This window comes from Caballeronia ptereochthonis, from assembly GCF_001545075.1.
GTDB lineage: Bacteria > Pseudomonadota > Gammaproteobacteria > Burkholderiales > Burkholderiaceae > Caballeronia > Caballeronia ptereochthonis.
In genome coordinates this window covers 1-57,671 of record NZ_FCOB02000010.1, presented here as the reverse complement: position 1 = coordinate 57,671, position 57,671 = coordinate 1, and the positions used below count along the sequence as shown (strand labels likewise).

Annotated in this window: 43 protein-coding genes and 12 pseudogenes (1 of these 55 running past the window's edge); 29 read left to right on the top strand and 26 right to left on the bottom strand. The window is 59.7% G+C overall.

The features are described 5' to 3' along the window. The 3 genes in view from AWB83_RS12485 to AWB83_RS12475 are tightly spaced (at most 36 nt apart) and all read right to left on the bottom strand, a layout consistent with a single transcriptional unit that may run on beyond the window. Positions 1-893 carry the 5' portion of an ABC transporter permease gene (locus AWB83_RS12485; RefSeq protein ID WP_087045671.1) on the bottom strand. The gene continues 88 nt to the left of window position 1, outside the view, so the window shows 893 of its 981 coding nt (coding positions 1-893); the start codon lies at positions 891-893; its stop codon lies off the left edge, out of view. Beyond that, positions 890-2,452: a sugar ABC transporter ATP-binding protein gene (locus AWB83_RS12480; RefSeq protein WP_087045668.1), complete on the bottom strand. Its 1,563-nt coding sequence runs from the start codon at positions 2,450-2,452 to the stop codon at positions 890-892. The genes AWB83_RS12485 and AWB83_RS12480 overlap by 4 nt, the downstream gene beginning before the upstream one ends. A gap of 36 nt (positions 2,453-2,488) precedes the next feature. Beyond that, entirely contained in the window at positions 2,489-3,616 is a 1,128-nt protein-coding gene (locus AWB83_RS12475; protein WP_087045666.1) for a sugar ABC transporter substrate-binding protein, read from the bottom strand. A gap of 389 nt (positions 3,617-4,005) precedes the next feature. Between AWB83_RS12475 and AWB83_RS12470 the strand changes: the two genes are divergently transcribed. Then, positions 4,006-4,734: a FadR/GntR family transcriptional regulator gene (locus AWB83_RS12470; protein ID WP_087045664.1), complete on the top strand. Its 729-nt coding sequence runs from the start codon at positions 4,006-4,008 to the stop codon at positions 4,732-4,734. Positions 4,735-5,472: 738 nt separating this feature from the next. On the opposite strand, the gene AWB83_RS12465 is transcribed toward AWB83_RS12470, so the two are convergent. Further along, positions 5,473-5,685, bottom strand: coding sequence for a hypothetical protein (locus AWB83_RS12465; protein ID WP_087045662.1), 213 nt, complete (start codon positions 5,683-5,685; stop codon positions 5,473-5,475). A 683-nt stretch (positions 5,686-6,368) separates the two neighbouring features. Then, positions 6,369-6,622, bottom strand: a pseudogene (locus tag AWB83_RS37235) (EamA family transporter); the annotation flags it as partial. Positions 6,623-6,776: 154 nt separating this feature from the next. On the opposite strand from AWB83_RS37235, the gene AWB83_RS12455 reads away from it, so the two are divergent. The 3 genes from AWB83_RS12455 to AWB83_RS37230 all read left to right on the top strand — a co-directional run bounded on the left by AWB83_RS12455 (position 6,777) and on the right by AWB83_RS37230 (position 9,338). Continuing rightward, entirely contained in the window at positions 6,777-7,757 is a 981-nt protein-coding gene (locus AWB83_RS12455) for a chromate resistance protein ChrB domain-containing protein (protein WP_087045660.1), read from the top strand. Further along, complete coding sequence (locus AWB83_RS12450) at positions 7,754-8,938, top strand: chromate transporter (RefSeq protein ID WP_087045658.1); 1,185 nt, start codon at positions 7,754-7,756, stop codon at positions 8,936-8,938. The genes AWB83_RS12455 and AWB83_RS12450 overlap by 4 nt, the downstream gene beginning before the upstream one ends. A gap of 136 nt (positions 8,939-9,074) precedes the next feature. After that, positions 9,075-9,338: a hypothetical protein gene (locus AWB83_RS37230; RefSeq protein ID WP_087045656.1), complete on the top strand. Its 264-nt coding sequence runs from the start codon at positions 9,075-9,077 to the stop codon at positions 9,336-9,338. A gap of 556 nt (positions 9,339-9,894) precedes the next feature. Here the strand turns inward: AWB83_RS37230 and AWB83_RS12440 are convergent. Beyond that, positions 9,895-10,249 (bottom strand): annotated as a pseudogene (locus AWB83_RS12440) (alanine--glyoxylate aminotransferase family protein); the annotation flags it as partial. Positions 10,250-10,570: 321 nt separating this feature from the next. Here AWB83_RS12440 and AWB83_RS12435 point away from each other — a divergent pair. Then, entirely contained in the window at positions 10,571-11,284 is a 714-nt protein-coding gene (locus tag AWB83_RS12435) for a porin (RefSeq protein ID WP_244197697.1), read from the top strand. Positions 11,285-11,306: 22 nt separating this feature from the next. Here the strand turns inward: AWB83_RS12435 and AWB83_RS37225 are convergent. Further along, positions 11,307-11,471: pseudogene (locus AWB83_RS37225) on the bottom strand (IS3 family transposase); the annotation flags it as partial. Continuing rightward, a pseudogene (locus AWB83_RS36470) lies at positions 11,455-11,571 on the bottom strand (transposase); the annotation flags it as partial. The pseudogenes AWB83_RS37225 and AWB83_RS36470, both read right to left, overlap by 17 nt. A 524-nt stretch (positions 11,572-12,095) precedes the next feature. Between AWB83_RS36470 and AWB83_RS37640 the strand changes: the two are divergent. From AWB83_RS37640 to AWB83_RS12405, 3 genes are all read left to right on the top strand, one after another. Further along, the gene (locus AWB83_RS37640; protein ID WP_341866700.1) at positions 12,096-12,485 is read left to right on the top strand and encodes a nuclear transport factor 2 family protein; all 390 of its coding nucleotides are present in this window, start codon (positions 12,096-12,098) and stop codon (positions 12,483-12,485) included. Positions 12,486-12,577: 92 nt separating this feature from the next. Then, the gene (locus AWB83_RS12410; RefSeq protein WP_244197696.1) at positions 12,578-12,847 is read left to right on the top strand and encodes an SDR family oxidoreductase; all 270 of its coding nucleotides are present in this window, start codon (positions 12,578-12,580) and stop codon (positions 12,845-12,847) included. 203 nt (positions 12,848-13,050) lie between these two features. Beyond that, positions 13,051-13,590: a MarR family winged helix-turn-helix transcriptional regulator gene (locus tag AWB83_RS12405; RefSeq protein WP_087045916.1), complete on the top strand. Its 540-nt coding sequence runs from the start codon at positions 13,051-13,053 to the stop codon at positions 13,588-13,590. Between the two features lie 247 nt (positions 13,591-13,837). On the opposite strand, the gene AWB83_RS12400 is transcribed toward AWB83_RS12405, so the two are convergent. From AWB83_RS12400 to AWB83_RS12375, 6 genes are all read right to left on the bottom strand, one after another. Continuing rightward, positions 13,838-14,950 (bottom strand): Gfo/Idh/MocA family protein, encoded by a 1,113-nt coding sequence (locus tag AWB83_RS12400; protein WP_087045649.1) that lies wholly within the window; start codon positions 14,948-14,950, stop codon positions 13,838-13,840. Positions 14,951-15,043: 93 nt separating this feature from the next. After that, positions 15,044-15,553 (bottom strand): nuclear transport factor 2 family protein, encoded by a 510-nt coding sequence (locus AWB83_RS12395; RefSeq protein ID WP_087045647.1) that lies wholly within the window; start codon positions 15,551-15,553, stop codon positions 15,044-15,046. Positions 15,554-15,845: 292 nt separating this feature from the next. Beyond that, the gene (locus AWB83_RS12390) at positions 15,846-16,793 is read right to left on the bottom strand and encodes a 3-keto-5-aminohexanoate cleavage protein (protein WP_087045645.1); all 948 of its coding nucleotides are present in this window, start codon (positions 16,791-16,793) and stop codon (positions 15,846-15,848) included. A 356-nt stretch (positions 16,794-17,149) separates the two neighbouring features. Continuing rightward, the gene (locus tag AWB83_RS12385; RefSeq protein WP_087045642.1) at positions 17,150-18,358 is read right to left on the bottom strand and encodes a substrate-binding domain-containing protein; all 1,209 of its coding nucleotides are present in this window, start codon (positions 18,356-18,358) and stop codon (positions 17,150-17,152) included. Between the two features lie 409 nt (positions 18,359-18,767). After that, the gene (locus AWB83_RS12380) at positions 18,768-20,225 is read right to left on the bottom strand and encodes an NAD-dependent succinate-semialdehyde dehydrogenase (protein ID WP_087045640.1); all 1,458 of its coding nucleotides are present in this window, start codon (positions 20,223-20,225) and stop codon (positions 18,768-18,770) included. A gap of 11 nt (positions 20,226-20,236) precedes the next feature. Next, entirely contained in the window at positions 20,237-20,995 is a 759-nt protein-coding gene (locus tag AWB83_RS12375) for an SDR family NAD(P)-dependent oxidoreductase (RefSeq protein ID WP_087045638.1), read from the bottom strand. 169 nt (positions 20,996-21,164) lie between these two features. Here AWB83_RS12375 and AWB83_RS12370 point away from each other — a divergent pair, with 169 nt between their 5' ends. Next, on the top strand, positions 21,165-21,950 hold the full coding sequence (locus tag AWB83_RS12370; RefSeq protein WP_244197695.1) for an IclR family transcriptional regulator domain-containing protein: 786 nt from the start codon (positions 21,165-21,167) through the stop codon (positions 21,948-21,950). A 50-nt stretch (positions 21,951-22,000) separates the two neighbouring features. On the opposite strand, the gene AWB83_RS37220 is transcribed toward AWB83_RS12370, so the two are convergent. Beyond that, positions 22,001-22,420, bottom strand: coding sequence for an IclR family transcriptional regulator domain-containing protein (locus AWB83_RS37220; protein WP_244197694.1), 420 nt, complete (start codon positions 22,418-22,420; stop codon positions 22,001-22,003). Between the two features lie 534 nt (positions 22,421-22,954). Here AWB83_RS37220 and AWB83_RS12360 point away from each other — a divergent pair. The 5 genes and pseudogenes from AWB83_RS12360 to AWB83_RS12340 all read left to right on the top strand — a co-directional run bounded on the left by AWB83_RS12360 (position 22,955) and on the right by AWB83_RS12340 (position 27,760). Beyond that, positions 22,955-24,230: pseudogene (locus AWB83_RS12360) on the top strand (aromatic ring-hydroxylating oxygenase subunit alpha). Further along, entirely contained in the window at positions 24,227-24,697 is a 471-nt protein-coding gene (locus AWB83_RS12355) for an aromatic-ring-hydroxylating dioxygenase subunit beta (protein WP_087045912.1), read from the top strand. The pseudogene AWB83_RS12360 and the gene AWB83_RS12355 overlap by 4 nt, the downstream one beginning before the upstream one ends. Positions 24,698-24,758: 61 nt before the next feature. Next, positions 24,759-25,745, top strand: a complete 987-nt coding sequence (locus AWB83_RS12350) for a 2Fe-2S iron-sulfur cluster-binding protein (RefSeq protein ID WP_087045636.1) — start codon at positions 24,759-24,761, stop codon at positions 25,743-25,745. 64 nt (positions 25,746-25,809) lie between these two features. Continuing rightward, entirely contained in the window at positions 25,810-26,481 is a 672-nt protein-coding gene (locus tag AWB83_RS12345; RefSeq protein ID WP_087045634.1) for an SDR family oxidoreductase, read from the top strand. Between the two features lie 280 nt (positions 26,482-26,761). Then, positions 26,762-27,760, top strand: coding sequence for an ABC transporter substrate-binding protein (locus tag AWB83_RS12340; protein ID WP_087045632.1), 999 nt, complete (start codon positions 26,762-26,764; stop codon positions 27,758-27,760). Between the two features lie 87 nt (positions 27,761-27,847). Here AWB83_RS12340 and AWB83_RS12335 read toward each other — a convergent pair. The 3 genes and pseudogenes from AWB83_RS12335 to AWB83_RS12325 form a co-directional block, all read right to left on the bottom strand. Then, positions 27,848-28,454: pseudogene (locus AWB83_RS12335) on the bottom strand (FMN-dependent NADH-azoreductase). A 125-nt stretch (positions 28,455-28,579) separates the two neighbouring features. After that, the gene (locus tag AWB83_RS12330; RefSeq protein WP_087045631.1) at positions 28,580-29,452 is read right to left on the bottom strand and encodes a 4Fe-4S dicluster domain-containing protein; all 873 of its coding nucleotides are present in this window, start codon (positions 29,450-29,452) and stop codon (positions 28,580-28,582) included. Then, positions 29,422-32,379: a molybdopterin-dependent oxidoreductase gene (locus AWB83_RS12325; protein ID WP_087045629.1), complete on the bottom strand. Its 2,958-nt coding sequence runs from the start codon at positions 32,377-32,379 to the stop codon at positions 29,422-29,424. Before AWB83_RS12325 ends, AWB83_RS12330 begins: the two co-directional genes overlap by 31 nt. A 276-nt stretch (positions 32,380-32,655) precedes the next feature. Here AWB83_RS12325 and AWB83_RS12320 point away from each other — a divergent pair, with 276 nt between their 5' ends. The 6 genes from AWB83_RS12320 to AWB83_RS12290 all read left to right on the top strand — a co-directional run bounded on the left by AWB83_RS12320 (position 32,656) and on the right by AWB83_RS12290 (position 41,581). Then, a complete protein-coding gene (locus AWB83_RS12320) occupies positions 32,656-33,150 on the top strand; it encodes a MarR family winged helix-turn-helix transcriptional regulator (RefSeq protein WP_374729107.1) in 495 nt (164 codons plus the stop codon). 313 nt (positions 33,151-33,463) lie between these two features. Next, positions 33,464-34,510, top strand: coding sequence for a homogentisate 1,2-dioxygenase (locus AWB83_RS12310; protein ID WP_087045623.1), 1,047 nt, complete (start codon positions 33,464-33,466; stop codon positions 34,508-34,510). 205 nt (positions 34,511-34,715) lie between these two features. Continuing rightward, a complete protein-coding gene (locus AWB83_RS12305; protein ID WP_087045621.1) occupies positions 34,716-35,816 on the top strand; it encodes a Gfo/Idh/MocA family protein in 1,101 nt (366 codons plus the stop codon). An 889-nt stretch (positions 35,817-36,705) separates the two neighbouring features. After that, a complete protein-coding gene (locus AWB83_RS12300) occupies positions 36,706-39,183 on the top strand; it encodes an ATP-binding cassette domain-containing protein (RefSeq protein WP_087045619.1) in 2,478 nt (825 codons plus the stop codon). An 8-nt stretch (positions 39,184-39,191) separates the two neighbouring features. Further along, positions 39,192-40,214 carry an ABC transporter permease gene (locus AWB83_RS12295; protein ID WP_244197693.1) on the top strand — a complete coding sequence of 341 codons (1,023 nt, stop codon included), beginning with the start codon at positions 39,192-39,194 and terminating at the stop codon, positions 40,212-40,214. 296 nt (positions 40,215-40,510) lie between these two features. Continuing rightward, positions 40,511-41,581 (top strand): porin, encoded by a 1,071-nt coding sequence (locus AWB83_RS12290; RefSeq protein WP_087045614.1) that lies wholly within the window; start codon positions 40,511-40,513, stop codon positions 41,579-41,581. Between the two features lie 158 nt (positions 41,582-41,739). Here AWB83_RS12290 and AWB83_RS12285 read toward each other — a convergent pair whose 3' ends face one another. From AWB83_RS12285 to AWB83_RS12270, 4 genes and pseudogenes are all read right to left on the bottom strand, one after another. Continuing rightward, positions 41,740-42,162 carry an alpha/beta hydrolase gene (locus tag AWB83_RS12285; RefSeq protein ID WP_244197692.1) on the bottom strand — a complete coding sequence of 141 codons (423 nt, stop codon included), beginning with the start codon at positions 42,160-42,162 and terminating at the stop codon, positions 41,740-41,742. Positions 42,163-42,288: 126 nt separating this feature from the next. Continuing rightward, positions 42,289-42,582 (bottom strand): annotated as a pseudogene (locus tag AWB83_RS12280) (IS30 family transposase); the annotation flags it as partial. A 203-nt stretch (positions 42,583-42,785) separates the two neighbouring features. Then, positions 42,786-44,165: an MFS transporter gene (locus tag AWB83_RS12275; RefSeq protein ID WP_087045610.1), complete on the bottom strand. Its 1,380-nt coding sequence runs from the start codon at positions 44,163-44,165 to the stop codon at positions 42,786-42,788. A 23-nt stretch (positions 44,166-44,188) separates the two neighbouring features. Next, complete coding sequence (locus AWB83_RS12270; protein ID WP_087045608.1) at positions 44,189-45,940, bottom strand: FAD-binding protein; 1,752 nt, start codon at positions 45,938-45,940, stop codon at positions 44,189-44,191. Between the two features lie 450 nt (positions 45,941-46,390). Between AWB83_RS12270 and AWB83_RS12265 the strand changes: the two genes are divergently transcribed. From AWB83_RS12265 to AWB83_RS37705, 5 genes and pseudogenes are all read left to right on the top strand, one after another. Then, positions 46,391-46,681: a DUF4148 domain-containing protein gene (locus AWB83_RS12265; RefSeq protein WP_087045605.1), complete on the top strand. Its 291-nt coding sequence runs from the start codon at positions 46,391-46,393 to the stop codon at positions 46,679-46,681. Positions 46,682-46,980: 299 nt separating this feature from the next. Continuing rightward, the gene (locus tag AWB83_RS12260) at positions 46,981-48,087 is read left to right on the top strand and encodes a Gfo/Idh/MocA family protein (protein WP_087045603.1); all 1,107 of its coding nucleotides are present in this window, start codon (positions 46,981-46,983) and stop codon (positions 48,085-48,087) included. A 914-nt stretch (positions 48,088-49,001) separates the two neighbouring features. Beyond that, positions 49,002-49,330: pseudogene (locus tag AWB83_RS36070) on the top strand (IS3 family transposase); the annotation flags it as partial. Positions 49,331-49,687: 357 nt separating this feature from the next. Beyond that, positions 49,688-50,321 (top strand): annotated as a pseudogene (locus tag AWB83_RS12250) (ISNCY family transposase); the annotation flags it as partial. 1 nt (position 50,322) lies between these two features. Beyond that, positions 50,323-50,866: pseudogene (locus AWB83_RS37705) on the top strand (PDDEXK nuclease domain-containing protein); the annotation flags it as partial. Here the strand turns inward: AWB83_RS37705 and AWB83_RS12235 are convergent. Further along, a pseudogene (locus tag AWB83_RS12235) lies at positions 50,755-51,021 on the bottom strand (electron transfer flavoprotein subunit beta/FixA family protein); the annotation flags it as partial. The pseudogenes AWB83_RS37705 and AWB83_RS12235 sit on opposite strands and share 112 nt — an antisense overlap. A gap of 25 nt (positions 51,022-51,046) precedes the next feature. Here AWB83_RS12235 and AWB83_RS36465 point away from each other — a divergent pair. Next, entirely contained in the window at positions 51,047-51,331 is a 285-nt protein-coding gene (locus tag AWB83_RS36465; protein ID WP_159463039.1) for a hypothetical protein, read from the top strand. A gap of 135 nt (positions 51,332-51,466) precedes the next feature. Beyond that, entirely contained in the window at positions 51,467-51,937 is a 471-nt protein-coding gene (locus tag AWB83_RS12225; RefSeq protein WP_244197691.1) for a nuclear transport factor 2 family protein, read from the top strand. A gap of 125 nt (positions 51,938-52,062) precedes the next feature. Here AWB83_RS12225 and ald read toward each other — a convergent pair whose 3' ends face one another. Then, positions 52,063-53,178 (bottom strand): alanine dehydrogenase, encoded by a 1,116-nt coding sequence (gene ald / locus AWB83_RS12220; protein ID WP_087045601.1) that lies wholly within the window; start codon positions 53,176-53,178, stop codon positions 52,063-52,065. Positions 53,179-53,358: 180 nt separating this feature from the next. Here ald and AWB83_RS12215 point away from each other — a divergent pair, with 180 nt between their 5' ends. After that, positions 53,359-54,654: an NRAMP family divalent metal transporter gene (locus AWB83_RS12215; protein WP_087045599.1), complete on the top strand. Its 1,296-nt coding sequence runs from the start codon at positions 53,359-53,361 to the stop codon at positions 54,652-54,654. Between the two features lie 551 nt (positions 54,655-55,205). Here the strand turns inward: AWB83_RS12215 and AWB83_RS37200 are convergent. After that, positions 55,206-55,703 (bottom strand): hypothetical protein, encoded by a 498-nt coding sequence (locus AWB83_RS37200; RefSeq protein WP_244197690.1) that lies wholly within the window; start codon positions 55,701-55,703, stop codon positions 55,206-55,208. A 540-nt stretch (positions 55,704-56,243) separates the two neighbouring features. Here AWB83_RS37200 and AWB83_RS37835 point away from each other — a divergent pair. Further along, a pseudogene (locus tag AWB83_RS37835) lies at positions 56,244-56,921 on the top strand (IS701 family transposase); the annotation flags it as partial. Between the two features lie 472 nt (positions 56,922-57,393). On the opposite strand, the gene AWB83_RS36955 reads toward AWB83_RS37835, so the two are convergent. Beyond that, a partial coding sequence (locus tag AWB83_RS36955) for a hypothetical protein (protein WP_208636746.1) occupies positions 57,394-57,671 on the bottom strand: 278 nt, incomplete at its 5' end.

The window sequence follows — 57,671 nt, the reverse complement described above, 5'->3', positions numbered from 1 at the left end:
AACGGTTGCCATAGCGCATCGACGTTGAACACGAACAGCAGGTCGCCGATCGAGCGGAAGGCGAATGCGCCGAAGACCGCGCCGATCGCGCTGCCCCGGCCACCCAGCAGCGACACGCCGCCGATGACGACGGCGGCGATCGAAAACAAGGTATAGGAGTTGGCGCTGCCGAGGCTGGCTTCGCCGGTGTCCGTGAAGAACGTCAGAAAGAGGCCGCCAATCGCGGCGAGCAGGCCGGCGAGCGTATAGCTCACGAACTTCGCGCGGCGTATCGGCATGCCGGACAGAAAGGCCGCGGGCTCGGAGGAGCCGGTTGCATAAGCCGCGCGCCCGACCGCAGAGCGCTTGAAAGGAATCCAGACGATCACCACAGCCGCGAGCAGAATCAGCAGGCTCGCCGGGACGACGCCCGCAACCTTTCCGGTGAGTGCGTCGGCGAGGTCCTCGTTGATGGCTCCGCCGGGGACCGGGCGCAGCAGCAGCGCCAGTCCATAGTAGACGGCGCCCGTTGCGATCGTCGTCACGATCGGCTGCAGACGGCCGAAAATGATGATGGCGCCGTTGAGCGCGCCGCACAGCGCGCCCGCCGCGAGCACAGCGGCGATGCCGAGCGCGCTGTGCGGCGCGTCGCCCGTGACAATCCACGATCCCAGGCAATTCGTCAGCACGAGCATCATTCCAATCGACAGGTCGATGCCAGCGGTCAGCACAACGAGCGCCTGGCCCATCGACACCAGCGCGAGCAGTACCGCCTTGTTCGCTGCCGTCTGAAACACATTCGCCGACAACGTCGACGGATAGTTGAAGAGGTAAATCGCGAACATCAGCACGAACAGGCCGAAGGCGAACGCCGCCCCGCGATTCTCCGCATACCAGTAACGCAAGCCGCTCATCGCGCGACTCCTGTGGAAGCCGACATCTGTCCGACGGGCAGGTCCAGCGCGCTGGCAATGAGGTTCTGCTCGGTGATCGCCGCTCCGGCGAGTTCCTTCTTGATCCGGCCTTCGTACAACACGAGCACGCGGTCGCAGCAGCCGATCAGCTCGTCATAGTCGGTCGAATAGAAGACGATCGCGGCGCCCTCGTCGGCGAGGCGCCTGAGCAACTGATAGATCTCCTGCTTGGTGCCGACGTCAATGCCGCGCGTAGGATCGCAGAGGAGCAGGATTCTCGGCTGCCGGACCAGCCACTTCGCGATGACCACCTTTTGCTGGTTGCCGCCCGACAAGGAGCCCACGGCCGCGTCGACGCTGAACGACTTGATCGCGAGGAGCCCCATCATCCGGTTGACGAACGACTGCTGGCGGTCGCGATCGATCACGCCTGCGGTGGACATGCGATCGAGCGCGGCAAACGACAGATTCTCGCGCACCGACATCGGCAGCATCAGCCCTTCGGTCTTGCGATCCTCGGGAATCAGCGCCATACCGATTCTGTTGGCGCGAGCGGCCACCGGGCTCCCGATCGACACGACCTTGCCATCGATCTCGATCTCACCGGCGCAACCGCGCAGCACGCCGAACAATGCGAGCAGCAGCTCGCGCTGGCCTTGTCCGTCGAGGCCGCCCAGCCCGATGATCTCGCCGGGCCTCAAGCAAAAGCTGACGCCCCGCAGCGTGTCGTTCCACGCGAGATCGCGACAGGCGAGAACCGGCCCGGCGGCGCCGTGGGATTCGGGCTTGTCCGTGGGCTTTTCAGGAAACACATGCTGGTACTTGCGGCCGATCATCATCTCGACGACCTCATTGTCGGAGCGCGTGCCTGCCTCGAAGCTCATCACATGACGACCGTTCCGGTAGACGGTGCATTCGTCCGCGAGCGCCTTCACCTCGTGCATCCGGTGCGAGATGAACAGCAGCGCGAGCGCCTCTTCGCGCAGGCGCTTGAGCACTTCAATGACGCGCGCCACGTCGGCCGCGGTCAGCGCCGACGTGGCTTCGTCGAGGATCAGGATGCGCGGCTCATGCGCAAGCCCCTTCGCGAGTTCGACCATCTGCTGGCGCGACAGCGGCAGATCGCGGACTTTCGTGAGCGGATTGATGTCGGCCGCGCCCGCGCGGGCGAGCGCGGCCTCGGCCTGGCGGCGCTGGGCCCGGCGGTCGATCATGCCGAAGCGTCGTGGCGGGTTCGAAACGAAAATGTTGTCCGCCACGCTCAAGTCAGGGATCAGCGACAGCTCCTGATACACGCAGACAATGCCTGCCGCGTTCGCCGCGGCGGGCGACGCGAACGAGACTTCACGACCATCGAGGTGCATCGTGCCCTCGTCCGGCTGCACGACTCCGGACATCACCTTCAGTAGCGTGGACTTGCCCGCGCCATTCTCGCCGAGGACCGCGTGGATGCGTCCCCTGCGCACTGCAAGTTCCGCGTGATCCAGTGCGACGGCGCCGCCGTAGCTTTTCGACACGCCAGACATCTGAAAGAACGGCCGCTCTGCGTCCTGCCGCATGCTTCGTCTCCCGTCACGTCGCCGGCCGCCATCCAGTCACTGGTTGCCCTGGCTCTGCTTCATGATTTCCTGCGCGGAGAAGTTGATACCGCAAGTCGGAAACGAGTTGCCGACGAAGAAGTTATCGGATTCGTTCGGGAAGTAGTTGACGCCCGCCTTCAGGTTCGCCGCGTCTGTGATGTCGAGCGGCAGCTTGATTGCCACCGGAACCGTCTGACCGTCCAGCGCCGCGAGCGCCGTCTTGATCGCCACGGCCACCTGAGCGGGACCGCTGCCCGCCGACGTGCATTTCAGGCCCTGGCTCCCGTACTGCGCACAGAACTTGCGAAAGCCGTTTTCCGTCTCGCCGCCGAACGGGACGAACGGATGCTTGGCGTCGAGCATCGCGCGCACGACACCCGTATCGCCGCCCTGCGCCGAAATTCCATCGAAATGACCCTGCACCGCAATTGCGTCGGCGGCGGCCTTCTGCGCGACCCCGTCGTCCCACTTGCCGTAGACCTGGACGACGTTCCACTTCTTGCCGGTCTCGTCCAACGTTTTCTGGAAACCATTGTGCCGATCCGTGTCGACCGACGTGCCGGCCACCCCGCGAACCTCGAGCACCTTGCCTCCGTTCGGCACATGGCCCGCGAGCCACTTGGCCCACAGCACGCCGAGCCCGTACTGGTCGACGTCGACGTTGATCGCGTCTTCGCTGTCGAGCGTGTTGTCGAACGCGATCAGCACGACGCCGGCTTTCTTCGCGCGGCGGATCGCCGGGCCGAATGAGGAGGGGTTCTGCGCGTCCACGATGATCGCGTCATACCCGGCGTCAATGAAATTGTTGACGGCCGAGATCTGCGCCGGGACATCCTCGCCGGTCGAGACGACCTTGAATTCCTTCAGTTTCGCGGCGACCGCCGGTTGTGCCGTGTAGGCCTTTGCTGTCTTGATCATCTGGATGCGCCACGTGTTGGCGATATAGCCATTCACGAGTGCGATCCGATAGGGTCCGTTCTTCTTCGGATACTTGATGAACTTCGTGTCACTCTTCCAGGGAACCATGCATGTGGGATCGCTGGACGGACCGGAAACAATCGATGCCTGCGCGAAAGCCGCACTTGCGCATAGCGCCAATGCCGCGGTCGCCGCCGCTCGAAGCACTTGGATTCCTGAAAGCATGTTGTCTCCTTTTTTTTGGATTGAACCTACCGACTGCTGGCGCACATGCTCGTCGTGGGTTGGCGACACGGTGTGCGGGGAGCACGGAACCTTGTGGATTTGCTAAGCGGGACTGGATCGAACTAGCCGAAGCACCATTTCAAAGATGCCCCCTCGACGCGAAAGGAAGGGCACGCGCGTACGCGTTCGCGTCTGACAGTACTGGCATACCAATGCACGCGCGATAGTGGTTTACCAGCGTACGCGATACATGGCGCGTTCGGGCTGAAACGCCTGGTGGATAAAGGCTGAGCTGTGGTAGACAGATGCTGCGTCGCACAGGGATTGGTGTACCATTTTGACCAACTTCGGCCGTCGCCCGGCGGCTTTGACGATTTCGAGAGTTCCAGATGGCCGACCTTTCGCACGCGCCAACCGGCCGGGTGGCCGACGCGGACGCGGCCGATCGCTCGTATGTCGGTTTGGCGAATCAGATCTACGAGTTGATAGCGGCTGGCGACATCGCGCCTCGTGCCCGCCTGCCTTCCGAGCGCGCGCTAGCCGAGCGTTTTGGCGTGAGCCGCACGCAGGTGAGGGAGGCGATCATCGCGCTGGAAGTGCAGGGCGTCGTCGAGGTCCGTGTCGGGTCAGGCATCTACGTGGCCGAAGCACCGGAGGCGAGGGCCGTCACGTTCAAGCTGCCGCGCGGATTGGGCCCGATCGAGACGCTGCGCGCCCGGGCGGTGATCGAAAGCGGGATCGCGGCGCTCGCAGCTACCGAACGCAAGGATTCGGACCTCGACCGCCTCTTCGCCGCGTTGCGCGCGATGCGCGAAAACATGGATGACAAGGCTGCTAACGAAGCCGCTGACCGCGATTTCCATCTGGCGATTGCACGGGCGACGGGAAACGAAGTACTTCAATTCGTCGTGACCGCGATGTGGGATAGCTCCCGCGCCGACCCGCTTTGGAAAAAGATCGAGGAGCACTTCCATACTCCCGCGTTGCGGGAGGCTTCACAAGATGACCATCAGCGCATCTTTTCGGCCATCATGGCGCGAGATGCGAGCGCGGCGCGCGCGGCGATGCAGGCGCATCTCGCGCGCGTGGTCGGCGAGTTCACGCAGGCTTGGCGTTAGCCCGGTGGTCCGGCTGTGCGTGACGCGGCCGGATAGATGATGCCCGTCGGCGGTGGGCGAAAAGACCGGGGAGTTGCACGCCTGAGTCCGGATTCGAGCGCGCGTCAGATCGGACGAGGCGTCTTTAGGCGTCTTTGCGACAGGGACTTGCGGCTGAGTTCGGGCTACGATTCGAGCGCTTCAAAATCCTATCCTGAGCGGCTCAGGATGATTCCGACTGATCGACACTTTTTCGCCTGTCGGGAAACCCGCCACCGTGACCGGTACTTGATTGCTGATGCATCCGGGCGGATCCGCAAGAAGGAGCGAGCGAGCTGTAAAGGACTGCACCGGACCGTCGGCAGCGACGTAGACCGTTACATCGGTGCCTTGTCGTATCGTGATAGCCGGCCTCGGCCCGCCGATTGGATCTCCGGTGCAGTCAATCGACATGCATTCTGCAGATGCAAACGTGGCCCGACTGAAGTCGGTGGCCGAGTCATGACCGCTTAAAGCCATCGCGAGCGATACAGTGGGTCCCGGCAAGCACCGCTTCGCGGTGCGGAACGGGCATACACGTTCAAGTAAGTTGCATACAGCGCCGCCGCTTGGTCTGCGCCGAGAACTGATGACCATCGGCTCGTCTTGCCTTCGTCGCCTGCTCCGATGTGCTTTCAAGGCAACGCGCGGCAGCATGAATGCCGGTACCCCTTCCCGCGCGCGCACGAAGGGGCATCAGCGCAGAAACCGGGATGCGTTTCAGTTGATCATCGGGCCTTTGATCCGTCCTTCCCAGATGGCGTTGTTGATGCCGAAATCGTCAACGGTCGTCGTGGAGGGACCGCCATTGACCGTGGCGAGGACACTGCGTCCGCCGACGATGCGCTGCATTTGCGCGCGCGTGAGCGTGGCTTCGTCGCTATGCGCGAGCGGATCGTGCGGAATGTCGGCGATGACGAGAATGCTCTTCATGATGTTTCTCCGGGCTATACGAATGCGAAGGATCGTGAGATCTGGATGAGCACGGAGTGCTCGCCTCGGTTTTTGCAAGGCCTATGCCAATATCCCCGAGCGCACGTATGAATGCGCCGAGGCCTTATTTGATGGTCCCGTGCGCGTATTCGGCGCGCATTTGCCTTTGACCTTGATGGTCTGTATGTTGGACGCCCACGAACAGATATCAGCCGTGCTGTTGGCATTGTCCATCGCATTGCATTCGCTGAAAATCTAGAAACCCTGCCTGCGTGTATCGACAAGGACAGCTATAAGTTCGCATTCGCTAGCCGCCTCAAGAAGACTCCTGGATGGCCGTCTCGCGAAGTAGTCGCCGTCCGAGATTTCCGATGAAAGGTGAGACCGTACGCGTGATAATTCGCGTTATCAACGGTGTGGTTTTTGCGAAGGGCGGTCGGACGTGATTTACGCTGGTGATAATCGGCCAGCGCCGGATCGACGCGCGGAGGACGTCCAACTGGGGCGCCACGATCCGGCTGGCGGGATTCACTGACCTTTGAATAGTTCGCTTCGATACCCTCGGTTCGTTTAAGTTTGAACTATCCGCAGTTTGGTTCATTCAACTTTTTAAGTCCCCGACGGTGTCCATGAAACTCACGTGCGCCGATCGATTGCGTAGTGCAGGGGCGCTACTTGGATCGGCCGGCATCCAACAGCGCTCCCACAGGAATGCCTGCCCCACCCGGTCGCTGCCACGAAAGGATGACGCCACCCGCGACGATCGCCACCATGTCGAGAAAGACTTGTACGTCTACGTTCTCGCGAAAGACGTCCGAGGCGATCAAGGCAGTCAGGACGCCCTCGAGATTCAGTAGCAGTGACGTGGTCGCGGCCGGCGTGCTGGAGAGCCCGAGCTCGATAGCGCCGGGCCTGCAACACCTCCTGCTGCGATCGCTCTGAGTTGTCCGTTCATTGGATAGGCGTGGATTCAGTAACTTGAAGATAGCCGCGCAGAACGCATTCCGCGTTCCGCAGGTCTTCCTGCGTCTGACGACCGCAGTGGGAAAGTTAACTTGTAGAGATAAGAACAGAGACGTAGCATATGTTACATGAACACGCTTTCCACATGGTCGCTACTGGTTTTGGCGCTGCCCACCGAGAACGCGACAGCGCGTATGCGTTTCTGGCGGGCGCTTAAGGCCAAGGGTTGCGCGGTCCTGCGCGATGGCATTTACCTGCTCCCCTTCACGGTCGACCGGGAAACGGCGCTCCGGGACCTTGCGACCGCCATCGGGGAGAGCGGCGGTACGGCGCATCTACTGCGGGCGCCCAGTCTGGATCAGGAACAGGAAGCCGAGTTTCGCGACCTGTTCGACCGATCTAACGATTACGACGCCCTGATTAGCGCGCTCAGTGACGCGCGCAAGATCGTCTTTGGACAGGCAGAAACGGAACTCAGGCGACTGATGCGACGTCTGCGAAAGGATTACGAAAGCATCCTTGCGATCGACTTTTTCCCCACTGAGGCTTCCACCCGCGCCGAAGTGGCTTGGCAGGATTTCGTGGCACATGTCGATACTGTGATGTCTCCTGGCGAGCCGCATCCGGCCGAGCGCGCGATCCGAACGCTTGCGCTCAAGGACTACCGGGGGCGCACGTGGGCGACACGGCGGCGTATCTGGGTCGATCGGGTGGCGAGCGCCTGGCTCATCCGCCGCTTCATTGATCCCGACGGTCGGTTCATCTGGCTCACATCGCCGGACGCTTGCCCGTCCGATGCGCTCGGTTTTGACTTCGATGGCGCGGCATTCACGCACGTAGGCGAACGCGTCACGTTCGAGGTCTTGATGGCGAGCTTCAACCTTGAGAGCGATCCGGCTCTGCTGCGGCTGGCTGCTATGGTCCACGCGCTCGATGTAGGCGGCGCTCCCGTTCCCGAGGCGATCGGCTTCGAGGCCATCATGGCGGGCGCTCGTGAACGCGTTGCTGACGACGACGCATTACTCGACGAGATGAGTCGTGTGCTTGATTCCATGTATACGCATTTCGCAGCGATCGCGAAAAGCGCTGACCACGGAGGCCGACCATGAGCACGACCGCGACGGCCACGCCTTCCTATTCACTCGGTCAACTGATGCTGTACATGCTGAAACTCGGGACGTTTGGTTTCGGCGGACCGGTCGCGCTGGTCGGTTACATGCACCGGGATCTGGTCGAGAGGCGCGGATGGATCGGCGAAGACGACTATCGTGAAGGCCTCGCACTCGCGCAAATGATGCCCGGACCACTAGCCGCGCAACTCGCGATCTACCTTGGTTATGTGCATTACCGCATCATCGGCGCGACGACGGTCGGCGTTGCATTCGTGCTGCCTTCCTTTCTGATGGTCGTGGCGCTCGGATGGGCATACGTGCATTTCGGCGGGCTGCCGTGGATGCAGGCGGTCTTCTACGGCGTCGGAGCGGCAGTGGTGGGCATCATTGCCATGAGCGCGTATAAGCTGACCAACAAGACGCTCGGCGCTGACAAGACACTATGGGGAATCTTTCTGGTCCTCGCAGTCGTGACCGTCGTGACAGAGTCTGAAATCGCTTGGCTGTTCATTGCCGGCGGGCTTGCGAACATGTTCCGCCGGTCGCCGCCTGCGTGGCTCGGCAAAGACGGAGCGAATGCGCTGGTCTCAGCCCAGGCACCCGCGCTAAGCGGTGCGCTGAGTAGTCTCGACTTATCGTTGCTCGGTCAGATTGGCTTGTTCTTCGCGAAGGCCGGCGCGTTCGTGTTCGGTTCGGGACTCGCAATTGTTCCTTTTCTCTACGGCGGAGTCGTCACCGAACACCACTGGCTGAACGAAAAGCAGTTTGTCGATGCGGTGGCCGTGGCGATGATCACGCCCGGGCCAGTCGTCATTACCGTGGGTTTCATCGGCTATCTTGTGGCGGGTTTGCCTGGTGCCTGTGTTGCCGCCCTAGGCACGTTCCTGCCTTGCTACTTGTTCACCGTGCTACCGGCGCCGTACTTCAAGAGGTACGGAAGGCTTCCTGCCGTGAAAGCGTTCGTCGATGGCATCACTGCGGCGGCCATCGGCGCCATCGCCGGTTCGGTGATCGTAATCGCGAAACGGTCGATTGTTGACTGGCCGACCGCGCTGCTCGCCGTCGCGACAGTTTTGCTGCTGTGGCGCTTCAGGAAGCTGCAAGAGCCTGTCATCGTGGCGACCGCTTCGCTCATCGGTCTGGCCGTCTTTCCGCTTTATCACGTGTACGCGCACTGAGCAGCGGTGCGGGCATCGGAGCTAAAGGAGTACATCATGGCAACTCGGCGCGCCTTCCTTCAAGACTCCGCTGCTATCGGCGCAGGTCTGCTCATGGCGAATGCGCATTCAGCAGGCGCGGCCGAGAGCCTCGGCTATGTCGACAAGCATCATCGATGCGGACGGCAAGTATGCCGCTGCGCCGTTACCGTATGCCTCCGATGCACTTGAGCCGGTCATTGATGCGCGCACCGTCGAACGGCACTACAACTTTCACCACAAGCCTGCGGTGGCAGCGGCGAACAAGGCAGAGGAGGCGCTCGCCAAGGCACGATGCACAGACGACTTTGTGCTCGTGAAGCATCACGAGAAGGAGCTCGCCTTCCAACTTTCCAGTCACATCTTGCATACCGTGTACTGAACGAGCATCTCGGGTAAAGGCGGAGATCCTAAAAACGAACTTGCGAAGGCAATCGATAGGACGCTCGACCGCGGCAGCAGGCGCTCAGTGCGATATGCGCAGGAATATGGCACGTACGTTGCGTATTTGCAAGGAAGCGTTTAGAAGCAGGCGCACGAAATGGCCTCAGTTGATCCCGGTCGTCGTGACTTCGGCCAAGCCACGGCCGAGCGTGCTTCCAACGCCGTGGACGATGTACTTTCAAAAACCCGTCAATCCTGTCGTACTCGAAGCGGCAGTCGAATCGTTAGTCGCCCAGCGGTATTGGGACGTTCCTGGGCCGGGCTCAGGTCCGGCTCGGGCACCATCCCGATTGGCATCCATTCACAAGAAAGAATGGATGTAAGACCAGCAACGCGCTCCGATGAAAAAAGGCGTGCACGCCTAAAAGACCCCTCGACTCCCCGGTCGAGACGCCATCACCCAACGGAGGTACCCTCGCAGCTTCGTTTGACACGAGCGCTTCGAACGGCGCCGGTGGCAGGTCCGCGCAGGGTTGGACGAACCGATCGAAACCGGCGGGCGCAGTCTGCCTGCCCTGGTCGACCGGTCGTGCCTTCGACACGTCCGATTCCGACGGAATGCCGCCCATGTCGAAAATCTGCGACCAGCGGTAACTAAACCAGCCATTGCGGGTGACCAGACACTCCTTGTTCATCGCAAACTGCCGCGCCACGGCTTCCATGTCGAGTGTCCCACTGCCCGGAACGACAACGACGGACTTCGCGTGATAGACCTTCTTCCGGCCCTTGGAAATGTCGCGCACGACGCCCTGCTAGCGCTCCGACATAGGACTGATCGATCGGTCGGTATAGACGACCGAATATTTGGAGAAGCCCCTCGCGGTCGCCACCGGGAAGTAGTCGTGGCACGCTCGCCACGCGCCGGCTGGCCGCGAGAATGCGCGAGAACATGGCGCGCGTGCGTGCGCGCATCGATCCATCCGGCGCGAGACATTCGTTCGGCCCGTCTGCGGCATCCCATTAGAACGCCCCTTGGCTTATCGCTTCATTTCTTCCTGCGCGGCTGCATTAACCATTTGCTCAATCGCGACGCGGTTTTTTTAACTTGCAGATGACATCCCGCTGGCAGAATTTGACCACTGCCAAAACACATCGAAAAAAGCCCACGGGAGCGGCCATCCCGACGCCGCTTTACCGGCTCAGTGAGCAACATGACGGAGACACAGAGAAATGAAATACCGGACCGCGATACGCGTCTGCGCTGCACTTCTGAGCGCTTTGTCCGCTTGGGCGCAAGACGAGGAAGAGGACGCACCGCCCCCGAAGCCCGTCGGCGCGAGCGCAGTAACGCTATACGGTTTGATCGATCAGGGTGTCGAATTCGTCAACAACGTCGCCAATGGCAAGAATAAGACCGCGAACGGATGGCGCACGGGAGATGGCACCGCCACCTCTTACTTCGGCATCCGAGGCAGTGAAGATCTGGGCGGTGGCGTCAAGGCGATCTTCGACTTGCAGGGCGGCTTCAGTCCGACGACCGGCGCATCGAGACAGGGCGGGCGCATCTTCGGCCGGCAGTCCTATGTCGGTATCGACGGGAAGTACGGCCGTCTGACGTTCGGCCGCCAGTACACGATGCGCTTCTTCGGCATCCCGTTCATCAATCCGTTCGGCACGGGCGCGCAAGGTCTCACGACACTCGACAACGGCATCGCCAACGCACGCGCCGATAACTCGGTGAGCTATCGCTATTTTCTCGGCGATTTCGAGGGAGGCGTCAACTACAGCTTTGGGGGTAACCCGCTTCCGTGGATGGTTAAGCAGTTGAATTTTGAATGGATTGATTCCCTCCGGTTTGGGCAGTGCCGCGAGTTGTCCACGGCCGGTCGGCGGGTCGCCTCTTACGACCACGACGCCGGCCGGCGGGGGACAACTCGCCAGTGATGGCGATTCGGTTTTGTTCCTCGTGAAGTTGCTCGTAGCGCATCGGCGAGCGGTAACCGATGCCGCTATGGCGACGGCTGACGTTGTACCAACCTTCGGTCCATGAGAACAGCGCTTGCCGCGCCTGTGCGCGGGTTTGGAAGTGTGTGCGGGCGAGCAGTTCACATTCGAGTGTCGCGAAGCGGCTCAAACTCCTTGGCCAGTTCCTCCGGCGTGCGACCGGCCTTGACCAGTTCGACTATCTGGGCCCGGAATTCCGCCGGGTACGGGGTACGGTGCTTCGCCATAATGGGCACCTCCTGAACAAAAAGATAGATGTCCACGAAAGCGGGTCAACTCCAAGAAGCCCTCTACGGTGCCACGCTGATGATTTCAATGGAGTGGTTCAGACCGCGCAGTGATTGTCGTGCGGATTGGGATCGACCCTGCGCCGGAGGTCCGTACCGGGAGCTTGAGGGCGCCGAGGCCAAGCAGGAACCACAGCGGATTCTTCTGGGATGTCGCCTATCACACCGCAGTCACGCGATGCAATTCGACTTGCACGCGTGCGTGGCCGCGGAACAAACAGGTATCGCCGAGACGTGAAAGAAGATACCCCCTGCGATTGTCAGGGGAGAGGCATTATCATCTTATAATGCATCGAGCGATATAGAATGCAAGTATTTTATGGACGGGATCTTGAATGGTATGCCGTAGCGCACCCGGCACGGCGAATTCACGCGTGAGCCAACAACTGTGTCGCCCCCAATACGTATCGTGCAGACCCTGCGATGCACGTCTGCCGTGACGGGCTACATCATCTGAAAGGAGGATTCTCGATGTTGAATACGCAAACACCAACAGCAGCACTACGGTTTGTTCCGAAGGTCTACCACGCGATCGATTCGATGGACGAGGAGGGTTCGCAAACTGTCTGACCGAGAACTGCACATTCGTCTACGCAAACAGCGATCCTGTCATCGATCGCGCAAAAACGGCTGCAACCTCGCAGAATTTCCTCAAGCAACTTGCGCGGATCAGGCATCACATCCTCACTGTGTGGGCCTTCGAAGATGTCATCGTTTCCCAGATATCTGTGACTTACACACGTAAGGATGCGTCAACGCTGACGGTTCCGGCTGTGACCATCTGGAAATTGCAGGAGGAACTGATCGACGAATGCCAAATATACGTTGATGCTTCTCCGTTGTTCGAACGTTGATCGAAGGGCAAGGAAATGAATCGCGATCTTGAAGGGAGGACCATCATCGCCACCGGTGGCGGCTCCGGAATCGGGCGCGCGGCGGCGTTGGCGTGCTCCATCGCGCCGCGGTCGACTATGGCGACAAGCATATCCGAGTCAACACCATCCTCCCGGGTGTGGTGAACACTCCAATGGTTCAGGCGCTGGTGTCCGATCCGCAATTCGCCGGTCTGATCGAGAAGATTAGAGCAGGTCATCCGTTGGAACGAATCGGCGCTCCGGAGGAGATTGCCGCTGCGGTCGTCTGGCTTCTTTCGGATAAGGCATCCTTTGTGACGGGAAACGAACTGGTGGTCGACGGGGGATTCCTGGCCACTTGATGCGCTACTGCGGTTCATATAACCGTTCGATTACGAGGCGTACGGCCTGCGGCGACCGGAGTCGTGACCGCGGCTGTCGACTTTGCTTCGCCGCCGGTCCATGGAGGCGTTACTATTCCTGTAGTATGATCTCACTCTAGCTGAATCTATGTCGAACGAATAGTAGCGACCGATGGCTCGATGTCATGGCGAGGAACAAGGGAATGCCCAAATCTAATGCATCCGCAGTCGCAGCAGCCAAGAGCGCTCCGAAGATAGCAGAGGCAGCAGCGACGAGACCTTCAGACGTTTTTGATGATCGCGGCAGAACCGTTCCGTGGATTGCACGAACGATTCATCGCCTCTACGATGCACAGGGACAGAAGCTTCTCGACAGGGAGAGTATTCCAATTGCATATTGGTATTACCTCCGGGTGCTGGCTGAACGCGGCGAGATCAATCAGCTCGAGCTGAGCAAGCGCGTGGGCATCGCGTCGACGACAGCGGTTCCCGCACTCGACTATCTGGAGAAGCGCGGTCTGGTGAAGCGAGTCCGAGATCCAAATGACAGGCGAAAGTATTTCGTCGTCCTACAGGATGAAGGAAAGCGTCTCGTCGACCGAATGCTGCCCGATCTGACCGACATGATTTCGGGTTCGCTCGACGGAATCTCGCAGAGGGACATGCGCGTTTTCTGGAAGGTCATGCACCAGATCGAAGCGAACCTGATTCAGATGGCACAAGGCGATACGATCGTTGACTGACTAATTTCTTCGTCCTCCGCGTCCGGGGGACTACTTTGCGAATCGTTTCATCCTGCGGCAAATGCGTGCGGTCGGGAGGGATTACGCGCTGTCGCTGCTCGCGTGCCTGTCTTCAAGCAGCCTTCGCGAACACTGTCGCTTCGCACGCTGAACGCAGCGCTCCGCTCGTGTCAGGAGGGGAGGCTGCATACTCATATCTGCCCGGTGCTTGTCAGTGTGCTGCACGTGCAACAGCCGCGCTGGCTTGCTACTTGCCTAGATTGATCCGATTTCCCGTTTTACTTGACTGCTCGATTGCATCGAGCACTTTGTGCAGGTCGCATGCATGGTCGAAGCTGGGCGCCGTGCGAGTGCCATGTCGCAGGTCATCAGCGATCAACCGGTAAACGCCGGCAACATTGCGCGCAGCAACGGCCTCGCTGGCGTCAATGGGGAACGGATCCGGGACCTCGAGTTCTTCGTAACCGCTCTCGCCTTTGCGTCCGAACTCGATGCGCAGCGGGGAGATGTTGACCGCGGGGACGTACTCGTTTTTTGCGGTGACGCGCAAGTCGCCCTCGCTTCCGTTGACCTCCCATAGCAGCTTCGTCCCACGCGGCACGCCACCGCGGAGTTCTAATGAAAGCGGGGCGCCAGAGCGCAGAATCGCGCTTGCCATGAGATGGTCGGGCGTTTTCATCTCGACAGTTTCTCCGGTTTCGATGATGCGCACGGTTCGCCTGCGTTGTGACAACACCGCGTCGATCTGTTCGATGTCGCCGAGGACCGTATCGATAGCAGAGATCGCGTGGCCGCCAATCACGGAGAGCAGTGTGGCGCCGTTCCGGTTGTCCATGGCATAGGCGTCACCCTGCAGGATGTCGTCGCCCCAACTGAAACCTGAGCCGATGTACGTCGAAGACAGGACATCGCCGATCTTGCCGTCCGCGACGAGCTTGCGCATGAACTGCACTTCCGGGGAGGCGATTGCCTGCGCGCCCACGACGGCCAATGCGTTGTTTTCGCGCGCGAGTTCGGCAAGTGCGATTGTTTCTTCAAGTCCGTTGCCAAGCGGCCATTCGCTGTACACGCTCTTGCCTGCCAGCAAGGCGGCCGTAACGACTTCCTTGTGGTGCTGAACCTTGACGGTGACGACGACGATATCGATGTCCGGCGACGCGGCCAGTGCTGCCGCACTGCTGAACGCGCGCGGAATGTTGAACGCGGCGGCGGCCGCTTGCGCGCTCGCGAGACTCGTATTCGCCACACCAGCGAGCTCGAAAATGTCGGACATGGCCTGCAAGGCCGGAATATGGGCGGTAGCCGCCCAACCGCGTCCCGGACTCAGGCCGACAATGCCGACACGATATTTCCCTTCCATTGCTTCCTCCTCGAATCTTTAGGCATGGCTTCAATCTTGAGCGCGTGCTCTCAAATACTGACGTTATGGGGGGCGGTCAAAGACGGCCACCCGTCAAACGACCCGGTACTTGTACGAAGGGTCGTCCTTGTCGCGGCGACCGACAGTAAAATTCTCGAGCGGTGCCACACCTTGGGGAACAGGGTCCGATCGCTGGGAGTCGAGCACGACCAACCGATCGGCGATACGCCATTCACCCCTGCGCCGCTCCATTCGGTCCACGTAGCGAATGTTCACCACCCAATCCATCGCCGGTTTGTCGCCGTCGGGTTTCGTGCGATGGTGGGCCTGGGCATAGTGCTCCGCAAACGCCACATCGCCGTGCACCTCGACATACTGGTTGCCGGTGAAGTGTTGCGTCGATTCGAAGCTCGGCAATAGTTCGGTCGCCCAGTCGATGAAACCTTCGATACTTCCGTTATAGGCACCGTGCCTGTCCATCGCGTCCGGGTGATAACACGACCGAACGAGATCCCAGTCCATCCGATCAATGCCGCGGCAATACCGGATGTGAACGCGGCGAATCTCGGCTTCATCTAGTAGCTGCTGAAGTTTCGCTTCCAACTTCGATCTCCTTGGTTGAATCGCCGTGCCTCAGGCAAATCGCTTCCGCGCCGCTGCGGTGTGAGGTTCGAAACCGACCGCGAGCGCAATCTATTCTTCCGTCTCGCGTGCTCATTCCGGGAGGACTTGGCGATCACTTTCATGAATGGCGAGGCGGTCGAACCATGTCCAACCCGGTACGGCGATGTCTGCTTTGCAGAGAGGGCTTCGTCTGTGGGGAACTCGCATCTGTCGCCCTCTACTGCTCTTCCGGCACCGCCGTTGTGTGCGTGGACATGGCCCCGCAATACCTTCAAGTTCGCGCCGGCTTGCCGATCAGCTCTCGATATTCATTGGCTGTTGCGGGTTTGCGGCCGAGCAGGCCGGCGATGTCGCGCGCCATTGTGAACATCTCGAGATTGCTTTTGAGGCGCTCGTCGCTATTCGGATACTTCCAGGGTGTGTCTTCCGTGCCGACGCGGATATGCAGCCCCATCATCGTCGCCAGCGTCGTCATGTACAGGCTAGCGCGACCGGCCGCGCAAACACTGATCACAGAAGTCGGATCGATCTTCCGGATCTGGTCGACCATCAGGAACAGGTGTTGAGTCATGTCCTGCGCGTCACTGACCCAGGTGCCCGACACGAGTGTCCGGCCGACGTTGAACGGCAGCCCATACAGGATCAACCAGTTGTACGGCTTCTTGAGAATGCCGGTATCAATCAGCTTGCGCTTGGCGAGTTCGATTTCACCCGAGCTGTGAACCGCGAGCTCCGGCTTGACGCCGACTTCTTCCAGCGTCGTGACAGCCGGCAACGCAAAGGCCTCAGGATGCCCCGGCGCGCACGGTGCGACTTCCGTCAGACCTTCCCGAGCGGGACTTAGGCACATGTCGAACGTCGTGCCGTTCAGCACGTTCACGTTCGGTACGAAGTCGTTGCCGAAGCGAGCTCGTAGCGGCTCGATAACCTGCTTATAGGCTTCGACCGGGAGGTAATCGCGATCCATGCGACGCCCCTGCGCGTCGGTCATGAATGAAAAGTCGATGTGGACCCCGCACGCGCCCGCTTCGATCACAGCGGTTGCTTCATCAACATACGCCTGGAAGGACGACGTGTCTTCGAAACGTCCCGAAACCGCGGCGTTGATTGCCACTTTCTCTGACACATTCCACTTCGGCTGCAAGTCGGCTCCCGCAATGAATTGATACTCCTCCAATTCGCGTTTGGCAGCTTCCCAGAGCGGCAGTTTTTCCATCATGATGATCCTCGACTCAGGTAGTGAATTTGGGTTCTTGAATCTTTCGAACCCACGAAAAAAATCAAACTGAATACGACTCGGCGGCTCGCACCGGCGCGACGACTTCACCCAGGCAAATCAGTGCTGCGGATACTGTGCGTCATCAGATTGATGTTTATCGGATCATGCTATATAGAATGAATAAGATCAAGGTTTTCAGGGAATACCCTGATGAATGTTTGCGCGGTATTCCGGTGCTTCCAGTCGATAACCATTCGCGCAGGATTCTGCTGTCGCTCCGCTGGCATTTCGTTCTCGCTTGATGCCAAGAGCCCCTGCGACGTTTATGCTGTTGGTTCGTGGCGCGTCCTCGGCTATCAGCGCTCAAACACAGCCTTCAATTTCTCTGGCGGGAGCGCGGAAGTGAGGTCCGCATCCGGTGGTGCCGTGGGGTCGCACTTCGGGTCGAGCCCCTTTGCGCTATCCGCATACGCGAACGGAAGGATCGAAGGAGATTCCTTGTTGACGGTTCCCTGGTATGCGGCTACACCCTGGCGTACCGCGAAGCGTACGTAGGTCGTCGTGCCATCGAGCGTGAAGTAGGGGTAGGGCTTGCCCGATTGCTTCGCCGCGACAAAATGGCAGTTCACCTGGTTGTCGCTTGCTATCGTGGCGATCGCAGGGACCGGAAGGTGAGCCTGTTCGAATGCCTTGACGGCGGTCAGGGCAGTCTCGCCGCCATCCGTCACGATGGCATCGATCTTCGGATATTGCGCGATGAGACCGACGGTGGCCTTCTGTGCGTCGACAGGATTCCAGTTCGTCACGACATATTGCTCGTTGAGCAACTTCAGATCCGGGTATTTCTTGAGTCCGCCTCTCAGGCCGTCCATGAAGTTCTGAGAGGTGGTCGCGCCAGGCGATCCTCCCATGAACACGACATTGCCCTTCTTGAGTGTGGTTCCGAGCCAGTCGGCCCACAGGACACCGATCTGCTTCGTATCGCCGACCACGTTTATGACGTAGTCGCGGCCTGGCACGCCAGCCATCTGAGCCGAATACGGGACCACCGCGACGCCGGCCTTCATGGCAGCCCGCATTGCGGGAAGCTGGACCGCGCCAAAATCAGGAAGCAGAACGAGGACGTTGATGCCCTGCGCGACCATGCTGTTGATGTCGGAATTCGCCTTCTGCGGATCGCCGTTAGCGTTGCTGTAGATGATCCGTGTGACGTTCTTGCATCGACTCAGTTCGTCCTTGACTTCAGCGAGACCCGTCTTGCGCCAGGTATTGCCGCCGTAGCCATCCGATACGCCGACTATCATCGGCTTCGTGCCGCACATCGGCGTGATGTCGCCTTGGCGATTGGTGATGGAATCTTCCAGCGCGTGGGCGGTACAGATGAAACCAAGGGAGAGAAGCAGTCCGGTGCACATCTTCGCGGTCGAGGAAAAATACTTGCCAGGCCAATATCGATCGCGACGGTTCTTGAGGCCGTACGGATGAGAGCGAACAGTCTCTTGGGCAACGAGCGGACGTTGCACTTCCTGCAATGGAGCTTGCGAAACGCGAAGCTTGAAGAACATGGTGATCCTCGCCGTCGGTGATGGATGAGAGATGGGGGGAGCCCGATTGGACAAAAGGAATATCCGTGTGCCGGAATCGGAACTTAACTCATATGAATCGATGCATAGTTAGATAGATTCATATCGAATAATGTTTGTCGGGACGAATGAAGTCAAGTACCCTTGGGGAAAGTCCCTGTGCGGACGTCGTTGAACGTGATGGGTGCGGACCGGATTTGCTTCGCGTGAAGCGATGAGAAGGCGCGGGTGCTAGCGCCTCCGCTCACAAGCTGAGGCTGAGCTGGGGAGAGGATGGAAGGCACCCCGATCTAAAACGGGTCAGCGAAGACTACTGTGTTGGTCGTGTCCGCCGCAACAGCAAAGCTTGCCGGTACGGCGGCGCCAACGAAGGAGCGGGGTCGTACTGATGTCAGGGAACGCGACTCGCCTGCGACACAAACTTGGTTACAAGGTAGGCGTCAAATGTTTCGCTGCCTCCTTCGCTGCCTATGCCACTATCCTTCACGCCACCCAGCGGCGTCTCGGGAAGTGCAAGACCGAAATGGTTGATGCCAACCATTCCGGCCTCGATGCGGCCAGCAACATGTTCGGCGGTCGCGATCGAACTGGTGAAAACGTAGGAGGCTAACCCGTACGGCAGCGCATTGGCTCGCGACAGAGCGTCATCGGCGGTAGTGAATGTCGTTACCGGCACAACCGGTCCAAACGGCTCCTCGACCATCAGGCGTGCATTGTCGGGCACGCCGGTGAGAATTGTCGGGGCGAAGAAATACCCTGTCTCGGCCAGACGGCTGCCGCCACAAATCAGTGAGGCACCGCGTTCTTGCGCGTCCGTCACCAACGCCTCCATCGCTTCGACGCGTCTTTCGTGCGCCAGCGGTCCCATTTGGGTCCGGGGATCGAGGCCGTCTCCAACACGCAGCGGCGCGTATTCGGCAGCGAAGGCATCGACAAATCGCTCATAGGCCTTTTTGTGCACGTAGAAGCGGCTTGGTGCCATGCAGACTTGACCGGCATTGCGTGTCTTGGTACGGGCCAGAAATCGCGCTGCTCCTTCGACGTCGGCATCGTCGAACACCAGCACGGGTGAGTGGCCGCCTAGTTCCATGGTCATGCGCTTCATGTGCGCGCCAGCGAGTGACGCCAGTTGTTTGCCAACGGCGATCGAGCCGGTGAACGAAATCTTCCGCACCGCCGGAGCGTTGATGAGATGTTTGGAAACCTCGGAAGGCACGCCCCACACGATGTTGAGGCATCCGGCTGGCAAACCTGCATCGTGGAAAATGCGCGCCAGCGCCACCACCGCGCTTGGCGATTCCTCCGGGCCCTTGAGGACCACTGTGCAGCCCGCGCCTAAAGCAGCGACCACCTTACGGAGCGCCAGGTTGAAGGGGAAATTCCAGGGTGTGAACGCAACACAAACTCCTATGGGTTCCCGCGAGACCATCTGCTGCACGCCCGGCGCACGTGCCGGGATCATGCGCCCATAAATGCGCCGGCACTCCTCCGCGTGCCATTCTGCGTGCTCGGCACAGCTCTGAACTTCCAGAATCGCTTCGGTCAAGGGCTTGCCCTGGTCGAGTGTAATGTTACGAGCGATCTGCGGAGCCCGTTCCCGGATCAAGGAAGCAACGCGGCGCAGCAACGCTGAACGATCGGTTGCAGGCGTGTGCCGCCAGACCTGGAATGCGACGGCCGCTGCGCTCACAGCATCATCCAGATCCTGAGGCGTAGCGTGCGGCAAGCGGGCGAACGCCTTGCCAGTTGCGGGGTTGATCACATCCTGTTCCGGCCGCCCGTCGGCACCTAGAAAACGGCCATTGATGTAGAGCGCGAGTGTTTCGTAAGGTGCTGTTGTGGTGTTCATGGCGTTCTGACTCAGAGGAATACACTACCGCCATCCACGGCGAGGGTCTGACCGGTGACAAAGCTCGCTCCATCACTAACCAGGTAAGCGAGCGCTGCCACGAGGTCTGCTGGCACTTGGTCGCGCTGAATACAGCGGCCGGCAGTACGGGCATTTTCACCAATGCGGTCTTGTAGATCGGTCTGCAGCACGCCATCGCTGAGCGTGAAGCCTGGTGCAATCGAATTGACCGTAACGCTGTCCTTCGCCAGTTCCCGCGCAAGCGCGCGCGTGAAGGCAATGACGGCACCTTTGCTGGCCACGTAGTGCGCCATGTTCACGGGCCCCTTGATCGGTACGGTTGATGCAATATTCACCAGCCGTCCTCGACCGCTCTGTCGAAGTTGCGGCAACACCGCTTTGGCGCAGTTGAAGGGGCCGAGCGTGTTGACCTCCATCACCCGCATCCACTCCTGATTGGTGATCTGCTCAAACGGCTTGAGTGTCAGGGTGGTAAATAGAGCGGCGTTATTGATCAGACCGTCGATTCCACCGAACTCTGAGACCGCTGCGGCGGCCATGTCCGCAACATCCGTCTCGCTGACGACGTCCGTGCGCACGCCGATGGCATGATGTCCGGACTCACGAAGCCGTGTCGCGGCTTCCTCGGCGCCACGCAAGTCGGCGATGACTACGCGGTGTCCCAACTGCGCAAGGTGCTCGCTGAAGGCATAGCCAATGCCGCTGGCGCCGCCCGTGACGATGAGGCGCTTAGGTGATTCAGGTTTCATATTTCCCTTCGCAGTTCATAAGATTCGGATGTCAGTATGAGGACGAGCCTCAAGCAAGGTTGAGGGCGTTCGATTGACATTGCGCTACAGACTCATCAGATGTCAAAGATCTCGACTAAACTGTCCGGATACCGGACCTTTGTACGGAATTCGAATTCTGCGAGGATCTATGGCAGTAAAGACAGGCGCAAAAGAATCACCCGAAAGCGAGCCGGAATACGTGATGGGGCTGGAAAAAGGGCTATCCATCATCGAAGCATTCGGGATGAAAAAGGGGCCGTTGACACTGACACAGGCTGCTGAGATAACCGGCCATACGAAGGGCTCGGTACGGCGCAGTTTGCTAACTTTGTGCAGGTTGGGTTATGCCGCGCAGAACGGTCACAGCTATGTCCTGGCGCCGCGCGCGTTGCGGCTGGGCTACGCGTATGTTGTCTCGGATCCGTTGACCAAGATCGCACAACCTGTCCTGGAGATCACTAGCGAGCGTACGCAAGAGTCTGCGTCGATCGCTGTACTGGATTCGCAGGATGCGGTCTTCGTCGCGCGCTCGACGCACCGGCGCAGCCTGTCAAGCGGTCTCGGTGTTGGCTCGCGCCTGCCTGCTTACTGTAGCGCCACAGGACGTGTTCTTTTGGCAGGCCGTCCATCTGCCGAGGTGCGATTCATGTTGAACAGAATGGCGCGTCCCGCGCTGACGCCTCACACCCGGACTACGACCAGTAGCATCATGAAGGAGATCGAGTTTGCGAGTAGACACGGGTATGCGATCATCGATGAAGAACTGGAGATCGGTATTCGCTCAATCGCTGTTCCGATTAGGAATGCACGGGGGGAAATGATCGCAGCGATGAGCCTTTCGGTGTCTACAAGCCGGATGAGCCGCGAAGGTGTCGTGGAGCACCTCTTGCCGGAACTCGAGATCGCACGGCGACACCTTGCCACATTGCTGTAACGCTTCGTTCGATCTCGGACAGCATAGGGAAGTCCGTGTTGCAAGGTGTCCTACAGCGAGCGTTGCAACCGCCCGGCCGTCTCACGTAGCGTCGGCAAAAAGCTTTCCCGCAATGTTTCGATGCTCACGCGCCCTGAAAAAACGCTCACGCTCAGCGCCACCACGATCTGCCCGGCGCCGTTCTTCACCGGTACGGCCATCGCCGACATACCGATTTCCAACTCTTTGTCGCTGATCGCGTAACCGTCCGCCACCGCGCGCCGGATCGCCTTCAGTACGCCGTCGACGTTCGCCACTGTGCGATTATTGAGGCGCTTCATGGGCACGCTTTCCAGATGTGCCCGCGTCTGTTGTTCAGGAAGATCGCCAAGCAGAACGCGCCCTGTGGCTGAGCAATAGGCGGGCAGGCGACCGCCGAGCTTCACGCCCGTCGACACGATACGGACTGCCTCGGCGCGCGCGATGAACACGGATAACCCTCGTCCAGCACGGCCAGCGACACGGACTCTTGCAGCTTGTCGCGCGCGATCGCTAAAAGCGGTTGCGCAATCTGCGGTAAGGACGATGTGCTGAGGTATGCGCCACCCAGCCTGAGCATCCGTGGCAACGGCGTGAAGAATTTTCCGTCGTGCGCGAGATGACCGAGATCGACGAGCGTCAGCAGGCAACGCTGCGCCGCGGGGCGGCTCAAGTCAGCCAGCTGCGCAGCGCATCCGCGACGGTCATGCGTGTGGTGTTCGCGCCGAAGGCTTCGATGATCGCCAACCCCTTCGCTAGCCCCCCATTCCTTCCTTCGCCCGGCTCTCGGTTGACGCGTCTCCGTCCGTCACAGGCGACGAGTCATCGGTTTGCGTATGGACAGGCCTTTTTATGCATGTCATATTGGTTCCAATATCGAACAATGTACGGTATTCGAACACATGGAAGGCAGGTTGTCAACGACGGCCTCGACTCGGTCTCTCGGAATCTTGCGTTCGGCAAACGCCAGCTTTGGAGTCAGCGACTTGAACATCATTCCCATCCAACCGGCGCGCCGCGCCACTGTCGAGTGGCCCGTCGAGGGCGTCACGCGCGTACCCTATGCACTGTTCCAGAGCGAAGATGTATATGCGGATGAACAGGTAGCGATTTTTCGTGGTCCGCACTGGAGTTATCTGTGTCTCGAAGCCGAGTTGCAGAATTCGGGCGACTTCCGCAGTACGTTCGTCGGCAATGCTCCAGTGGTCGTCACGCGCGACACGGACGGCGAGCTCTATGCATTCGAAAACCGGTGCGCTCATCGCGGCGCGATGGTTTGCCTGGAGGACACAGCAACGCAAAGGACTTCAGTTGCGTCTATCACGCCTGGACCTACAGCCTGCAAGGCGATCTGCGCGGCGTTGCGTTTCAGGACGGCATCAACGGCTAGGGCGGCATGAAGGAAGATTTCCCCCTCGGCGACCACGGCTTGCGCAAGCTGCGCGTCGCCACGCTGCACGGTCTCGTGTTCGCAGCTTCTCCGACGATGTACCGCCGCTCGACGAATATCTCGGCGAAGAGATTGTCGAACGCATTGCGCGCGTGCTTGAAAGTCGTTCGCCAGTCGTGCTCGGCCGCTTCACGCAGATGCTGCCGAACAATTGGAGGCTTTATGTCGAGAATGTTAAGGATTCCTATCACGCGAGTATCCTGCATCTTTTCTTTACGACATTCCAGTTAAACAAGCTGTCCCAGCGCGGCGGCATCATAGTCGACGCTAGCGGCGGGCATCACGTCAGCTATTCGCCGGTCAATCACGTTGCTGAGATAGCGAAGCAAACGGCCGCGGACGACTACGCGGAACAGAAGATCCGCTCGGAGAGCGGCCACAGCCTCGAAGATGCCTCGATCCTCGCGGGTGCCGACGAATTCGGTGACGGCATCACTTTGCAGATCCTTTCAGTGTTTCCGGGGTTCGTGCTGCAGCAGATTCAGAACGCCATTGCGGTGCGGCAGATCCTGCCGCATGGTGTGCGCCAAACCGAACTGAACTGGACCTATCTCGGCTTCGAGGACGATACACCGGAGTTGCGGGAAATGCGTCTGCTCCAGTCAAATCTCGTCGGACCGGCGGCCTATGTCTCTATGGAGGACGGCTGCGTAGGTGGCTTCGTGCAGCGTGGCATCAATGGGGCCAGCGACGCCCGGTCAATGGTCGAGATGGGCGGCGAAGGCACGACAAGCAGCGTCAGCCGCGTAACCGAAGCCTCGATTCGCGGATTCTGGAAGGCCTACCGTAACGCAATGGGATATTGGCGATGACGCAGGACATTCATCAACTGATCGCGCGGGCGCAGGCCGACTACGCGCGCTGCATCGACGACGGCGACCTCGGCCAGTGGCCCGGGTTCTTCACAAAGTCATGTCTCTACAGGGTCACGACTGCCGACAACCATCGCCGTGGTCTCGCGGGCAGCATGATCTACGCGACCTCATACGGCATGCTGGTCGACAGGGTCGCCTCATTGCGCGATGCCAACATCTATGAACGGCACGTCTACCGTCATTTGCTCGGGCAGCCGTATGTGATCCATGACGACGCCGTTGAGGCACACAGCGAAACCTCCTTCATGGTTGCGCGCGTCATGCGCGACGGAAGCACCGACCTGTTCGCAACGGGTCGCTATTGCGACATATATGTGCGCGAAGAAGCAACTGTACGGTTGCGCGAGCGCATCGTCGTGTGCGATAGCTCGCGTGTCGATACCCTGCTCGCGTTGCCCCTGTGATTCCCGCGAACCCGCCCCAAACTTTGCCCGACGACGGTCGACAAGTTATCGAGCTTATATCATGGATTTTCAGATTTTCGTCGCTGACAGCGATATAACGTTCTCGTGCACGGCAGGTGAAACCGTGCTCGACGCGGCCGAAAGGGCCGGCTACGCGGTGCCGTACTCGTGCCGAAAGGGCGTCTGCTCGTCCTGCGAGGGACGCCTTGTGACGGGCGAGGGGCGTTCTCCGGTTCAGGGAGCAGTGGCCGGGCCAGCCAAGAGGACGCTGCTGTGCTGTCTGCGCCCCGACACGGACTTGACAATCGCGCCGCGTCGCATTGAGAAGCGCGACCCCGTAGCGCGCAAGACGCTTGAGGCCTCGGTGTACCGCATCACGCAGCCGGCAGACGACGTCACCATCCTTCAGTTGCGGCTGCCGGCTGGCGTCCGAGTGAAGTTCGGTGCCGGCCAGTATCTGCAGATCGAGCTTGACGATGGCACGCGCCGCAACTATTCGATGGCAAATGCGCCGCACGAAAACGACGGCGTGCAACTGCACGTGCGCCACGTGCCCGGCGGCCGTTTTTCCGAAGACGTGCTCGGCAGCATCGCGAAGGGCGATCGGCTGCGCATCGAGCTACCGTTTGGAGAGTTCACGCTGCGCGAAGGGTCGAAGAGGCCGGCTTTGATGCTCGCGACAGGCACGGGGTTCGCGCCGGTGAAGTCGATCGTCGAAGACGCACTCAGGCGCAGGCTGGAGCGGCCGCTGTATCTGTACTGGGGCGCACGCAGGATCGCAGACCTCTATCTCTCAGCGCTCGCACAGAAGTGGCACGACAGCGGCCGCGTGCAGTTCGTGCCGGTGCTGTCCGAACCGGATGAAGCCTGGACGGGAAGACGTGGTTTGGTGCACGAAGCCGTGCTCGAAGACCTTGGCTCGTTTGCGGGATACGAGGTGTACGCATGCGGGAATCCGGCGATGACGAGTGCCGCACGCGAGACCTTCCTGAAGGCCGGTTTGCCAGAAGACGACTTCTTCAGCGACGCGTTCGTGCATACCGATTGACCTACCGGTGCCGTATGGCCCGAGTTTTGATAACACCTTTTCACTACTCATAGGAGACTTAACAGTGAAGACTTTTCTCAGTATTGGATCAGGGCCGGGCATCGGCATCGCGACTGCCACGCGTTTCGCGCAAGAAGGCTTCCGCGTGATCCTGACCTCGCGCAATCCCGAGAATCTTGCCGAGAGGGCCACGCAATTGTCGGACAGAGGCTACACCGTTGGCATCAGTTCGGTCGATGCCGGGAATCTGGACAGTGTGCTTCAACTCGTTCGCGAAACGGAAGCGAAGTACGGTGCAATCGACGTTCTGCATTTCAATTCGGCGTCGATGCATTCCGATTCGATCGAGACGCAATCAATTGAGACCTTCGTGCCCGATCTGACGGTGAACATCGGTGCGGCGCTCGTGGCCACGCAAGGGGCATCGCGCGGCATGCTGGCGCGCGGAAGTGGTGCGATCCTGCTGACTGGCGGCGCATTGGCCACACATCCGCATCCCGACTACCTGTTACTTGGAATTGGCAAGGCCGGGATCAAAAACCTGGCGTATGGGGTTTTCGACAATTTCAAGGAGCGCGGCGTCCACGTCGCTTCCGTCACTGTGGCGACATTCGTCTCAGCCGACTCGCCCGAAGCGCGCGGTGTCGCTCAAGCGTTCTGGGATCTGTATGCTCAACCGCGCGAAAGCTGGACGCCGGAAGTCATTTACCCAGCCCAGCGACCCGATCAACCATAGTCATTGCCGATGATTCGCAAGCCCGCTTTCGGCTTATCGGTTCGCAATCCTTATCTACGTAATGCCATCTCCAATTATCAGGCGATTCGCGGTTTCGACAACTTGGCGGCCTCGCGTGCACCGTGCCCATGCTGACGGCCAACAACTCGTGACGTATTGTGTGTATGCTGATTATTCTATATAGTATAAAACGATGACGTTCTAATAGGCCTTTCAGTCGCTTGACCAGGCCGGTAGCGACGCTTTCGTTTCGATTGTTCTGCAACAAGGAGAGGGGATTATGGGAAATCACAAACTTCGGCTGTCCATCGCCGTTGGTAACTACGATCGCATGCGTCCGCTGGTCGATGGAGATGTCCAGATCGACGGAGTCGATCCGGTCTTCATGCTGCAGGAGCCTGAGGAGATCTTTTTTCGCGCGTTTCGGCACGCCGACTACGACATCTGCGAGCTCTCGCTCAGCAGCTACTCGGTCAAGACTGCCGCAGGCACCTCGCCCTATACGGCTGTGCCAGTCTTTCCGTCGCGGGCCTTCCGGCATACGGCTATCTATGTACGAACTGATCGGGGAATCGAAAAGCCTGAGGACCTGAAAGGCAAACGCATTGGCGTACCCGAATACCAGCTCACCGCGAACGTCTGGGTCCGCCTCTTTCTCGAAGAGGAGTACGGCGTCAAGGCATCGGACGTGACCTGGGTGCGCGGCGGCTACGAAGATCCGACGCGAGTCGAAAAGATCGCGTTGAACCTGCCGGGCAACGTCCGGATTGAAGACGCCCCCGAAGGCGAAACAATTTCCAGCCTCCTGGCGGCAGGGAAGATCGACGCCGTAATCGGGCCGCGAGCCCCTTCCTGCTTCGATCAGGGCCATCCGCAAGTTCGATACCTGTTCGAGGATCCGCACAAGACCGCAGCCGATTGGTATTCGCGCACCAAGCTGTTTCCGATCATGCACACGCTCGGCGTCAGAAAGACACTTGCCGACGAACATCCGTGGCTGCCGGGTGCGCTCGTCAAGGCATTCGAGAAATCGAAGGCCCTCGCGCTTACGCGGCTCAGCGAGACTGGGGCGACCAAGGTGACGCTGCCGTTCGTCGAAGACCAGTTGCGGGCGGCGCGCGAGCTAATGGGCTTCGATTTCTGGCCATACGGCTTTGCGGAAAACGAGCGGACTATCGACCGCTTCCTTGCCCAGCATCATGCGGAGGGGCTTTCCAATCGGCGGCTGCAGCCGCATGAGCTGTTTCACCCGGCGAGCCTTGAAAGCTTCAAGATCTGATCGGTACGACAGATCGCATACGGGGCGGCGCGGCTGCCCCGACACCCCCGCCCAGAATTTCCTCTCGGGCCGTGTCGCGACGCCGCCTCACGCGGCGAGTGCGGCGCTCTCTCTCTTCGCCGAGGCGATGGCTCCGCTGCGCGCCTGCTCACCCGTCGCCACGCCTTCCGCACGGATGAAAGTAATATCTGTGATGCCAAGAAAGCGGAAGGCGGCCTTCAGATAAGTCTCCTGATGATCGAAGAAAGCGGCGGCAATCCGTCGCTATACACGCCACCACGCGACGAGGCGATGACCAGCTTCTTGCCGCCGCACAGTCCGATCGGACCGTGCTCCCCGTAGCGGAACGTCTTCCCGGCGACGGAGACGCGATCGATCCAGGCCTTCAGTTGAGAAGGCACACCCCAAGGTTGTACATCGGCGCGCCGATGACCACGATATCGGTGGCCAGGAATTCCTCGAGCGCCACCTGGCCCAGGGCGATGTCGGACTTCAAAGCGTCGTCGAGGGGCGCGTCTTGCGCGGCGGTGAGATGCGCCGCGGTCAGATGGCCGATCGGTGTTGCAGCAAGGTCGAGACGACTGACGGCAAGGTCAGGATGGCGGCCCCGAAAAGTCGCGACGACATGCGCTGACAGATCACGGCTGACGGAACCTTGCCCAAGGATGCTGGAATCTACGTGTAGCAGTTTCACGAGGCTCGTCTCCAAGCGGGTTACTGTGTAACACCTGAAGTATGGGGATTCAGTGTGCCTCACACTAGACGGTAGAGCATGATTGGTTCAATCCGGTTTTTCGCGCTCGCTTCGGAGCCTTGGCTTCAGAACAGCAATGTGCCGAGGCTGAGGTTTCCCGTACGATCTCGTGTAGCGATAACTTTTTCCGTTCCATCTTTTCGCACTCGAATCTCAACTTGCGAGGATGGTGCCGTAAGCCCGGAGAAACGGAAGTCACCGAATGGGTCAGTCCTGGTTGTGCGCTCGCTTGCATCGGCAGCGTCCCGGAGGATGACTTCAGCATCCTCGAGATTGCGCAGTTGACCATCCTCCCGTTCCTCACAGACGTTGCCCGTCACGAGATGGCTTAGCGCATCATCCAGATTCTTGTAGAAAACGCGCGGCCTGGTGCCGAACTCGGGGTGAATGACCGAAAGGCGCTCCTTCTCAACCATTTCTGCCAATTGGGCGTCCGGGACATTGAATCCGCGGATCGCCTTGGTGGGACAGGCCTGCGCACAGCGGGGTTCTTTCCAGCCGGCGTCGAGCAGATGCGCATCGAAATTCCAGTTCTGCGGAACCTGTTCCTGCTCATTCCATTCGATCATGCCGTAAGGACATGTCCGGACCAGATCGCGCCGACCGTGCGACTTGACCGGGTCGATCATCACGACGCCGTCCGGGCGCTTGTAGATCGCGCCATCCGGTGCCGCTTTGATGCAGGGTGCGTTGTCACAGTGATTGCAGGTCTTCGGGATATAGGTGACATCGACGAGCGCACCCTCTCCGCGGACGTGACGTTCGATCCGGATCGTTTCCAGGCCTTCCGGCGGATGTGATGCGGAATAACCTGGAAAGGCGTTGCCGGTGTACTCATCCTTTGTCGCGAGTACACAGTTTCTACAATTGATGCAGAGTGACACGTCAACGACCAATGCCCAAGTGTTCACGCTGCCTTCTCCAGACTTGAATTCCATTTTTCCACCTCTACCCAGCAAGTATTTGGCATGATTCCGTCCGCTGTCCGACTCATTTTTCTACCAGGCGTGAGTAGATTGAGACAGCCTCCACGATCGACCAGTCCCATCGAAGTCTCGATCATGTCGAGCTCGGCACAGGACTCGTTGCCGCGCGTCACACCCGCCTTGACGAGGTGAGAAACGTCCACGGCGCAGATGACTGAAGCTTGCGCGTTGTAGACCCGTACCAGATCGCCGCGTTGCAGGCCCCGAGTCTGCGCATCCAGCGCATTCAATCGCAGAACCCAATAGCGATATCCGTCGACTTCCATCCGGTGTTCGTCGATCGTGCTCACGTGACTGTTCTTTCCGTCCGCATGCGTATGGAAGCTGTAGACGGGATGATTGGTCACGAGCTGCAGCGGAAACGGTTGCTCGCCGATGCTGGCGCGGTTTATGTAGCGGTTGACGGCCGGCCTTGCAGGATCGATTTCTTCGATGCGGCGGAGGCTCGACGGCACGAATTCGAACTTGCCCGACTGTGTCGGCAGGCCGTCGCCGAAACCGAGCGAGTAGGCGGCGGGCAGCGGATTCGGCTCCGGCAAATCCTTTGACCTTCCATCGGCAAACCAGCGCATGTCGACAGGCGGCTTGTCGTCATCCTTCGGGGGCGGCACGACGTGATAGCCCTTTCGGAGAAACTTCCTCCATGTGGTTTGCCTGGGCAAGTCGGTTGAATTAAACATCCGTTCGCACCAGGCCAGTTCGGAGCAACCGCCTTCCGAGAACATTCCGCCGTATCCGAGTCGCGTCATGATGTCCAAAAGGATCTGATAGTCCGACTTCGATTCGCCGAGAGGCTCGATGCACTTATGCTGCATGGTCACCACACGGTGATTGAGCTGGCTCTGTGCATGCTGGATGTAGCCGCCACAGTTCGCCCATTCGGAGATGTCATCACGTTCGAGTGCGGTACACGCAGGCAGAATGACGTCTGCGAACTGAGCCTCGTTCTCCATCCAGATCGACTGGTTGACGATAAATTCGAGCGATGAATGCCGATATGCTTCAACGAGCCTGTTCGATCCCGGCGTTGTGCCAAAGGATGACGAGCCGTAGCGGTACAGCATGTGGATGCGGGAATGGCCCGGCTTCGGATACGCGTATTCAGCAAATTGCCCTTCCGTTGAGAAGCCATCCCACGCGTAGCCGTGCGAGTGCCCGTCCACGATGGCTTCGGCGAGCCGTTGTCGGGGAATGGCCTGCTTGACTGGGTTGATCGTGATGATGTGGGGCATGCGACAGTAGTTGTTGGCCGCGCTCGCCGTGTTGTTCAGGTCACCCGAGATGCCACCCTCGGCGTAGCCGGGGAAGTAAAAGTTGAGGTCCTGCGGCGCACCGATCTGCAAGTTGCCGAAGTTGATCCCGGGCTTTCCCCACCCTTGCATTGCCATCATCATGACGACGCTTCGCGCCCATTGAGCACCCGTCTCGGTGCGGCATGCGCCACCAAAGCCGGCGCCCAGGCCACCCGCCGCAAGATAGGTCTTTTTCGACGCCCACAATCGCGCAAGACTGTAGACGTCTTTGGCGGGCACGCCGGTTTCCGCTTCCTGCCACTCCGGCGTTTTCGGTACTCCGTCTTCTTTGCCGAGGACGTAGGCACTCCATTCATCGAATCCGGTTGTTTTGGATGCCACGTATTCCTTGTCGTAGCTGCCGCTCACGATCCATTCATGCATGATCGCGATTGCGAGCGCCGAGTCGGTGCCAGGTTTGATCGGCAGCCATTTACCGCCAAGGAACTGCGCGGAGTGCGTCAGATAAGGGTCGATGTGTACGAATTCGATGCCAAGCTGCTTGGCCCACAGCCGGCGCTCGGTGCCTTCGAATCCTCCATATACCCCACTGGTCGATTCGGGGTCGCTCGACCAGAACACGATGACCTCGGCGTGCTGAAGACAGTCTTCAGTCGTGCCGTAAAAGCTGGGCGTGCCCAGGCGCAAGCTGTTGCCATAGTGATGCATGGCTCCCCAGTACCAGCCTTCCCAACTGATCGGACTCGGTTCGACGCGGGTGAAGCCAATCAGGTTACCGAAGCGCAGGAATGCGCTCAGGTAGTAGTTGATATTCCCCCACTGGTGATGGGCGCCTGTGACCATGGCTATGGCTCCGGGGCCGTAATCTTTCTTCATCCGGCGGATCTCTCCGGCCACGATATCCAGCGCTTCGTCCCAGCTAATCCGTTCATAGCCAGAAATCCCGCGATTCTGAGGATTGCGTTCACCGTGAGGGTCAAAGTCGACGCGCTTCATCGGATAGAGAAGGCGCTTTTCGGAGTACACGAGCGATTTGAGGGAGAGGGCGTGCGGGCTGACCGTCGCGCGACGTGCCGGTGAAAACCGACGGCCTCTCGCTGTGATACTCCAACTCGGTCCATCGTCTTCTTCGAGATCGATGGGCGTGGTGCGGACGATCTTGCCATCCTTGACGAAGACGAACACGGGTCCGCCATTCGTAAGGGTGACATAGCGCGTAGTGCCGTCCTTCATGGCCATTCCCTTTCGCCACGCAGCCGTTTTCATCGTGTTGACGAGTTGGCCGAACCACACGAGCTTTTGGTCGCTTCCACCCTGCGTGATCTTGAAGTTCTTAAGTGCATCGATGAGGAACGCATGATTGGTATTCGGCGCGAGCATCTGACGAGCTGTTGCCACATCCATGAAGACAAGCTCCGCGTCGGGTTTCGAATTCACACCCCAGCTCCCCGATACGGTGCCGTTCTGGAAATGGAGCTGCCGCGAGAGGGTGTTGTCCCTGAGTCGCAGCTGAATGACTCCGCTTCCTGTCGCGAGATGCGCGCGCATGGACGGGAACTTTCGGGCCGCAATACGCAGTACGGCCGGCATGAGCCAGAGGATAAGTATGAGGATTTTTCGTTGCATGGCGCTTTCAACCCTGAGTAAAACTGCGTTTCGATGGGCTCCAACGACTGCTGGTCAGATATCGCTCGGTCAACTGGTTAAAGTAGCTGTACCACAAATACTCAATCGACATCGAATCATAGGTTAAAGTATAATCCAACGTAAGGGCTTTGAGGGTAGGGTGTGCCCTGACTATCGATTGTGCGGAGCCCGGATTCTGCGCCGGTTGGCCATACATAAAGGAATGTCGAAATGTCCAAGTCGAATCTCAGCGCTGATGAAACAGCTTTGGATTGCATGGCCCCTGAGAACGGATCCTCCACGCTGTCCCCTGAAATATTTGATGACCGTGGCCGAACCGTTCCATGGATGACCAGAACAATGCGGCGGCTCTATGATGCAGAGGGTCAGAAAATCCTCGATAGGGAGAACCTTGCCATTTCGTACTGGTATTACCTCCGCGTGCTGGCCGAGCGTGGCATGCTGAATCAGCTCGAATTAAGCAAGCGAGTGGGAATTGCCTCGACGACCGCGGTGCCGGCGCTCGACAACCTGGAAAAACGTGGGCTCGTGCAACGGATTCGGGATCCCAAGGACCGAAGAAAGTACTACGTCACGCTCAAGGACGAGGGTAGGCGCCTCGTCGACGGCATGTTGCCGCAACTCGTAGACATGATGTCGGCGTCGCTCGACGGGATTTCGGACCGGGACATGCAGGTGTTCTGGAGAGTGGCACATCAGATTGAAAAGAATCTGATCCGGATGTCCAAGGACGATACGACTTTGGACTGACTATCCGGAGCGAATCGTTGCGTCTGCCAAGTTCATCGTCGCCTCGTAACGAGGGGAGGCGGCTTGAGCGCCAACTCAAATTTCGATATTGCCTAGGGGATTCCCTAGCGCTCTTGACGCAGGTTGTTCTCAGCTGCATCATTCGATGTAAATCGATCTATTTCCTGGTCATCGAAAGCACGAAGCACTTTGCGATGATGGGCGAGACGATCGAGTCGCGGGCACACCAATTGCCCACTGAATTTTCTGCCGACGTCGACCAGGTGAAGTGTATGGCGATGCAGGCGTGTTTTAGAGCGAAGGAGGTGGATAGATGAGTGGCAATCCGCATGACGCAGCGCCCCCGCCGGTTCAACTCTGGAGCCGTGATGGATTTCAAGGGGCGCTGTCAGTTGTCACCCGGCCGACGTATGCGCCTGAATATCTTTCCGTGCAGGGGCCGCACGCACCGCGGCGAGCCGTCCTTGATCGCTTGACGCCGGATGATCAGGACGACCCGGAGGCGCTTCCGACCACCGTGGCGAGCTCCAGACTGGGCGTCAAACTGCATGCGTCTGGACGGCGCAAGCCCATGCCATACGTGGTGCGCAACGTTGAAGCGGACGAAATTCATTTTGTTCAGTCCGGCACGGTCAGATTTGAAACCGAGGTGGGATGTCTTATTGCGACCGAAGGTGACTTCGTCTGCATTCCCCGTTCCGTCGCGTACCGATATGCACCGACGGGCAATGCCATGCGAAGCGTCATCGTCGAGAGTCCCTCGGCGCTGAAGCTCGCACCTCCCGCGCCAAGCGGGTTGCTCAATGTTGCGCGGGACCTGAAGTTTGCCGATATCGACCCCGCCATGCCGGCTGGCGGCCCGACGCGGCTGGTGCTGAAAACCCTCGACCCCGAGAACACGGTCTTCATGTTGCCGCATGATCCGCTTGCGCTTGGTGTGCGCTTGTCGGAGTCCGTGCCCGTATGGAAGCTGAACTTGGACAATATCCAGCTTCACGCCTACTTGCCGGAGGGCGGTCCGCCCAGCCAGTTTCTGTCATCGAGCACGGGTGACCTGCTGATGTTCAATCTCAGCGCGCGTCCCGGAGGGCGGCCACCCGTGCACATCAACGCGGATTTCGACGAGGTGATCTGCTATGTGCGAGGACCCGGCGCCTGGGGCGGTTGCACGGAACCAGGCACGTTGACCTGTGTGCCAAAGGGCGTTATCCACCACGGGCCGTCGGAGGACGTCCCTGAGGGCTACCAGGCGTGGTTGCTGGAAACGCGTGCGACTTTGCGCTGGACACCGCAGGCCCTTGCCGCTTCGGAGTTGATGGAGACAGGCCAATACAGGCCGCACTCGAGTTTGTCGAAATAACCGGCGTCGTATTCGCCGCTATCTCACCCTTTCCGGGCCGCATCGAGCGGCTCGGATGATGCGCTGCCGCCAATGCGTTGGCCGTGATGCGTGTCAGCGGGCGCGCCGGGGCGGATCAAGTTCCGCGCGACATTCGCTTCGGTCACTACCTGCGGCAAGGCGGCGGCCGAACGCAAACCAAACGACTCAATGGTTCGAGGTCGCAATGAAAAATCGTTTCCGAGTGGGTATCGTCGGAGTGAGCACGGAGCGTGGTTGGGGCACGACAGCTCATATTCCCGCGTTGCGCGCGCTATCCGATGTATTCGAAACCGCTGGTGTGGCGAACACGAGTCTTGCGAGCGCAAAGGCGGCCGCTGCTGCTTTTGGTATTCCGCGTGCGTTCGAGAGCGTGGCGGAGCTAGTGGCCTCTCAGGATATCGACGTCGTGGCCGTAACGGTCAAGGTCCCTCACCATCGCGAAGTTGTCGCAGCGGCGTTGAAGGCGGGCAAGCATGTCTACTGTGAATGGCCGCTCGGAACCGGACTTGCGGAAGCGACCGAGCTTGCAGAACTCGCCAGGCGCGGCAAAGTACGAGCAGTGGTGGGCACACAGGCCACCGCGTCACCTGAGGTTGAAATGGTACGCAAGATCGTGGCTGACGGGTATGTGGGCGACGTCCTGTCATCGACCTATCTCGGCAGCGGTCCTACCTGGGGCGATGAAGTCACACGCGGCGACTCCTATGTTATGGATTCGCGCAACAGCGCAACCATGCTGGCGATCATTGGTGGGCATGCAATTGCCGCCGTGCAAAGTGTGCTCGGCCCGATGGGCGAGGTACATGGCGTGCTGTCGCAGCGCCGCAAAAACGTGCGCATTGTCGAGACCGGGAACACGATTCCGATGCAGACGCACGATCATGTGATGGTCAATGCCGTTTTGAAATCGGGAGCGCCGTTGTCGGTGGAAATTCGCGGTGGCTTGCCGCGTGGCATCCGGCTGTTATGGGAGATCAACGGCACGCTTGGCGATATACGCGTTACCGCGACGAATGACGAGGTTCCCGTCATCAATATCACGCCGTTGCGCGTGGAGGCTGGCCGGAACGGAGACCAGGGCTATCGCGACATTGAGATCGAAAAATCGCACGACCTTGAATTCGTTGCTTCGCGAAATGTGGCAGCCATCTATCGGCAAATGGCCGAGGATCTGGCTCGGGGGACCAGCATCGCACCTGATTTCGATGACGCTGTGGCCCTTCATCGAGTGATTGATGCCATTGAGAAATCCGACCAGACCGGCAAGCGGGTGCGAATCGACTAACGGCATCCAGAATGTAGATTGTGCTTGCCTTAAAGACGATGCCGGCTGGTTGAGCGGAATCCAATTCACTGTTGCCCAGCACCGTGTTCATCAACCACCGCGCTCTGCTCGGCATAACGTCACGTCATGCCGCCGTGCGCTTCGACGGAATGAGCGCGGCGCGGATTTCGCCAGTGCATTCTGTCGACGTCGGCCCCGTGTCCCTATACTGTCGCCTCGGCAGCCAACCTCAAGTCACCGGTCCTGTCACCGGGCTATTTGCAAGGTAGTCCGGATGCCACCCCCAGCTCACCTGGCGTGGGGCGTATAGGGATCAGCCTCGTTATGAATCTCATCCCATGGTCGCTTACGTCGATGAAGTAGATGTGGCGCGGTCGTCTATGCGTGGCGCAATTGGCTGCGCCATAGAAACCCGCAGTCGCGGCAGGTTTGAGACGAAACCCGAGTGATCCCCGACATTCGTGACGCGGCTAGGGAGATTCCCGAGGGTCATTGACTTTGTTCAATTTCAAACACATCATTCTATATAAATCTATCGTACTTGGAACGATTGCGATCGAAAGGATATGAGTCGGTCGCCCTGAGGTGTTCCGGCCTCATATCCAGCAATTCAGTGCTCGTTTGTACGATATAGAAATTCGTATTACTAACAAAAGATTTGAAGCCGCCAAGACAATCTATCAGGCGCAATGCTTTGAGAGCTGACTGGTGAGTTGCAGTTGATTCGTGCTTGTTCTATGGCGCGAGTAGAGGACAGCCTGTCCGGTCTCCTTGCTGGTAGGTGCTCGAGCGGGGACATGAACGACATGATTCAGCAGCCGGGTCTTGGGCTATGCCCGCGAGCCAGACTGCGAACCATATTCCTTTTGTTTATTTTCGAGTTATCGCCATGAATGACCAGAAAACGCTGTTGCAGGTCGATGGTGTCACCAAGATGTTCCCCGGAGTCCGGGCGCTCGACAACGTCACGTTCTCGGTGGTCGAGGGCGAGGTACACGGTCTGGTTGGCGAGAACGGGGCGGGAAAGTCCACGCTGATGGCCGTCGCGTCCGGCGCTCTTGTTCCGGAAATGGGGCGTGTTTTGATCGACGGCAGAGAGACGCGAGGTGACACGGAGGAGGCACGCCGGTTGGGGCTGGCTATCGTACGGCAGGAGCCGGCACTTATGCCCGATCTGACCGTAGCGGAAAACCTCTATCTCGGCGTGCCTGCAGAGCAGCGTCCGTCCTTGATGGAGGTCGCGCAGTGGGCGCGAGGTCTTCTGAATCAATGGAGCGACGATGTTGCGATCGATGCGAACGAGCGCGTGGTGAGTCTGGGCCCCGAGCAGCGGTTCATCGTCGAAATCGTCAAAGCGCTTGCTGCAAAGCCCAAGGTTCTGGTCCTTGACGAACCCACAGAACATTTGCTGGCGGAAGACGTCGACCGTTTGTTTGAGCGCATTCGTAAGATAACGAATTCGGGTTGTTCGGTCGTCTACATCTCCCACAGGATTCGAGAGGTACAGAGAATTGCGCATCGTCTGACCGTTCTTCGCGACGGCCAGGGCCAGGGTACCTACGAAGCCGCGGGCCTCAGCGAACAGGAAATTGTCGAATTGATCGTGGGTGGTGCGCTTGATCGCGACTTCCCGGCCAAGGGTGACAACGGCGGCGCAAACATCATTCTTGACGTGACCAAGTTGCGTAGCGCCGGCTTTACCGACATATCGCTTCGGGTGAGAAAAGGCGAGATGGTCGGCCTCGCGGGCATCGACGGCAACGGCCAAAGAGAGTTCCTGCGTGCCCTCGCGGGGCTGACGCGAAGCCGCGGTAGCGTAACGGTCGTCGGCGTTCCCGCCAAACTTCACAACTCCCAGGCTGCCGCCGGTTCGGGCATACGTTATCTGCCGGGCGACCGTCATCGCGAGGGGATCTTTGGAGACTTGTCGGTTCGAGAGAACTTTTCGATTCGAAGTCTCCCCTTCGATTCGGTCAAGGGGTGGGTGAGCCAGCGCAGCGAAGCCAGGCGTGGCAGGGATGCCGTTACACGATTCGCAGTCAAGACGCCGTCGATCGACACGCCTATTCGTACCTTGTCTGGCGGTAACCAGCAGAAGCTGGTGCTCGCGAGTGTGCTCGCCAGTCATCCCAAGGTGCTATTGGTCGACGAGCCGACACAGGGCGTCGACATTGGTGCGCGGATGGAAATCTATAAAGTGCTTCGCGAGGCAGCAGCGGCAGGCACCGCCGTCATTGTCGTTTCGTCGGATGCGCATGAGGTGGCGGGATTGTGCGACCGCGTACTCATCTTCTCGCGCGGCCATGTCGTCAAGGAATTGGATGGAAACGCCGTCAGTGAGAACAACATCACCTCCGCCGTGCTGACTTCAACTACCGAGCGGGAAAAGGGCGCTTCCGGTACCTCCGGACTCTGGAAGTGGGCCGCAGGGGATTGGGCGCCGCTCGTGATGCTTGCGATTGCAGTCTGTGCGCTCGGGCTGTATGCGTCGCACGTCAATCCGGCCTACCTTTCTGCGCGGAACCTTGGGGGCATGCTGGCGCTCGTGGCGACTCTGGCCATCGTCGCGTACGGGCAGCAGATACTAATGCTAGTCGGAGGAATTGATCTGTCGGTCGGGCCGCTCATGGGGCTGATCGTCGTTATTCAGTCGTTCTTCCTTAACGACGGCGCTTCGCTGGGTCATCAGCTTTCAGGGTGGGTGATCGTATTGCTCGTCGCCCTCGCCGTCGGGCTGGTGAACTGGATGCTGGTGGGTCCGTTCCGGTTGCATCCGATGGTGGCGACGCTCGCGACGTACATGGCGCTTCAAGCGGTGTCACTGCTCCTGCGCCCGATTCCGGGCGGCTTGATTGCGGACCCCATCGTGGAATCGATCGGGGCCCAGATCGGCGGCGTACCCGTCGTCGCGATCGTGTCGCTCGTGGCTGGCGTTGTGCTCGAAATAGCGCTGTTCAAGTCTAGGTTCGGTCTCACGCTGCGTGGCGTGGGCTCCCGCGTGGAAGCGGCGCGTATGTCGGGCGCGCGACCCCAACTGACGTCGCTCGCCGCCTATATGGGATGTTCGTTCCTGGCGGGCGTCGCTGCCGTGCCCATGATGGCGCAAGTCGGATCCGGCGACCCCAATGCCGGCATCAACTACACGCTCGGAAGCGTCGCAGCGGTGGTGATCGGCGGTGCGAGCCTATTCGGCGGACGCGGTTCCTTCGTCGGTTCACTTCTTGGTGCGCTCCTCATCATTCAGGTAAACGTCGTCACGTCCTTCCTCGATATCGGGGATTCGTGGCAGTCGTACCTCCTCGGCGGGATGATCCTCACATCAGTCGCGCTCTATTCCAAGAGCAGGGAAATGGCGGTGGCGAAATGAGAAATTCAATGCACAACCAGGCGGAAGTTATGTCGGAATTCCTTGAGCCCTCGAAGTCGGAAACAAAATCAAAACCCGCGCGGCCGCCAGCGTTCGACGAATTCTCGTGGATTTGGGTCGGGCTGATCCTGCTCTTCGCGTGCAGCTCCATCCTTGCTCCGGGCACGATGACGCAGGGCTCGATTCTTGCCATGCTTCCGTTCGCCGGAATTCTTGCGATTGTCTCGACGGGGCAAACGCTGGTCATTCAGCAGCGCGGGCTCGACATGTCCGCAATCGGCACTGTTTCGCTCGCGGGCATTGTCATGGCGAAAACAGGATTCGCGTTCGATTCCATCGTGCTCGCCGTCATTCTTACTGTCTGCGTCGGCGGGTTTATCGGAATCGTAAACGGTGCGCTGGTTTCGAGGGTCGCGATTACGCCATTAGTAGCGACGCTTGCCGTCAACGCGCTGCTGATCGGCTGCGCACGCTCGTTGACCGGCACGGTTCCGATTAACGTTCCGACCGTCATGCAGACCATTTCGCATGCTCAGTTCTTTGGACTGCCTGCCAACGTCTGGTTTGCCCTCGTGTTCGTGACGGTCGCATGGATCATTACACGCAAGACCACGGTAGGACGCAGGTTCGTTGCGGTGGGGGTGAACCAGCGCGCCGCCGAAGCCGCAGGCGTCAATGTTTTGAAGTACAGGATTGGAGCGTACGTCGCCTCTGCCGTTTGCTTTTCCGCGGCGGGCATGCTGCTCGCCGGATTCATCGGCAGCGCATCGCAGACTTCGGGTAACGACTATCTGCTGCCTGCGATCGCGGCGGTGGTGGTCGGAGGTACGCCGTTCACGGGCGGCAGAGGGAGCGTCGTCGCGAGCGCCGCGGCTGCGTTATTCATGGCTCAACTTGGTCAGCTCGTGCTGGCGCTCGGGGCCGGCCCCGCTGTTCAGCTCCTCGTCCAGGCATGCGCCATTCTGCTGGCCACGACGGTACGCTACTTTCCGGGATTCCTGCGCACACTTCGAAGGTCCAGGAAGGGGTAGTTTTGTGCCCGCTCGAAGGTTCGTTGAGCGTTGGGCGAGCCGGCATATAGAAATGCGCGTCAACGATGCACCTGCTGCATCCAGAAATAATCTGTTATTCGGACTGAATCTTCGTTAGCAGTGCAATGATTTGCTTTGTTTGCCTCCGACTTACGTCGGAGGCGGATCCAGGCGATTGAGCGGCCATACAGATCTTTCTGTGCGAATCAGTGGGAAGACCACGAAGTTCGTCCGGTGCGGCCCCGAGAGAAGCCTCCGCGTTAGTCATGGAGATCTTATTTCGTTGAGGATTGGAAATGAAGAGAATAGCAATAACCGCCGCTTTGGCGGCGGTCGGGATCTGCAACGCAAATGCACAGAGTTCTGTGACCTTGTACGGGCGCGTTGCCGCGGGCCTTGATTTCGTCACCAACGTTGCGACGCCAGACGGCCAATCGAAGAATAACTACAGGTTCGGTAGCAATCAATATGGATATAGCTGGTTCGGACTGAAAGGCGATGAAGACCTTGGAGGAGGCTTTCACGCGGTCTTCAAACTCGAAAGCCTCTTCACTTCAGGCACAGGTCAGATCCCGCCCGACACGATCTTCACCCGAGACGCCTACGTCGGGTTGTCTCACGACCAATACGGAAGCATCTGGTTCGGGCGGGCCATGAGTCTCACGGACGAAACCGGCTGGTACATTGACCCACTTGGCGAACAGGTGGGAACAGGGATTGCAAACTTTGCTTACGGGCGAGCGTGGGGTCCGCGATCGAATGTTATCACTTACAACTCGCCCACTTGGGCTGGCTTCTCTTTCCGGGTGCAGGACGGTTTCGGTAACGAAGCGGGAAATTTTCGTGGAGGGCGGCAATTCAGTGTAAGTGCACAATACACGTCGGCGGCTTTCGCGGCTTACGGCGTGTATGAAGAACTTCGCGACGCCAATGGCAAGTTTTCTGGTCTTTATACCGCGTCGCGTGAATATATGGCAGGCGCCACATACACGCTGGGTCCGGTGAAATTCTACGCCGGCTACCAGCAACTCGTCTCGTCAGGCAAGGACACCGTGGCCGATACCTTCAATCCATTCGCGGCGACGCGCAGTCAGCAGGAGTGGATCGGTGCGTTTTATCAGGCGACTCCCGCTCTTGCGCTGCAGGCCGGTTGGTATCACGGAAATGTCAACCATGGCGGTGGCACGGGCAACCTTGCGGCGCTTGGTACAACTTATTATCTGTCGAAGCGAACGTTTCTGTATATGACGGTCGGCGCCATGTTCAACGGAAAATCTTCGGCGTTCCCGGTCGAGACGGCCGATTCACAGCCGCTTCCTGGACACAATCAACAAGGTGGCTACTTTGGGATCATGCACTTCTTCTGAGCGAAATTGTTGACGGTTTCTCGCGATCGAAGATCGATCGATGCTCCGTTCGCGAGATCACGATCCCGAACGTCGCCATGGTCTGTCACATGCCGGCGTCTCCGGTCAATCAACCGACACAGGTGCCGTTTCAATAACCACTATGCGACTGCAGTCTCTCAGTGAGGAACGTGCGGATGGCATCGAGAGCCTGTGTAGAAGCCTTCAACGTTCCGACGCTGCCAAGGAATCCGTGTGCCATGCCCAACCAGACGTGCACCCGCGCATGAAGAGCGGATCGGCTTCCGCACGAGATAGCATGCCAGCACATCATCCGGCGCAGCGGAAAACGGATGTTCGGGCGCCAACCGATAGTCTGGGACGAAGGCCTTTACTCCGCTCCTCGCGGCAATTTGGGCGACAAGGTGACGGAATGCAAAGGCAGATCCAAAATTGAACCAACCGCGGTGCAGATGCAGTATCGCTTCGTCAGGTGGGCAATTTTCAGGGTTGACCCAGAGCCCTGGAATGCCTCCAACCGAGCCGGATTCAAACGTCACGCCGTTGTAGGGCAAAACGCGTTCCATGATCGCATCGAACACACCTCGTCCCTCGACTCCCCACCGCATGCCTTTGCCGAAACGAGAGTTCGCATGCATCGATTCGTAAGCTTCCCGTCTTCGGGATCAAGAGGGCGGGCGGTTTCAAGCTGAAGTGGAACGCGGAGTCTAGTGTTTAGAACCGTGAGGCGGGCTCGCTGAGGCGAGCGTAGCGGCGAAGGCCTCGAATGGAGAATGGAACGCGTGAGTCGCACGAGGCCAGCTGTTCAGGCTGTCGGCGATGGCGTCGAGTTCGTCCTGACTGTAGACGGAAAGGTCGGTGCCTTTAGGCAAATATTGACGAAGCGATCCGTCGGTGTTTTCGCAGGTCCCGCGCTGCCAGGGGCTGCGTGGGTCGCAGAAGTAGACGCGCACGCCAGTGGCTGCAGTGAGTTCTTGATGCCGCGACATTTCTTTGCCCTGAAGCTGTCGGTACGAAGTTTGGTCGGGCATTGCGACACCTTATACGAGATAGGTGTTGCACTTCGCTTTTGAGGCCGCCAAGCAATAAAACGGTTGCACATGATGAAAGCAATAAAAAAAAGCCCGCACAGAGGCGGGCAGAGTCCATGCTCAGACGAGCATGGCGGAGACGACCTTTGGTCTGCGCGATCGGGTCAGAGGGACTAGACTTGCGAGCTTTGCGTTCGATGATCGATGGTCCTCGCGACATCATGCGACGCCGAAGAAATTTGCGGCCCAGCGATGTGCTTGATCAGCACGGCAATGCACGCCAGTGCTGCAGCGACCGCAACCGTGATGAACACTCCCGCGAAACTGAAATGGCGGCTGATGAGTTCGGCGACAAGCAACGAGCCTGCGATTCCGCCGAAGCGGCCGATGCCCAGCATGCAGGCAACGCCGGTGCCACGACCTTCGGTCGGGTAGAAGGCTGCCGCAAGTGCATTCATCGATACCTGTGCGGTATTCAGCAACACGCCTGCCAACAGTACGGCGGGGACCAGTAGCGCGAGGTTTCCGACTGTCTGTCCGATGTACAAGAGACTGATTGCCGCGAGCCCATAGCAGCCGGCGATCACGAGATTCGGATTGAACCGATCCATCAATGCGCCGCACACGACTGCGCCGACACCGCCCAGCGGGAAAAGCACCGATAATAACGTCGCGCTTGTCGCGCTCAGACCCGCATCGCGCAGCAGGATCGGCATCCAGTTGATTGCGGCGTAGCAGACCACGAGGCCCATGAAGGCAGCTGTCCAAAGCATCAGCGAACCGAGGACGTACAGTCGCGACATGACGAGGCTCAACCCTTTGAATCGGGTTGACGGTGCGCTCTCGGTCAGTGTGAACCTCTCTGCATGGGCCGCTCCGGAGCCGATTTGCGCGAGAACGGCACGGATGCGGGGAGCGGGTTTGCCGTTCGCGACCATGAACCGCACCGATTCCGGCATTGCAATCATCAGCAGCACGCCGTGAAGGATCGGAATAACCCCGCCCACTGCCAGGACGCTGCGCCAGCCTGCGTGGGGAATCAACCATGCTGCCAGCAGTCCACCCACGGCTGCGCCGAGCGGGAAGCCGCAGCACATCAAGCTAGTTATCGTGGAGCGACGTTGGGTCGGGCTGAAATCGTCCGCCATCGTGACCGCGTTAGCCATCGCGGCGCCGAGCCCGACGCCTGTGACGAACCGCAGCACCGTCAATTGACCCACACTCGTCGCGAAAGCGGATGCGAAGCACGTAAGGCCGAACAGGAGCACAGCCGCAACGATCGGCACGCGTCGTCCGATGCGGTCGGACATCGGGCCGGACAGAAGGGCACCGAACGCCAGCCCGAGCAGAGCGGCGCTCAGAACTGGCGCCAAGGCGGGCTTCGCGAGGTGCCACTCGCCGAGCAATGCCGGGGCGATGTAACCGATCGCTGCCGTATCGAAACCATCCAGAAGTACGATGACGAAGCACATCAGCAAGACGCGCTTCTGGAACTTGCCGAAGGGGTTCGCGTTGATGAACGTCTCGACGTCGACGATCGATTCAGCTTTCATGGATGTCTCCAGCGAAGCCCGGATCAGGCAAGTTTCACGTTTTGGTCGGCTGTCGAACCAATCTCGGGATTAACGTCCTCCTTTGAACGATCGCTCCTTGCGAGCGCCATCGCGGCAAGATAGCCGAACGTCAACGCCGGGCCGAGCGTGATGCCCGCGCCGATGTAATGTCCGCCTACCGGCGAGTTCATGTCGTTGCCGCAGGCGTACAGACCTTGAATCTGATGGCCGTCATCGTCGAGCACTTCCCCGTGAGATCCCGTCACGAGGCCGCGGCTCGTACCGAAGTCCCCCGGCATCAGCTTGACGGCATAAAAAGGGCCTTTCCCGATGGGGCCGAGACAAGGATTCGGCGCGTGCGTCGGATCGCCCTTGTACACGTTGTATGCGGACGATCCCTTGCCGAAGTCCTCGTCGATGCCGGTCTTCGAGAAGCGGTTGTTGCGCTCGACGCTTCGTTCCAGTCCTTTCGCATCGACGCCGATCTTGCCGGCCAGTTCAGCGAGCGTGCGACCGCGAAACAGGTAGCCTGACTTCTCATGGCGCCGCAAAGACAGACTGCCGGGCAGGATCATGCCGATCCCATACTTCTTCACTGTCGCGGCATCGGCCATCAGGTACGCGGGAATTGCGCCTGCCTCAAACATGCCGAGCGTGAACGAGTGATAGGAAGCGGCCTCGTTGGTGAAACGGTTGCCGTCCTTGCCGACAGCGATGAACCCAGGCTTGGGGCGATCGAGCATGAAGTGCCCCCACAACTGCATGTTGCCCGCCTTGTCCGGATAGAGGGACATCGGAACGTAGAAACTGGTGTCCCGAGCGTTATGGTCGAGTCGGCCGCCCACTGATTCACCCAGTCGAAGACCTTCGCCGATGTTGCTCGGAAGTCCCAGTCCGAGTTCCACCGTGGGTTGGCGAGAGTGCTCCCGGCGCATGGCCTGATTGCCCGGATAGCCGCCTGTCGCAATGACGACGCCACGCCGGGCGCGAACGCGGATTGTCCGGCCGTCCCGGGCGACCTCCGCGCCGATGACTTTGTCATCGTTCGTAATCAGGCTGGTCGCGGACGCCCGCAGCCATATGTCGATGTTGCGATCGAGCATCGTCTTGTACAGGCGACCCGCAAGTGCGTTTCCACCGACGAGCCGCGTGCCTCGATGATGGCTCATCCGGTCCACGGCATAACGCGAGAAGCGCTTCAATACGTGAATGAACGAACGCGCCGAGCGCGTAAAGGAAAGAAAGTGCAGAAGGTCGACGAGGTCGAGCATCATCCCGCCGAATGGTGCAAAGGCAGGGAGCGGGGCGCGCAGGTTATTGAAGTTCGGGCCCAGCTTTCGGGCATCGAATTCGATGGGGGCATGTGCGCGTCCAAACATGCCTCCCGCCAGTTCCGGGCTGTAGTCCGGGTACTCGACGGCTACGACTTCGAGTTCCGAGTTGCGCAGCATATAGTCGAGCGCGACACGGCCCTGTGAAATGTAGGCTTCCTGCAATGAGCGGTCGACTGTGTCTCCGATCGTCGCGGCAAAGTATTGCCTCGCCTTGTCGAACGAATCCTTGAAGCCGGCGGAGCGCATCGGCGTGCTGTCGACGAACCACATCATGCCCACCGACCATGCGGTGGTGCCGCCTACCTTATCCGTTTTCTCGAGGACGAGCGGCACGAGTCCTTCATTCTTCGACACGATAGCGGCCGTCATCCCGGCCGCACCCGTTCCCATGATGATGACGTCGACTTCGCGGTCCCAATCCTGTGTCGCAACCTTGTCCATGGCATTTGTCCTGTGTCAGCGCTTTTGCTCAGAGCTCGGTGAGTTGGCCCGATGCGAATTCGTCAAAAGCGGTGCGCTTGTCGATCGCGCAAAATAATCTATGTCAAATCATGTGATATAGGATGAATAGTGTCAAGTGATCTTCGCGAAAACCTGCGAAGACGAGTTGTGCTCGGCGTGTCGGTCATATGCCGCCTCAAGGTGCATGACTTGACGACGGATCATTCATCGAAAAGCAAGGACGGTGGGTCAGAAGGGGTCGTCCTCGAAGCTACATGCGGCGGATCACGGGGCGCGACCAACCAGGCTCTCTATTGTTGACTGTGAGGAAACGATTAGTTGGCGAAATTAGTAGTTACCCGAATCAAAATTACGATTTAGACTTCGGTTCACACGTGGCCGGATGGATTTCGTAGCGCCACTCACAACAATCGATTGAGGTAGATCCCGATGAAGTCGTTCGCAAGAATGTTTCTTTTGGCCGCCGTGGCTGCAGGACCTGCGGCGTCGTTCGCACAGCCCAGTGCTGATCAGCCGACGAGCCGCGCACAAGTGCGTGAGGAATTGGCGCAGCTTGAGAAAGCGGGCTATGACCCGCATGATTGGGTGCACTATCCTGAGAATATCCAGGCAGCGCAAGCGAGGGTGGCGACGCAAAATGCCACCGCGCAAGGCGCAGGTTCGGCGTTCGGCGGGGCGTCGGATGGAGCATCCCGGTCGGGTGCAGCGAATGGTTTTTGAATCGTGAGTTGACACGCGGCGCTTGATGTTCGTGAGGTGCGGCTGAGTCTTTCCTGCTGGCATCAGCAGAGAAGACTCAGCCGTTTCGTTTGCCCTTTCGGTGAATACCCGCAATCGCGCAAGAGAATATTTCTGCATTTGCCTTGACGGTGTCGATTCGATATCACATGATCGTATATCAGTCGAACCTAAAAGGGACGAATATATATCGTACGATACGAGGATAATATCGGCGATATTTTCGGTCGAGAGTCGACTTACGATCAACAACCGCACTTCTGAATGGTTCCGAGAAAGCAATGAAGAGGCGTTTCCGTGTGGGAATCGTCGGCCAGGTCGCCGGTCGAGGGGGCGCTACGGCTCACCTTGACGCACTGCGTGCTCTTGGTGACGACTTTGATATCGCCGGCGTGGCAAGCGCCGGGCCGGCAAGTGCGCAGAGGGCCGCCTCTGCCTTCGGGATTCCGCGGGCTTTCGACAGCGTTGCGGACCTCGTGGCGTCCGACGACATCGACGTCGTGATGTTTACGGAGCATGTGCCGCGTCATCGCGAGGTGGTCGGCGCGGCAATTGAAGCCGGGAAGGACATCTATTGCGAATGGCCGCTCGGAGCCGGGCTGACTGAGGCATCAGAGCTTACGCGGCTGGCAAATGAAACGGGGGTGCTCGCTGTGGTCGGAACGCGAGCGATCGTGTCACCCGAACTCGATTGTGTACGACGTCTGGTTGCAAACGGTTTTGTTGGAGACGTATTGTCGTCTACGTATCTCGTTGCCGGATTCGGATGGGGCGGTGAAGTCGTGCACACCGACGCCTATTCAATGGGTTTCAAAGAAGGTGCGACGCTGCTCTCCGTCATCGGTGGGCATGCCATCGCTGCGATACAACGAGTGCTCGATCCCATACAGGAAGTCGGCGGCACGTTGCCGCGAAGTCGAGGTACTGTAAGGGTCCGAAAGGCAGCGGAAACCATTCAGATGAGAGCGTCAGACCATGTAATGGTCAATGCAATTCTTGAATCCGGAGTCCCGTTGTCGCTGCAATTGCGCGGCGGATTTGAGCACAAAGCTCGCTTGCTATGGGAGATCAATGGAACAAAGGGAGACTTGCGTATCACCGCGGAAGTTGACGAGATACGCGTTACCAACAGTTTCCCGGTGCGCGTCGAGTTGGGCCGCAAAGGGCTGAATGGCCACCGTGAAATCGAGGTGCCGCGAACGCATGGTTTCGGCGTCGATGAGGCTATCACAGCCGGAAATATAGCGAGTATCTACAGGTTGATGGCAAACGACCTGCGCAACGGCACCCACACGGCGCCCGACTTCGACGACGCACTTGTACTTCATATGACAATCGATGCAATCGAGCAGTCGGCCAGGACTGGACGACGGGTACGAGTCGCTTAGTGAGCACGGGCCTCGAGTTCCGTCCGACAGTGCGAAGACAAGCGCAGCATCCGGGGTGATTCCCCTGGACGGTGGTCAAGGAAGCCAACCTCGGCATCGCCGCACCGAAATCGATGCCGAGCCGGTATGGCGGTGCCACACCGGCCGGAAGACCAAAGGTGTCCGCGCCCGACACAATCATCTGCTGCGCGCCCACAATCAGCACGGGCTTGCGGCGCCCAATCCGCTCAGACAGGCAGCCTACACTGGACCGCCGATCAGCCAGCCGAGCGGAATCATGCTGGAGCGATAGACGGCCTCCCGTAGCTGACGGGAGGTGCAGCAGCGCGGGCCCATCGCTAGCTAATTACCCTGATTAACTTGAAAATTCTATGCTGTAGCATATCATTCGATTACGCATGATGCGTAGTCGTATATTAAACATCAACGATGAAATCAAGCGGTACGGGCGGATCGAGGGCTCGGAACGACGGACGAATGTTTTACGAGCGCCGGACCAACTTGACGTCGGGTTACAGCCGGGCGTCGGGCACAACGCAGGCTTCGGGTCTGAAGCTGAAGGAGCGAGAAATGAGCGACAACATAGTCTCTTTACGGAGCCTGGTCGACAAATGGATGACCCCGACGTCGGCCTCGTCGATCCGCTTCAACCGGTGCATTTACTCGACGCTCAGGCACACGCGTTGTGTGCGCGCGGAGTCTCTCGGCGCGTCAGGTCGACTCGCGATCTTTTTTTTTCGGCACGACGACGGTTCCTGGCGTGTCTTTCCGCCTCCTTCGAAGCGGCCGATGATGCGACCCGACCTGGAGGCCAACTGACAAAGGCCTGCACACTCGTCAGCGTTAAAGGGAAAGAAAATGGACATCGAAAAGATCGCGCGCGATTCGGGCCTGCTAGTCCTTGATGGGCGGAAGTGCCCGAACGCGCAGTGCACCTTGTGCGCGTGCAGCGTAGCGAACATGCGTCGATGCGGGCGGCGATCGAATCGATTGCGCCAATGATCGGCTGCGCGCCGCAGACGCTACACGAGTGGATCAAACGAGAGCGGAGTGACCAGGGCGAGCGTGATGGCATGACCACTGACGAGCGCGAATGCCTCAAGGCCCTGGAGCGTGAGGGCAAGGAGTTGCGTCGTGTCAACGAGATTCTCTAGGTAGCGAGCGCGTTTTCGCCCAAGGTGGAGCTCGACCGCCGGTTCAAGTCCTGAGGGCCTTCATCGCGAAGTATCGCGACACCTTCGGGAGGCCAACATTCAGGTCTATGGCGTGCCGAAGGTCTGGAAGCAACTGACGTTAAACGCAAACGGCCTCAATGTCGGCTAAGGCACGAATCGTGCGGCTAGCCACCAGTCAAGGTTCTTGGGCGCAAGTTTTTCGTTGCAGCACCGGCGCTACAACACGAACATATCAACAGCCAACGCCGGTCATTCTATAATTTGACATAAATAGTATTATCAACATATTTCATTGTAGCGGCTAAGTTGTAATGTCCGCTTTTAGCCAAGTTCAAATGCCCGCTTCGCGTTCATCGTAAGCTTGCCAGCCCGCTGGAGGTCCAGCTTCAGGAGCTTCGATGGCAGACGCAAGAGAACGGATAACAATGACGACGGGCGAACTGGACCGATTCAAGGTCATTCAGGACGTCGCAGACGGTCGGCTGAAACCTTGGCGTGCGGCCGAACGGCTGGCGCTCACGACGGCGGGTCAAGGCCAGCAACAACCGGCTGGATGCAACGACGGCCAATCGCGCACTGGCGATTATTCGCGAGCGCTACGCTGATTTTGGCCCGACGCTGGCTGCCGAGAAGCTGCGGAATGCCACGGCATCCGGCTGGCGAAGGAAACCGTGCGCCATCTGATGATCGACGCGAGTTTGTGGGTTCCGCGCCGGCTGCGTCCGCCCAAGGTCTATCAGCCGCGCGCGCCGTTCGTGTCTGGGCGAGTTGATCCAGATCGACGGCTGCGAGCATCGCTGGTTCGAGGCGCGCGCGCCGCAATGCACGCTGCTGGTGTACGTGGACGACGCCACCAGCCAGTTGATGACGCTGCACTTCACGGCGACCGAATCGACCTTCAGCTATTTCGAAGCCACGCGTGCTTGCATCGAGCGCTACGGCAAGCCCGGCGCGTTCTACAGCGACAAGGCCACGGTGTTTCGCAACGCGACTGCGGGCAAGACGGGCCATAGCACCACGCAATTTGGCCGCGCGATGTTTGAGTTGAACATCGATACGTTTTATCTTTGACTTCCTCGGCCTGGCCGAGAACGCCCATGAGTGCGACATTGAGCGCGCGCTCACCCAGCACATCACCAGCTTCCTGCTCGAACTGGGCACCGGCTTCGCGTTCGTGGGGCGCCAGTACCGGCTGGAGGTAAGCGGCGACGAGTTTTTTGTCGATCTGCTTTTCTACCATCTCAAGCTGCGTTGCTATGTCGTCGTCGAATTGAAAACGACGCCGTTCAAGCCCGAAATATGCGGGCCAACTGAACTTCTATCTGTCCGCGATCGACGCGCAGGTCAAGGCGTGCCAGGACCAGCCGACCATTGGTCCGCTGCTGTGCAAGGAAAAGAACCGACTCGTTGCGGAATATGCGCTGCGCGGCGTGGCCAGCCCGATGGGCGTCGCCGAATATCAGCTTTTGCGCCATGTGCCTGAATCGCTGGAAAGCGCCTTGAGGGTCTTCAGACGCGGTGTGACGTCCACACCGAGGTTTTCGGGCTTGACCGTCTCCAGGGGCTTCTTCTTCGCCTTCGTGATGTTCGGGAGCGTGACATAGCGCGGCTCGTTCAGGCGCAGGTCCGTCGTGACCACGGCGGGCAGCTTCAGCGACAGCGTTTCCGCACCGCCGTCGACTTCACGCTCCACCGTGGCCTTGCCGTCGGCGATCGCGATCTTCGCAGCGAACGTCGCTTGCGGCAGGTTCGCCAGCGCGTCTCGCAACGTCACTGCTTCTGGCGTGAGTAGCGATCTGCTGGTCGCAGCGGGCGAGCCGGAGGTTCAGCGCGGCCAGTTGCTCACGCACCTCCAGCAGCATGGCGCGCACAGGGTCAGGCAGCCTGATGTCTTCGATCAGTTGGGGCAAGGCGCTGAGAAGCCGGTCCGCAGAACGCGCGATCACCACACCGAATTCAGCCAGCAGACCTATCTTCGCTACCTCGCTTCGCGGGACGTCGATTGGGTCGTCGGTGCCAATGCGGATGATGGTGTTCGCGACAGTGCGGCGTCGCACCGAGCGCCTTGAGCTGCATCATCAGCGCCCCGGCCTGCGCCTCAAGGACAGGCGGCGGTTCACCGCCAGGAGCACGTTGATTCGCGCACGCCAGTAATCCTTCTAATGACGCCAAAACCGACGAAATTTGCGCGCAGCCGAAGGGCCATGACCTATGCTGAAGCAACGCGTCTCGATAGCAGCGAGGCGTGCGTCAAGAACCTCGGCAGTACATGCACAGCGGAGGACTACATGGGAGCGCCTAAAGAAATCGTCCAGCGGGCGTACGAGGCCTTCGGACGCGGCGATGTGCCGGCGATTCTCGACTTGGTTGGCGACGAAGTCGACTGGGAGTTCGTCGCCTCTGCCGGACTGCCCTATGCAGGACGGCGCACGACGCGAGACGAGGTCGCCGCGTTCTTTGCCGATATTCCCCGAGCCGACCAGATACACGAGTTCGAGCCGCGCGAGTTTATCGAGGCAGGTGATCATGTGACGGTTCTGGGCTGGGAGAAGTCGACGGCGCTCGATACGGGAAAGACCTTCGAGAGCGAGTGGGTGCACGTCTTCACGGTCCAAGGCGGCAAGATCACCCGGTGGCGTGGCTTCTTCAACACAGCGGCGCGCTACGGCAAGTAGCGCCGCCAACACGGCTCGTCGCTGCTTCCTTCCGGGTGCCGAGTACGTCTATCGGCACCGTTTTCATCGCTTGAATATCCCAGTCGTTAGGAAGCACCGCCGGCACACATAGAGCAGCCGAATCTTCAGTCGAGAAGCGATTCGGCATCGACGTATTGATATCCTAGATCGCGTGCGACCGCTTTATAAGTGACATTTCCATCGCAAACGTTCAGCCCCCGGCGAAGATGCACGTCTTCCTTCATCGCGCGCTTCCAGCCCTTGTCCGCCAATACGATTGCAAGACCGATCGTTGCGTTGTTCAACGCGAACGTCGACGTGCGCGCCACGCCTCCCGGCATATTCGCAACGCAATAGTGCACGACACCATCGACAAGGAAGACCGGGTCGGCATGCGTGGTCGGATGGGACGTCTCGAAGCAGCCACCCTGATCGATCGCTACATCGACCATCACCGCTCCCTTGCGCATGCTGGCGACCTGCTGCCGGGTGACGAGCTTGGGTGCAGACGCTCCCGGTATCAGCACGCCCCCGATTACCACATCGGCATCGAGCACGGCATCCTCGATGCTCTGCGCGTCGGAGAACGCGGTCGTGATCCGGTTGCCGAAAACCAGGTCGAGCTGGCGGAGGCGATCGACGTTCTTGTCCAGCACGGTGACGCGCGCGCCGAGTCCAACCGCCATCTGCAACGCATTGCTGCCGACCACGCCCGCGCCGATCACGGCGACATGCCCCGGCGTCACGCCGGGCACGCCCCCGAGCAACACGCCGCGCCCGCCCTGGGCGATCTCGAGAAAGTGCGCGCCGGCCTGCACCGCCATGCGTCCGGCGACCTCGCTCATTGGCGCCAGCAGCGGCAGTCCACCGCCCGGTCCGGTGATCGTCTCGTAAGCGATACAGACCGCGCCAGACTCCACGAGCGCCTTCGTCTGGGCCGGGTCGGGTGCGAGATGCAGATACGCATACAGGATCTGTCCGGGCTGCAGCATCTGGCATTCGGCGGCCTGTGGCTCCTTGACCTTCACGATCATGTCGGCACGGGCGAAAACCTCGACCGCCTCCGTCACGATCTCCGCACCCGCCAACCGGTACTCTTCGTCCGACAGACCGATGGCGTCACCCGCCTCCGACTGCACCACGACATGATGTCCACGAGCGGTGAGTTCTCGCACGCCGGCCGGCGTGAGACCCACGCGGTACTCGTGGTTCTTCACTTCCTTGGGTACACCGATACGCATGGCAGTCTCCTGTGAGCGCTCATTCCCTCTTCAGCAACGGCTTTCTTCTTACTTGAAACTATGTCACCGACAGACGCGAGGTCGTCTCTTTACCACGTGTCGCGCGGGTGCATTTTCCATCTTATCTGGGCTGGGAATGCTTCGTGCGAATGCTTGACTGATACGCCAACAAGTTTCCCCATGCCCTCTCCTCACGACAAGCCGGCATCGGACAGCGACATGCGAGCAAGCGCGCGCCCCGCGCATTCATGGGCGACGAACGTCGGCCCGGGGCTCGTAACGATCGCGTCGGACAACGATCCCAGCGGCATCACCACATATACGCTCGCGGGCGCGTGGTACGGCTTCGACCAGCTATGGGTTTGCGTGCTGTCGTATCCGTCGACCGTCGCATTGCAACTCATCGCGGCGCGCGTCGCGGCTATCACGGGACGCGGCCTGACTGCGAACATGCGCAAGCACGACTGGCCGCTCTTCTTCTACTTTGCCGTCGCGCGCTTTCTGATCGCCAATACGTTCAACATTGCCGTCGATGTGCTCGCCATGGGCATCGCACTGCGGGCACTGAGCGGCGGGTCGTTCGTATGGCTCACGCTCTTGTCGGGATGTGCGTCGCTCGGTCTGCAATGGAGCATCGCTTATGCACGCTACGCGAAGTTCCTCAAATGGCTGACCCTCGCGATGTTCGCATATGCCGGCGTCCTCGTGCTGGTCGACGTGCCCTGGCATACGGTCGCGAGCCGTCTGCTCATTCCGCGTGTCGTCTGGTCAGAAGACTATATGACCATGTTGATCGCCGTGCTTGGCACGACCGTCAGTCCTTATCTGCTGTTCGCACAAGCCGAGCAGGAAGTGCGGGCCGTCGAAGAAAACGAGGCGTCGCGCCGGCAGGCATTGGATCGGAAAATGGGCGGGATGCGCGGCGAAGTGCTGCTGCGAACGCTGCTGTCCAATGCAGTTGCGGTCTGCGTGATGATCGCGGCGGCGGCGACGCTGCATCTCATGCAGTCGACGCCTGCCGGCGACACCGTGCAACTGGACCGCGTACTGGAGCCGCTCGCGCATGGCTATGCGGGCCACGTTCTCGCCGTCGCCCTGCTCGGCTCAGCCCTCCTGACGCTTCCGCCGCTGGCGGGCTCGGCTGCCCAGGCGGTGGCAAGCTCGTTCCGCTGGGAGAGCGGCGAACGGCGCGATACGCGGATCGCGTGGGTGCTCGTCGCGATCATGGTGCTCGGCATGGCGGTCGCCGTCGGGCTGATTACCTTTCATGTCGAACCCGTGCGAGCGCTCTATTGGAGCGCGGTGCTCAACGGCATGACCGTCACGCCCGTGCTCGTTCTCCTCGTCTTGCTCAGTTCGAGCCATGAAGCCGTGGGCGATCTCGCTGCGCACTGGGCTTTACGCGCGCTGAGCTGGCTCGCGACGATTGCGACCGCGGCCGCGCTGATCGCGCATTCCGTGTTGGAGTTTCTTTGAGGATAATGCGAAACCATCAGACACGTGAGTTCGTCGACGCCGAAACCGGATTGATCATGCCGACAGTCTGTGAGCGGCTGATCGACCCTGGACCGCCCATCCCCGTCGGTACATTCACTTGATTCGCGCAGGAGCCAACGGCATCACACTACGTGCTGGACCGATGCCCGTGGGCCGCCAGGAGCCGGCAGCAAAAAAAGCGGCGCCTGCCACGTTAGCGTATAGCTGATGAAGTCGACTTGCCATGAGACCGGGGCTCGATTCACATTGCAGACGTCCGCTTAGCGCGGTCTTGTTATGCTCTTTGCGAGCATTGCGACCGCGAATGGGATGAGGGCTGAGCTCGCGCGAAGATGCGAATATGACGCAAGGCGCGACCCGGCTGGCGTACTCTGCCTGGGCTGTTCAGCGTCTCATCGTGGGCCGTACCCAGCATCTTTATTGAGAAGTCGTTGCCGAAGTTCGCTTGCAGAATTCACGCCGAGCTGACAATAGATGTTCCTCACACAGTCCGCGACGGTACTGTCCTTTACACCAAGCAAACTGGCGATTCAGTGGTAGCTTAGGCCGCACGCCAGGCGAGCCGCGACAATCTGCTTACGGTCGTTCAGCCCCGCCGTGCGCGCCGCTCGTAGGGCCTGCAGGAGAACCGGTTCTTGGTGTTGGCAATGAAGGACGCAGCCAGAATCGCCCAAAGGGTAAGCGGTCCACTTGAAGCGGCAGAAGCCACTCTGATGTTGGACGCGGCCGTCCCAACTCGGAACCAGAATGCCGGATCTAGCTCCGTCCGCAAATAGTCCGTCACCGGCTCCGCCATGGCGCAAAGTACAGCCGAGATGCCTGCTTAAAGCATCGATAACCCCATATTCGATCGCTGAAAACGGGCGCCGAGATTTCTCACGAACCAGAATCAAAGATCCCCAATCGCGTGCGCCGTATCGCGCAACGATATTGATGAAATGACGGCCTCCCGTTGGCGCTAGCACTTCCCCATAAAAAGCAGTTCGCGGCAGGAACAGCGTCATGCCGCGGCCCGCTTCAACGGTCACGTGCTCAATCCGCAGTCGGCTGACTTCGTCGGAACGAAAGCTGCGTCAGAAGCCCAGTAACACCAGCGCCCGGTTCCGGACGTACCCGAGGCGGCTGCGCTCGTATCGCAGGTCAGTAATGCCCACATCAGGCGCCCTTGACCGCGTGCAGTGATACGTAGATACATCCACCGGTACCTGAAGGAACTGAGGAAGATGAGGGTGCGTCACTCACACGTGCCGGGCCGCTCTCGGACGCGATCCAGGATCTGGTGGCCCGGCTCGCGGCCCGCCTGCAACGAAGAAACACAAGCCCTCGTCGACCAGCAGGCCGCCGCTGCGGCTGTGCAGCGCCAGCAGGCGCAGTCCGAAATCGCAAGGCTCGGCGCCGATCTGGCCACGGTGCGGGAGCAACTCTCTGGCGCGACCGCCGCCCTTTCCGCGGAGCAGGAAGCGCACGCCGGGACTCGCGTGGCGCTGCATCAGCGCGACCTGGACGTCGAGCGGCTCACCCAGCAGGTACGCGACCAGACCGAGCGCCTTGCCGAGCAGGAAAGCTTCCAGTCATGGATCGACGATCGTCCTCGCTGCAAGGTTGCGGGCGTCCCTGACACGATCGGATTTGCAACCAAGCCGCAGCTCGCGCGCCAGATGCTTGAACGGGCGCTCGATGCGGGAGTACCTGCGGCGGGGTCACCGGCGATGGGGTGTATCGCGGTGACCGTCCTTTGCGGCTGTGGCTCGAGTCGCGCGCGCAGCCATTCGTGCTGGCGGTGAAGAAGAACGAACCACTATGGTGGCAAGGCCCGACCACTATGCGCGCCGACGAGATTGCACAAGCCTTGCCACCGCAGGCTTGGCGCCGCCTCTCGGCCGGAATCGGCGCAAAAGGCGCGCGTCTGTATGACTGGGCACTTACGCCGTTGTGGCGCCTGCAGTTGAGCGCCGAGGAGCGTCGCTTTGGTCACTATCTGCTGGTGCGCCGCAGTCTTGACGAGAATCGCGAGCATGCGTATTTCGTCGTCTACGCGGCCCGCAAAGGTCACCCGTCGGACTTTGGTCAACGTCGCTGGCAGGCGATGGGAGATCGAAGTCGGCTTTGAGGCCGCCAAGGGTGAATGCGGCCTCGACCAATATGAGGTGCGTCGCTGGCACGGCTGGTCCCGCCACGTCACTCTGGCGTTGTTGGCCCACGCGGTACTTGCTGGCCTGAGAGCGCAGGCCAAAAAAAACGGCTGAAGGTGCATTGCCATTCAGCATCCAGGAGATCCGCCGATTATTGTGTCGCCTGATATGGCGAACGCTGCACTCCGTCGAGCATGTAATGTCGTGGTCAATATGGCGGCGCCGACATCAGTACCGAGCCCGGCAGTGTCATTATCGACGACGCGGCGGTGTGCTCCCGGCGCATCTACGGCTGTAGTAATAAGGGCGACCGACGCCAGACGGCATTATGATCGAGGCGCATACATCTTCATCGGTTTTCCGCACTCGGCTCATCACGCAAATACTGGCGGCCATCCGCCGCTGAGGGCAGTCATTGCTCGGTCCCGGCGCGCCACACGTGGCGGCGCCGAGCAAACTATCTGGCCAATCGAGTCAGCCATGCTGCAGTGCTTCAAATCGGTCGCGCGATGGGACCACGCCGAAGATCCTGCTGTACTCCCCGCTTAACCAAGACGGGCTCTCGCGGCCGACGCTGTAGCCTGCACTATCGACGTCGAGGCGATCGACCCACATCAGCCAGGGGTCTCCCGCCGCCGTAAGGGCTTCTGATATTCAGAGGCTTCATTGCAGTGACCGCTGACATGGTCATGAAAGGGGACAGCTCCCCTCTTTCACGCGGACGCGCCTTTAACGCGATGCGCTCTGCAATCGGCTGGATGGTACCGGCTGAGGGCATGAAGCAGGATGGACCGGCCAGCCTTTCGTAGACATCTTCGAGCCATAATTTATGGCAACCGAGGAGGTCGATATGAGCGGCAAGCG

What these genes read in the sequence shown, in the direction of transcription:
- AWB83_RS37230 (WP_087045656.1), top strand. Translation starts at nt 9,075, where the DNA reads ATGTCGACAAGCATCATCGATGCGGACGGCAAGTATGCCGCTGCGCCG.
- AWB83_RS12390 (WP_087045645.1), bottom strand. Translation starts at nt 16,793, where the DNA reads ATGATGGAAAAACTGCCGCTCTGGGAAGCTGCCAAACGCGAATTGGAG.
- AWB83_RS12370 (WP_244197695.1), top strand. Translation starts at nt 21,165, where the DNA reads ATGGCAGTAAAGACAGGCGCAAAAGAATCACCCGAAAGCGAGCCGGAA.
- AWB83_RS12275 (WP_087045610.1), bottom strand. Translation starts at nt 44,165, where the DNA reads ATGAAAGCTGAATCGATCGTCGACGTCGAGACGTTCATCAACGCGAAC.
- AWB83_RS12225 (WP_244197691.1), top strand. Translation starts at nt 51,467, where the DNA reads ATGACCTATGCTGAAGCAACGCGTCTCGATAGCAGCGAGGCGTGCGTC.
- AWB83_RS12215 (WP_087045599.1), top strand. Translation starts at nt 53,359, where the DNA reads ATGCCCTCTCCTCACGACAAGCCGGCATCGGACAGCGACATGCGAGCA.
- AWB83_RS12300 (WP_087045619.1), top strand. Translation starts at nt 36,706, where the DNA reads ATGAATGACCAGAAAACGCTGTTGCAGGTCGATGGTGTCACCAAGATG.
- AWB83_RS12350 (WP_087045636.1), top strand. Translation starts at nt 24,759, where the DNA reads ATGGATTTTCAGATTTTCGTCGCTGACAGCGATATAACGTTCTCGTGC.
- AWB83_RS12340 (WP_087045632.1), top strand. Translation starts at nt 26,762, where the DNA reads ATGGGAAATCACAAACTTCGGCTGTCCATCGCCGTTGGTAACTACGAT.
- AWB83_RS12325 (WP_087045629.1), bottom strand. Translation starts at nt 32,379, where the DNA reads ATGCAACGAAAAATCCTCATACTTATCCTCTGGCTCATGCCGGCCGTA.
- AWB83_RS12480 (WP_087045668.1), bottom strand. Translation starts at nt 2,452, where the DNA reads ATGCGGCAGGACGCAGAGCGGCCGTTCTTTCAGATGTCTGGCGTGTCG.
- AWB83_RS12470 (WP_087045664.1), top strand. Translation starts at nt 4,006, where the DNA reads ATGGCCGACCTTTCGCACGCGCCAACCGGCCGGGTGGCCGACGCGGAC.
- AWB83_RS12270 (WP_087045608.1), bottom strand. Translation starts at nt 45,940, where the DNA reads ATGGACAAGGTTGCGACACAGGATTGGGACCGCGAAGTCGACGTCATC.
- AWB83_RS12405 (WP_087045916.1), top strand. Translation starts at nt 13,051, where the DNA reads ATGCCCAAATCTAATGCATCCGCAGTCGCAGCAGCCAAGAGCGCTCCG.
- AWB83_RS12475 (WP_087045666.1), bottom strand. Translation starts at nt 3,616, where the DNA reads ATGCTTTCAGGAATCCAAGTGCTTCGAGCGGCGGCGACCGCGGCATTG.
- AWB83_RS12330 (WP_087045631.1), bottom strand. Translation starts at nt 29,452, where the DNA reads ATGGAATTCAAGTCTGGAGAAGGCAGCGTGAACACTTGGGCATTGGTC.
- AWB83_RS12380 (WP_087045640.1), bottom strand. Translation starts at nt 20,225, where the DNA reads ATGAACACCACAACAGCACCTTACGAAACACTCGCGCTCTACATCAAT.
- AWB83_RS12265 (WP_087045605.1), top strand. Translation starts at nt 46,391, where the DNA reads ATGAAGTCGTTCGCAAGAATGTTTCTTTTGGCCGCCGTGGCTGCAGGA.
- AWB83_RS12290 (WP_087045614.1), top strand. Translation starts at nt 40,511, where the DNA reads ATGAAGAGAATAGCAATAACCGCCGCTTTGGCGGCGGTCGGGATCTGC.
- AWB83_RS12355 (WP_087045912.1), top strand. Translation starts at nt 24,227, where the DNA reads ATGACGCAGGACATTCATCAACTGATCGCGCGGGCGCAGGCCGACTAC.
- AWB83_RS12375 (WP_087045638.1), bottom strand. Translation starts at nt 20,995, where the DNA reads ATGAAACCTGAATCACCTAAGCGCCTCATCGTCACGGGCGGCGCCAGC.
- AWB83_RS12450 (WP_087045658.1), top strand. Translation starts at nt 7,754, where the DNA reads ATGAGCACGACCGCGACGGCCACGCCTTCCTATTCACTCGGTCAACTG.
- ald (WP_087045601.1), bottom strand. Translation starts at nt 53,178, where the DNA reads ATGCGTATCGGTGTACCCAAGGAAGTGAAGAACCACGAGTACCGCGTG.
- AWB83_RS12435 (WP_244197697.1), top strand. Translation starts at nt 10,571, where the DNA reads ATGAAATACCGGACCGCGATACGCGTCTGCGCTGCACTTCTGAGCGCT.
- AWB83_RS12305 (WP_087045621.1), top strand. Translation starts at nt 34,716, where the DNA reads ATGAAAAATCGTTTCCGAGTGGGTATCGTCGGAGTGAGCACGGAGCGT.
- AWB83_RS12295 (WP_244197693.1), top strand. Translation starts at nt 39,192, where the DNA reads ATGCACAACCAGGCGGAAGTTATGTCGGAATTCCTTGAGCCCTCGAAG.
- AWB83_RS12320 (WP_374729107.1), top strand. Translation starts at nt 32,656, where the DNA reads ATGGCCCCTGAGAACGGATCCTCCACGCTGTCCCCTGAAATATTTGAT.
- AWB83_RS12310 (WP_087045623.1), top strand. Translation starts at nt 33,464, where the DNA reads ATGAGTGGCAATCCGCATGACGCAGCGCCCCCGCCGGTTCAACTCTGG.
- AWB83_RS12465 (WP_087045662.1), bottom strand. Translation starts at nt 5,685, where the DNA reads ATGAAGAGCATTCTCGTCATCGCCGACATTCCGCACGATCCGCTCGCG.
- AWB83_RS12385 (WP_087045642.1), bottom strand. Translation starts at nt 18,358, where the DNA reads ATGTTCTTCAAGCTTCGCGTTTCGCAAGCTCCATTGCAGGAAGTGCAA.
- AWB83_RS12455 (WP_087045660.1), top strand. Translation starts at nt 6,777, where the DNA reads ATGAACACGCTTTCCACATGGTCGCTACTGGTTTTGGCGCTGCCCACC.
- AWB83_RS12400 (WP_087045649.1), bottom strand. Translation starts at nt 14,950, where the DNA reads ATGGAAGGGAAATATCGTGTCGGCATTGTCGGCCTGAGTCCGGGACGC.
- AWB83_RS12260 (WP_087045603.1), top strand. Translation starts at nt 46,981, where the DNA reads ATGAAGAGGCGTTTCCGTGTGGGAATCGTCGGCCAGGTCGCCGGTCGA.